Annotated in this window: 53 protein-coding genes (2 of these 53 running past the window's edge); 30 read left to right on the top strand and 23 right to left on the bottom strand. The window is 61.5% G+C overall.

Annotated features, from left to right (window positions below; all coding sequences use genetic code 11):
* A protein-coding gene (locus ACQZ6J_RS03510) for a sugar ABC transporter permease (protein WP_163988078.1) crosses the window boundary here: on the bottom strand, positions 1-1,122 show its 5' portion. 207 nt of this gene lie to the left of the window's left edge; the window shows 1,122 of its 1,329 coding nt (coding positions 1-1,122); it begins with the start codon at positions 1,120-1,122; its stop codon lies beyond the left edge, outside the window.
* Positions 1,123-1,410: 288 nt separating this feature from the next.
* Positions 1,411-2,451 (bottom strand): D-xylose ABC transporter substrate-binding protein, encoded by a 1,041-nt coding sequence (xylF, locus tag ACQZ6J_RS03505; RefSeq protein WP_163988076.1) that lies wholly within the window; start codon positions 2,449-2,451, stop codon positions 1,411-1,413.
* A gap of 223 nt (positions 2,452-2,674) precedes the next feature.
* Here xylF and ACQZ6J_RS03500 point away from each other — a divergent pair, with 223 nt between their 5' ends.
* A complete protein-coding gene (locus ACQZ6J_RS03500) occupies positions 2,675-3,916 on the top strand; it encodes an ROK family protein (RefSeq protein WP_449081978.1) in 1,242 nt (413 codons plus the stop codon).
* 69 nt (positions 3,917-3,985) lie between these two features.
* Here ACQZ6J_RS03500 and ACQZ6J_RS03495 read toward each other — a convergent pair whose 3' ends face one another.
* From ACQZ6J_RS03495 to iolG, 4 genes are all read right to left on the bottom strand, one after another.
* Positions 3,986-4,609, bottom strand: a complete 624-nt coding sequence (locus tag ACQZ6J_RS03495) for an ATP-dependent Clp protease proteolytic subunit (RefSeq protein ID WP_449081976.1) — start codon at positions 4,607-4,609, stop codon at positions 3,986-3,988.
* A 44-nt stretch (positions 4,610-4,653) separates the two neighbouring features.
* Positions 4,654-5,013: an SRPBCC family protein gene (locus ACQZ6J_RS03490; RefSeq protein ID WP_449081974.1), complete on the bottom strand. Its 360-nt coding sequence runs from the start codon at positions 5,011-5,013 to the stop codon at positions 4,654-4,656.
* Complete coding sequence (locus tag ACQZ6J_RS03485) at positions 5,010-5,324, bottom strand: ArsR/SmtB family transcription factor (protein ID WP_163988069.1); 315 nt, start codon at positions 5,322-5,324, stop codon at positions 5,010-5,012. Before ACQZ6J_RS03485 ends, ACQZ6J_RS03490 begins: the two co-directional genes overlap by 4 nt.
* A 215-nt stretch (positions 5,325-5,539) precedes the next feature.
* The gene (gene iolG / locus ACQZ6J_RS03480; RefSeq protein WP_163988067.1) at positions 5,540-6,532 is read right to left on the bottom strand and encodes an inositol 2-dehydrogenase; all 993 of its coding nucleotides are present in this window, start codon (positions 6,530-6,532) and stop codon (positions 5,540-5,542) included.
* A gap of 231 nt (positions 6,533-6,763) precedes the next feature.
* On the opposite strand from iolG, the gene ACQZ6J_RS03475 reads away from it, so the two are divergent.
* Entirely contained in the window at positions 6,764-7,024 is a 261-nt protein-coding gene (locus ACQZ6J_RS03475) for a hypothetical protein (RefSeq protein WP_449081971.1), read from the top strand.
* On the opposite strand, the gene ACQZ6J_RS03470 is transcribed toward ACQZ6J_RS03475, so the two are convergent.
* On the bottom strand, positions 7,025-7,492 hold the full coding sequence (locus ACQZ6J_RS03470) for a hypothetical protein (protein ID WP_449081969.1): 468 nt from the start codon (positions 7,490-7,492) through the stop codon (positions 7,025-7,027).
* A 75-nt stretch (positions 7,493-7,567) separates the two neighbouring features.
* Positions 7,568-8,575: a LysR family transcriptional regulator gene (locus ACQZ6J_RS03465; RefSeq protein ID WP_163988061.1), complete on the bottom strand. Its 1,008-nt coding sequence runs from the start codon at positions 8,573-8,575 to the stop codon at positions 7,568-7,570.
* A 273-nt stretch (positions 8,576-8,848) separates the two neighbouring features.
* Here ACQZ6J_RS03465 and chvE point away from each other — a divergent pair, with 273 nt between their 5' ends.
* The 6 genes from chvE to araD all read left to right on the top strand — a co-directional run bounded on the left by chvE (position 8,849) and on the right by araD (position 17,187).
* Complete coding sequence (chvE, locus tag ACQZ6J_RS03460; protein WP_163988059.1) at positions 8,849-9,913, top strand: multiple monosaccharide ABC transporter substrate-binding protein; 1,065 nt, start codon at positions 8,849-8,851, stop codon at positions 9,911-9,913.
* A gap of 105 nt (positions 9,914-10,018) precedes the next feature.
* On the top strand, positions 10,019-11,557 hold the full coding sequence (gene mmsA, locus ACQZ6J_RS03455) for a multiple monosaccharide ABC transporter ATP-binding protein (protein WP_163988057.1): 1,539 nt from the start codon (positions 10,019-10,021) through the stop codon (positions 11,555-11,557).
* Positions 11,554-12,762 (top strand): multiple monosaccharide ABC transporter permease, encoded by a 1,209-nt coding sequence (gene mmsB, locus ACQZ6J_RS03450; RefSeq protein WP_163988055.1) that lies wholly within the window; start codon positions 11,554-11,556, stop codon positions 12,760-12,762. Before mmsA ends, mmsB begins: the two co-directional genes overlap by 4 nt.
* Before the next feature lie 117 nt (positions 12,763-12,879).
* Positions 12,880-13,878 (top strand): AraD1 family protein, encoded by a 999-nt coding sequence (gene araD1 / locus ACQZ6J_RS03445; protein WP_449082760.1) that lies wholly within the window; start codon positions 12,880-12,882, stop codon positions 13,876-13,878.
* A 66-nt stretch (positions 13,879-13,944) separates the two neighbouring features.
* The gene (locus ACQZ6J_RS03440) at positions 13,945-15,378 is read left to right on the top strand and encodes an aldehyde dehydrogenase family protein (protein ID WP_449081966.1); all 1,434 of its coding nucleotides are present in this window, start codon (positions 13,945-13,947) and stop codon (positions 15,376-15,378) included.
* Between the two features lie 63 nt (positions 15,379-15,441).
* Positions 15,442-17,187, top strand: coding sequence for an L-arabinonate dehydratase (gene araD / locus ACQZ6J_RS03435; RefSeq protein ID WP_449081964.1), 1,746 nt, complete (start codon positions 15,442-15,444; stop codon positions 17,185-17,187).
* A 53-nt stretch (positions 17,188-17,240) separates the two neighbouring features.
* Here araD and ACQZ6J_RS03430 read toward each other — a convergent pair whose 3' ends face one another.
* Genes ACQZ6J_RS03430 through ACQZ6J_RS03420 form a run of 3 tightly spaced genes read right to left on the bottom strand, consistent with a single transcriptional unit; the run spans position 17,241 to position 20,438 of the window.
* Positions 17,241-18,068, bottom strand: a complete 828-nt coding sequence (locus ACQZ6J_RS03430) for a transglutaminase family protein (protein WP_449081962.1) — start codon at positions 18,066-18,068, stop codon at positions 17,241-17,243.
* Between the two features lie 12 nt (positions 18,069-18,080).
* Positions 18,081-19,022, bottom strand: coding sequence for an alpha-E domain-containing protein (locus tag ACQZ6J_RS03425; protein WP_163988046.1), 942 nt, complete (start codon positions 19,020-19,022; stop codon positions 18,081-18,083).
* Between the two features lie 6 nt (positions 19,023-19,028).
* Entirely contained in the window at positions 19,029-20,438 is a 1,410-nt protein-coding gene (locus tag ACQZ6J_RS03420; protein WP_163988044.1) for a circularly permuted type 2 ATP-grasp protein, read from the bottom strand.
* A 400-nt stretch (positions 20,439-20,838) separates the two neighbouring features.
* Here ACQZ6J_RS03420 and ACQZ6J_RS03415 point away from each other — a divergent pair, with 400 nt between their 5' ends.
* Complete coding sequence (locus ACQZ6J_RS03415; protein WP_449081959.1) at positions 20,839-21,732, top strand: DMT family transporter; 894 nt, start codon at positions 20,839-20,841, stop codon at positions 21,730-21,732.
* 52 nt (positions 21,733-21,784) lie between these two features.
* On the opposite strand, the gene ACQZ6J_RS03410 is transcribed toward ACQZ6J_RS03415, so the two are convergent.
* The 3 genes from ACQZ6J_RS03410 to ACQZ6J_RS03400 form a co-directional block, all read right to left on the bottom strand.
* The gene (locus tag ACQZ6J_RS03410; protein ID WP_449081957.1) at positions 21,785-23,476 is read right to left on the bottom strand and encodes a DEAD/DEAH box helicase; all 1,692 of its coding nucleotides are present in this window, start codon (positions 23,474-23,476) and stop codon (positions 21,785-21,787) included.
* Positions 23,477-23,815: 339 nt separating this feature from the next.
* Entirely contained in the window at positions 23,816-24,124 is a 309-nt protein-coding gene (locus ACQZ6J_RS03405; protein ID WP_163988037.1) for a hypothetical protein, read from the bottom strand.
* Between the two features lie 145 nt (positions 24,125-24,269).
* The gene (locus tag ACQZ6J_RS03400) at positions 24,270-25,856 is read right to left on the bottom strand and encodes a trimethylamine methyltransferase family protein (RefSeq protein ID WP_449081955.1); all 1,587 of its coding nucleotides are present in this window, start codon (positions 25,854-25,856) and stop codon (positions 24,270-24,272) included.
* A 295-nt stretch (positions 25,857-26,151) separates the two neighbouring features.
* Here ACQZ6J_RS03400 and ACQZ6J_RS03395 point away from each other — a divergent pair, with 295 nt between their 5' ends.
* A complete protein-coding gene (locus ACQZ6J_RS03395; RefSeq protein WP_449081953.1) occupies positions 26,152-29,400 on the top strand; it encodes a response regulator in 3,249 nt (1,082 codons plus the stop codon).
* On the opposite strand, the gene mnmD is transcribed toward ACQZ6J_RS03395, so the two are convergent.
* Positions 29,397-30,131: a tRNA (5-methylaminomethyl-2-thiouridine)(34)-methyltransferase MnmD gene (mnmD, locus tag ACQZ6J_RS03390; protein WP_449081951.1), complete on the bottom strand. Its 735-nt coding sequence runs from the start codon at positions 30,129-30,131 to the stop codon at positions 29,397-29,399. The genes ACQZ6J_RS03395 and mnmD overlap by 4 nt on opposite strands.
* Here mnmD and ACQZ6J_RS03385 point away from each other — a divergent pair.
* The 8 genes from ACQZ6J_RS03385 to ACQZ6J_RS03350 all read left to right on the top strand — a co-directional run bounded on the left by ACQZ6J_RS03385 (position 30,130) and on the right by ACQZ6J_RS03350 (position 35,870).
* Positions 30,130-31,314 carry an NAD(P)/FAD-dependent oxidoreductase gene (locus ACQZ6J_RS03385; protein WP_449081949.1) on the top strand — a complete coding sequence of 395 codons (1,185 nt, stop codon included), beginning with the start codon at positions 30,130-30,132 and terminating at the stop codon, positions 31,312-31,314. The genes mnmD and ACQZ6J_RS03385 overlap by 2 nt on opposite strands.
* 106 nt (positions 31,315-31,420) lie before the next feature.
* Positions 31,421-32,128, top strand: coding sequence for a DUF1045 domain-containing protein (locus ACQZ6J_RS03380; protein ID WP_449081947.1), 708 nt, complete (start codon positions 31,421-31,423; stop codon positions 32,126-32,128).
* A gap of 117 nt (positions 32,129-32,245) precedes the next feature.
* Positions 32,246-33,169, top strand: coding sequence for an allantoinase PuuE (gene puuE, locus ACQZ6J_RS03375; protein WP_163988024.1), 924 nt, complete (start codon positions 32,246-32,248; stop codon positions 33,167-33,169).
* Between the two features lies 1 nt (position 33,170).
* On the top strand, positions 33,171-33,668 hold the full coding sequence (gene uraD, locus ACQZ6J_RS03370) for a 2-oxo-4-hydroxy-4-carboxy-5-ureidoimidazoline decarboxylase (RefSeq protein ID WP_449081944.1): 498 nt from the start codon (positions 33,171-33,173) through the stop codon (positions 33,666-33,668).
* Between the two features lie 234 nt (positions 33,669-33,902).
* Complete coding sequence (locus ACQZ6J_RS03365; protein ID WP_449081942.1) at positions 33,903-34,265, top strand: HepT-like ribonuclease domain-containing protein; 363 nt, start codon at positions 33,903-33,905, stop codon at positions 34,263-34,265.
* A gap of 7 nt (positions 34,266-34,272) precedes the next feature.
* Entirely contained in the window at positions 34,273-34,773 is a 501-nt protein-coding gene (locus ACQZ6J_RS03360; RefSeq protein ID WP_449081940.1) for an ureidoglycolate lyase, read from the top strand.
* Positions 34,770-35,126, top strand: a complete 357-nt coding sequence (gene uraH / locus ACQZ6J_RS03355; protein WP_449081938.1) for a hydroxyisourate hydrolase — start codon at positions 34,770-34,772, stop codon at positions 35,124-35,126. Before ACQZ6J_RS03360 ends, uraH begins: the two co-directional genes overlap by 4 nt.
* A 3-nt stretch (positions 35,127-35,129) precedes the next feature.
* A complete protein-coding gene (locus ACQZ6J_RS03350; RefSeq protein WP_449081936.1) occupies positions 35,130-35,870 on the top strand; it encodes a metallophosphoesterase family protein in 741 nt (246 codons plus the stop codon).
* Positions 35,871-35,919: 49 nt separating this feature from the next.
* On the opposite strand, the gene ACQZ6J_RS03345 is transcribed toward ACQZ6J_RS03350, so the two are convergent.
* The 3 genes from ACQZ6J_RS03345 to ACQZ6J_RS03335 are packed head-to-tail and all read right to left on the bottom strand — an operon-like array spanning position 35,920 to position 39,649.
* Positions 35,920-37,059 carry an alpha-hydroxy acid oxidase gene (locus tag ACQZ6J_RS03345; protein WP_449081934.1) on the bottom strand — a complete coding sequence of 380 codons (1,140 nt, stop codon included), beginning with the start codon at positions 37,057-37,059 and terminating at the stop codon, positions 35,920-35,922.
* A 47-nt stretch (positions 37,060-37,106) separates the two neighbouring features.
* Positions 37,107-38,414, bottom strand: a complete 1,308-nt coding sequence (guaD, locus tag ACQZ6J_RS03340) for a guanine deaminase (RefSeq protein ID WP_449081932.1) — start codon at positions 38,412-38,414, stop codon at positions 37,107-37,109.
* Positions 38,411-39,649 carry a urate hydroxylase PuuD gene (locus ACQZ6J_RS03335; RefSeq protein WP_449081930.1) on the bottom strand — a complete coding sequence of 413 codons (1,239 nt, stop codon included), beginning with the start codon at positions 39,647-39,649 and terminating at the stop codon, positions 38,411-38,413. The genes guaD and ACQZ6J_RS03335 overlap by 4 nt, the downstream gene beginning before the upstream one ends.
* Positions 39,650-39,862: 213 nt before the next feature.
* Here ACQZ6J_RS03335 and ACQZ6J_RS03330 point away from each other — a divergent pair, with 213 nt between their 5' ends.
* On the top strand, positions 39,863-40,195 hold the full coding sequence (locus ACQZ6J_RS03330) for a hypothetical protein (RefSeq protein ID WP_163988007.1): 333 nt from the start codon (positions 39,863-39,865) through the stop codon (positions 40,193-40,195).
* Positions 40,196-40,290: 95 nt separating this feature from the next.
* On the opposite strand, the gene ACQZ6J_RS03325 is transcribed toward ACQZ6J_RS03330, so the two are convergent.
* On the bottom strand, positions 40,291-41,187 hold the full coding sequence (locus ACQZ6J_RS03325; protein WP_163988005.1) for a LysR substrate-binding domain-containing protein: 897 nt from the start codon (positions 41,185-41,187) through the stop codon (positions 40,291-40,293).
* A 102-nt stretch (positions 41,188-41,289) separates the two neighbouring features.
* Between ACQZ6J_RS03325 and ACQZ6J_RS03320 the strand changes: the two genes are divergently transcribed.
* Positions 41,290-41,493 carry a hypothetical protein gene (locus tag ACQZ6J_RS03320; protein WP_449081927.1) on the top strand — a complete coding sequence of 68 codons (204 nt, stop codon included), beginning with the start codon at positions 41,290-41,292 and terminating at the stop codon, positions 41,491-41,493.
* Positions 41,494-41,840: 347 nt separating this feature from the next.
* On the opposite strand, the gene xdhB is transcribed toward ACQZ6J_RS03320, so the two are convergent.
* From xdhB to ACQZ6J_RS03305, 3 genes are all read right to left on the bottom strand, one after another.
* The gene (gene xdhB / locus ACQZ6J_RS03315; RefSeq protein WP_449081925.1) at positions 41,841-44,180 is read right to left on the bottom strand and encodes a xanthine dehydrogenase molybdopterin binding subunit; all 2,340 of its coding nucleotides are present in this window, start codon (positions 44,178-44,180) and stop codon (positions 41,841-41,843) included.
* A gap of 233 nt (positions 44,181-44,413) precedes the next feature.
* Positions 44,414-45,880 carry a xanthine dehydrogenase small subunit gene (gene xdhA / locus ACQZ6J_RS03310; RefSeq protein ID WP_449081924.1) on the bottom strand — a complete coding sequence of 489 codons (1,467 nt, stop codon included), beginning with the start codon at positions 45,878-45,880 and terminating at the stop codon, positions 44,414-44,416.
* Between the two features lie 62 nt (positions 45,881-45,942).
* The gene (locus ACQZ6J_RS03305; protein ID WP_163987996.1) at positions 45,943-46,719 is read right to left on the bottom strand and encodes a 3-hydroxybutyrate dehydrogenase; all 777 of its coding nucleotides are present in this window, start codon (positions 46,717-46,719) and stop codon (positions 45,943-45,945) included.
* 234 nt (positions 46,720-46,953) lie between these two features.
* On the opposite strand from ACQZ6J_RS03305, the gene glpK reads away from it, so the two are divergent.
* The 9 genes from glpK to map all read left to right on the top strand — a co-directional run bounded on the left by glpK (position 46,954) and on the right by map (position 54,634).
* The gene (gene glpK, locus ACQZ6J_RS03300; protein ID WP_449081923.1) at positions 46,954-48,456 is read left to right on the top strand and encodes a glycerol kinase GlpK; all 1,503 of its coding nucleotides are present in this window, start codon (positions 46,954-46,956) and stop codon (positions 48,454-48,456) included.
* A gap of 177 nt (positions 48,457-48,633) precedes the next feature.
* Positions 48,634-49,443 (top strand): membrane-anchored protein, encoded by an 810-nt coding sequence (locus ACQZ6J_RS03295; RefSeq protein ID WP_449081921.1) that lies wholly within the window; start codon positions 48,634-48,636, stop codon positions 49,441-49,443.
* A gap of 61 nt (positions 49,444-49,504) precedes the next feature.
* Positions 49,505-50,449, top strand: coding sequence for a S66 peptidase family protein (locus ACQZ6J_RS03290; RefSeq protein WP_449081919.1), 945 nt, complete (start codon positions 49,505-49,507; stop codon positions 50,447-50,449).
* Between the two features lie 81 nt (positions 50,450-50,530).
* Entirely contained in the window at positions 50,531-50,905 is a 375-nt protein-coding gene (locus ACQZ6J_RS03285) for a YciI family protein (RefSeq protein ID WP_449081917.1), read from the top strand.
* Complete coding sequence (locus ACQZ6J_RS03280) at positions 50,902-52,158, top strand: RNA polymerase sigma factor (protein WP_449081915.1); 1,257 nt, start codon at positions 50,902-50,904, stop codon at positions 52,156-52,158. The genes ACQZ6J_RS03285 and ACQZ6J_RS03280 overlap by 4 nt, the downstream gene beginning before the upstream one ends.
* A gap of 91 nt (positions 52,159-52,249) precedes the next feature.
* Positions 52,250-52,720 (top strand): SRPBCC family protein, encoded by a 471-nt coding sequence (locus ACQZ6J_RS03275; protein WP_449081913.1) that lies wholly within the window; start codon positions 52,250-52,252, stop codon positions 52,718-52,720.
* A gap of 30 nt (positions 52,721-52,750) precedes the next feature.
* Complete coding sequence (locus tag ACQZ6J_RS03270; protein ID WP_163987977.1) at positions 52,751-53,179, top strand: DoxX family protein; 429 nt, start codon at positions 52,751-52,753, stop codon at positions 53,177-53,179.
* A 50-nt stretch (positions 53,180-53,229) separates the two neighbouring features.
* Entirely contained in the window at positions 53,230-53,742 is a 513-nt protein-coding gene (locus ACQZ6J_RS03265) for a GNAT family N-acetyltransferase (protein WP_449081911.1), read from the top strand.
* Between the two features lie 139 nt (positions 53,743-53,881).
* Entirely contained in the window at positions 53,882-54,634 is a 753-nt protein-coding gene (gene map, locus ACQZ6J_RS03260) for a type I methionyl aminopeptidase (protein ID WP_163987975.1), read from the top strand.
* Positions 54,635-54,643: 9 nt separating this feature from the next.
* On the opposite strand, the gene ACQZ6J_RS03255 is transcribed toward map, so the two are convergent.
* Complete coding sequence (locus ACQZ6J_RS03255) at positions 54,644-55,228, bottom strand: PadR family transcriptional regulator (RefSeq protein ID WP_163987974.1); 585 nt, start codon at positions 55,226-55,228, stop codon at positions 54,644-54,646.
* 423 nt (positions 55,229-55,651) lie between these two features.
* Here ACQZ6J_RS03255 and sbmA point away from each other — a divergent pair, with 423 nt between their 5' ends.
* A protein-coding gene (gene sbmA, locus ACQZ6J_RS03250; RefSeq protein WP_449081908.1) for a peptide antibiotic transporter SbmA crosses the window boundary here: on the top strand, positions 55,652-56,230 show its beginning. It continues 687 nt past the right edge of the window; 579 of the gene's 1,266 nt are visible here — the first part of the coding sequence; the start codon lies at positions 55,652-55,654; its stop codon lies beyond the right edge, outside the window.

Here is a 56,230-nt window from a genome sequence, read left to right as displayed (position 1 = left end):
GGTGAAGAGTTCGTAGGTGGTGCCCTGCGAGTTGACGGCCGAGTTCAGGCGCGCCGTCGAGATCGCGGCGGCGACGGCGGCGAGGAAGCCCATCAGCGCGAAGATCTTCACGATGACCCAGCGGGTCTTGATGCCGGCGAGCTCCGCGGCCTCCGGGTTGCCGCCGATCGCGAAGACATAGCGGCCGAAGCGCAGCCGCGTGGCGATGAAGGTCATCACGATGCCGATAAGAACGGCGATGAGAACCGGAACGGCAATGCCGTAGGGAATGTCGAGGCCGGTTTCCGGCCAGGCAATATTGTGTTCGGTCGCGTATCGCTTGGCGATGCCGACAGGCCAGTAGTAGTTGTTGAAGAGATAGATGGTGCCGAGCACCAGCGCGGAACCGAGGCCGGCCAGGAAATATTCCGCCCAGAGCGGACGGCGCGGAAAGCCGAAGCGCTTTCTCTGGCGGCGCGAGCCGACGATCCCGGCGATGATCAGCAGGCAGGCGAGGATGCCGACGACCCAGCTCCAGGTGGCCCCGATGGAGCCGGTTGCGCCGCTGCCGCCCATGATGACGAAGGTGGAATCCATCGGCGCGACGGTCTGGCCGCTGGTGACGTACCAGGCAAGGCCGCGCCAGACCAGAAGACCGCCGAGCGTGACGATGAAGGAGGGGACGTTCATGAAGGCGGTGATCGCGCCCTGGAAGGCGCCAATGGCCGTGCCGATCGCGAGGCCGCAGATGAGCGTGATGATCCACGTCCAGGAGCTGTCGAAGCCGAGATATTGCGGCAGCCACTTGGCCTGAATGACGCCCATGATCATGGCGACGAAACCGAGCAGCGAGCCGACCGACAGATCGATGTTGCGCGTGACGATGACCAGCACCATGCCGGTGGCCAGGACCGCGATTTCGCAGGTCTGCACCGATAGGTTCCAAAGGTTTCTGGCCGTCAGGAATTCGCGGCCATCGAATATCCGCAGGTAAAGATCGAAGCCGATCCAGATGATCAGCAGCGCTCCGATCATGCCGAGCAAGCGGGTATCGATTTCGGTGGCACGCAGAAAGCGGGTGATCGCACCGGCATCTGCATTGCGGGGACCGCTCGATGTTGTGGACTGTGTCATGTCGGCCATCGCTTTGCCGTTCTCCCTCTATCGGGCGCGACCTGCGATGCATTCTGGGCCATCGCCCGCAATCGCGCCAATCTCAAAACAATGTGTCATCGCCTGTCCGCCGGTCTTCGTCCGGTCCCGGTGGCCGCCATCCGGCAAGCCAAGGGGTATGCGATGGCACAGCACGCTGCGGGAAGCTTCGTCTCCAACTGCAAGGGAGAGTTGTCGGCCCCTAGTCCGCATTCGACGCCGCAACGGAATGCCGCTGCGGCGTCGGGTATTTCGATTGGTCAGCCGTTCAAGGACGGCTTATTTGCAGGCTGCGACTGCGCCGGCCTTGACGCCCTGGCAAGCTTCAGCCTTGGAGATCCAGCCGGCGTCGATGACGACGTTCAGGTTGTCCTTGGTGATGGCGATCGGGGTCAGGAAGACCGACTTCATCGGCACATGCTTCGGGCCGCCGTTGAAGGTCTGCACGCCGCTGACCTGATCCATCGTCTTGCCGTTGGCGAGATCGAGGGCGATTTCCGCAGCGCGCTTGCCGAGTTCACGCGAGTCTTTCCAGATGGAAACGGTTTGCGTGCCAAGTGCGATGCGGTTCAGGGCTGCCTTGTCGGCGTCCTGGCCGGAAACCGGTACGGAACCGGCCAGACCCTGGGCGTCGAGGGCTGCGACTGCGCCGCCTGCGGTGCCGTCGTTGGAGGCTACGACCGCGTCAACCTTGTTGTTGTTGGCGGTCAGGAACTGCTCCATGTTGCGCTGTGCGTTCTGCGGCAGCCAGCCATCGGTATAGGCTTCGCCGACGTTCTTGATCTTGCCGGCGTCGATGGAGGGCTTCAGCACTTCCAGCTGGCCGGAGAAGAGGAAGTCGGCATTCGGGTCCGACGACGAGCCCTTGATGAAGACGTAGTTGCCTTCCGGCTTTGCCTTCAGCACTTCGCGAGCCTGCATGCGGCCCACTTCCTTGTTGTCGAAGGTGATGTAGAAGGCGGCCGGATTTTCGATCAGGCGGTCGTAGCCGACAACCGGAATGCCTTCGTCGGCGGCCTTTTCAACGGCCGGGCCGATGGCATCGGAATCCTGTGCGAGGATGATGAGGGCATTGGCGCCCTGCGAAATCAGCGACTCGACGTCGGTCAGCTGCTTGGAAGCGGACGACTGGGCGTCGGCGGAAATGTACTTGGCGCCGGCGGCTGCGAGCGCCTTCTTGATGGCTGCTTCATCCGTTTTCCAGCGCTCTTCCTGGAAGTTCGACCAGGAAACGCCGACGACGAGATCCTTGGCGAAGGCAGCCGTCTGCATGGTCAAAACGATGGCCGCGCCCGCGGCCAGCTTGATGAAAGCTTTCATGTGATCCTCCCGATTAAATGCGACCGCACGTACCTGAACTCCCGTCGGCCGCGGCGAAAATGCTGACAAGAAAAGGTTTTGATTTTTTTCTCGACAGTCGAGAAATTTAGTGTCAGAGATTTTTTCAACTGTCAACACCCGCACTAACAGCTTTCATTGGTCATCCGAAAAGAGCTATTAGGAGCTGCGGAGGAGGAGGGTTGAATGAGTGGGGAGCTTGCCTATGCTGGCCAAATCGAGCACCGAATTGGTCCGTCAAAGGAACAGCGCTTTGGTCCTGTCGGCGCTGCGTCGGCACGGTCCGCTTGCTCATACGGAACTCTCTGATTTCACGAAGCTTTCGTCCGCGACCGTATCGGTCATAACAGCCGATCTGGAGCGGGCTCAGATCATCGAAAAGGCCGAGCAGCAGGCCGCCAGCGGGCGCGGGCGGCCGCGTGTGCTGTTTTCACAGCGGCGCGACTGCGGCTATCTGATCGTCGTCGTCATCTCGTCGGATGCCGTGCAATATTCGCTCGTGGATTATACCGGTCGCCTGATCGACCGGTTTGTCGAGGACAGGCAGCAGAATGTCGCGGGCGTCGATCGCTTCGTGGCCGGAATGCGCGACGCGCTGAACCGGATCGTCACCCGCTCGCAATTGTCGCGCGACAAGGTGCTGATGATCTCGATCAGCAGCAAGGGGATCGTCGACGCTTCGGAGCCGGTGCTGCGTTGGTCGCCGATCTTCGGGCGTGACGAAATCGATTTCGCCGCCGTGTTTCGCGACGAGTGGCCGGCAAAAATCATTCTCGGCAACGAAACCCTGCTCGTTGCCGCAGCCCTCGGGCGGCAGGAGGAAATGACCAGGGGCCGCGATTTCCGCGCGATGGCGGCCCTCTCGCTTGGCCATAGTATCGGACTTGGCATCGTGCGCCGGGACCATGAGGGCAATCATCAGATATCGGCGCCGAATTTCGGACACATGATGCATGTGCCCGGCGGCGGCCTTTGCCGTTGCGGCGCGCGGGGCTGCATCGAGGCCTATGCCGGTTTCTACGCGATGCTGCGGACGGCTTTCGACGTGCCGCTCGACACGATCCCGGCGAAGTTCGTCCCGATCGCCGAGCTCGACAAGATCGCGGCGAGTGCGCGGAATGGCGGGCGGCGCAATGTGCTCGCCTTTCGCCACGCGGGCCTGGCGCTCGGCAATGGCCTCTCGCGGGTTTTGAGCCTGCACGAACGGATGCCGATCGTTATCACCGGTCCAGGCGTGCGCTACTACGATCTTTTGATCGAGGGCATAACGGAAGGCCTGGCGGAATCGCATGTCGTGCGCATGGAGGGCATGCCGGAGCTGCGTGTCATCGTCGACGAACCGACCCTTGTTTTCGAAGGGCATTTGAACCGGGCGCTTTCGATCATCGACAATGACATCGTCAGGAGAGGAGCCTCGGTCGTGGAATTGCGCGACCAGGCCGTCTGAGCGGCAAAGGCACGTCGCCGCCATGCGCATGGCCGGCAACTTCAGGGCTTGCCGCCGTTGCCGGTGAAATCAATCCGCCGGATCCAAGGGCCGATCTTCTTCGCGAACATGCAGAATACGGTCTATGAGACCCCATTCCAGCGCCTCTTCCGCCGTCATGAAGTGGTCGCGGTCCATGGCGCGTTCGAATTCCTCATAGGACCGGCCGCAATGTTCGGCGTAGAGCCGTGTCATGCGATGCTTGGTGCGTTTGATTTCCTCGGCATGGATGAGCATGTCGGATGCCTGGCCCTGGAAGCCGCCCAGGGGCTGATGGATCAGGATATTGGCGTTGGGCAAAGCGGCCCGTTGGCCGGGTTCCCCCGCCATCAGCAGGAACGACCCCATCGAGCGGGCGGTCCCCATGCAGAGCGTGTGCACCGGCGCGCGGATGTAGCGCATGGTGTCGTACATGGCGAAGCCGCTGGTGACGAGACCGCCCGGTGAATTGACGTAGAGGCTGATCGGCTTCTTGGGGCTTTCCGCCTCGAGAAACAGCAATTGTGCGCAAACGAGCGCCGAGACGGTATCGTTCACCTCGCCGTTCAGGAAGATGATTCTTTCGCGGAGCAGGCGGGAATAGATGTCGAAAGACCGCTCTCCTCTGCTGGATTGTTCCACGACCATGGGGACGAGTTGCATCGCTTCGCGCATCGGCGAACTCCAATGTTCTTGAGGTTATTGATCGGTTCGGCGCGTCAGGCGGCGCGCATGACGACAAAGCCGTTACTGTTCGCCGCGGCCTTTTCAGCCTCGCGAAGCCGCGCATCGTCCAGCTCGTGGATAATCCGCAGGCTCGTGCCGCCGCTTGCGTTGGGGGCTATCCGGAACGTCACGGTGCTTTCGAGAAATGGCGGCGCATCATCGCGCAGCCGATAGCGAACCTCTTTGCCCGGCGTGACCGATACCGCCTCGGGATCGGCCAAAGCGTCCTTCGGCAGCCAGTTTTCCCGAAGCTCGGGGGTGCTGACCGCGCGCCAGACCTTTTGCGGCGGCTCGTCGAGGTCGTATTCGAGTTCGATGCCGTTTGTCCGCGCGGGGATCTTCACGTCGTTCATTGATCCATATCCTTCAGCAAGACCTTGAGAGCTTCGATCCGCGCGGGCCAGTAGGCGCGGTATTTCGCCAGCCATTGGGCGATGAGGGCCAGCCCCTCCGGATCGACCTCGTAATTCACGAAACGCCCCTGCCGTTCTTCCCTGACCAGCCCGGCGCTGCGCAGGACCGCAAGGTGCTGGGACATCGCCGGCTGGCTGATATCAATGCCTTCGCGCAATCCACTGGCATTCATGCTGCCCGCAGCCAGCTTCTCAAAAATGGCGCGGCGGGTCGGATCGGCCAAAGCCCGGAATATCTCATTCTCCATCATGAATAACAGATAAGCACGGACTTATGTGATTCGCAAGAGCTTTCTCCGTCAGCCCCTGGTCGATGGCTATCCTCTTTCCGCGGCAGGCTCTCCAACACCTGCCGCACCCGGGATTGTGCCCCGCGTCGGAGAGGCCAAAGAAAAAGTCCGCCGCGAAGCGATTCGCGGCGGACTTTTTGGGAGGACCCTATCCCTTGGAGGGATCGGTTGGCTGCTTAGTCGATCTTGACCAGCCGGCCTTCCTTGACCGACTGCAGGGCGGCATCCGCCAGCTTCAGCGCGGCAAGGCCATCTGCGCCCGACGGCGTGATGGTGGCGCCCTTTTCGATCGCGGCGATGAAGCTTGCGATCTCGTTGGCATAGGCTTCGGTATAGCGCGTCATGAAGAAATCATGCAGCGGCGGGCGGGTGTAGCCATCGCCATTGGCAACTTCGATGGAGAAGGGGCGCTGGTTTTCGGCCGATACCAGGCCCTTCGAGCCGTGGATCTCGATGCGCTGATCGTAGCCATAGGTGGCGCGGCGCGAGTTGGAGATGATCGCCTGCTTGCCGGATGCCGTCTGGAGAATGACGGAGACGCTGTCGTAATCGCCGGCTTCGCCGATCGCCTTGTCGACCAGCACGGCAGCGGTTGCCGTCACGGCCACCGGCTCTTCGCCGAGCAGGAAACGGGCCATGTCGAAGTCATGGATGGTCATGTCGCGGAAAATGCCGCCGGAGCGCTTGATGTAATCGACGGGCGGAGCGCCCGGATCGCGCGAGGTGATCGTCACCATCTCGACGGTGCCGATGCGGCCTTCGTCGATTGCCTTCTTGACGGCCATGAAATGCGGGTCGAAGCGGCGGTTGAAGCCGACCATCAGCTTGCCCTTGGTTTCCTCGACGACCTTGATGCAGGCCTTGACGCGGGCAGCGTCGAGATCGATGGGCTTCTCGCAGAAGACGGCCTTGCCGGCGCGGGAGAAGCGCTCGATGAGGTCGGCATGGGTATCGGTCGGTGTGCAGATCACGACGGCATCGATATCCTTGGCGGCTTCGATCGCCTCGATGGTGCGGACTTCGCAGCCATAGGCGGCGGAAATGGCTTCCGCTGCGGCCGGAAACGCATCCGCAACGGCAACGAGCTTGGCGTTGGCATCGCCGCTGACGGCCTTCGCGTGCACCTTGCCGATGCGTCCGGCACCGAGCAGACCAAATCTGACAGTCATTTTTACCTCCCTGGATTCGGAACAAATGAACCGAATGGCAAACTATATGGAATTTTCATTCCATTTTCTAATGGTGGCGTCAAGCCGCCTGGACTTCACATTTTTTAAAATCGTGGGTCCGATATCCGCTTATCCGAAATCCGTCCGCGAAACCTTATTTTATCGAGACCGCTTCACTATTTTCCCGAGGATGCGCTAAGACAAGTCTTCTTGAACAGGCAAAAGAGACCCATGCAACTGATCGATCCCAGCCATCCCATCTACAAGCCGCTTTGGGTGCGCATCCTTATCGTGGCCGTCTGCTTTGGCTGGGCAGCCGTCGAAACGCTTGGTTCCCAGCCCTTTTGGGCCATGCTTTCCGGCGCGCTCGGCGCCTATTCTGCCTGGATGCTGCTGTTGAATTTCAAGCCGCAACCGCCTGCCGCACATGTCGAGGCTGCGCCGCAGGATGATGCGGATGAGAGCGATACACCGGCGGACGACAAAAAATAATCATCGCTTGAGGCGGCGAATGGCTTCGTCGATCAACTGATTGGCGAGCGTCATTCGGGTCGTTGCCTGCTCGCGGAAGAGGGCGGCGACGCTGTCCGGATGATTGGCCTTGGCAAAGCTGCGGCGCTTTTCCTGCAGGGCTTCGCGCGTATGATCGGAGGTGATCGCCAGCTCCGCAGCCACTTCTTGCCTTGTGGTTCGGCTGAGATGCTCCGGCATGACCGGCGGCTCCAGTTCCTGCGGCGCTGGTTCAGGTTCCGGTTCGGGCGGAACGATCGGGTCGCCGAGATTGTCGCGATAGGCTTCGTCGGGGCGGTAGACCTCGGGCGTCTCGCCGCCGGGCACCGTTGCGGCAAAGCTGACGTTCAGGCCGCGAATGCGATGCGCAGCCTCTTCCTTTTCCGGAATGTCTTCTTCCGTATCGAGACGATCGAGCACGGATTGGAACAATGATTGCCTGAACAGCATGCTGGCCTCCACGCCAAGCGTCATAGGGGCGGAAGTTGGCGTGGAGCTTATCGCACCGCCGTCGCGGGCATCTTGTTATGCCAGTGAAAGGTTGCGGCTTTCCTCCAGGATCATGTCGTGCAGCAGCCGGGCGCTCGGCGGCATGGCGCGCTCGCGGGCCGTGATGAGGCTGTAAGGCCTGACGTCGATATCGAAATCGATCGGCAGAATGCAGGATTCGCCGGCCCTGGAAGATTGTCCGCAGATGAATTGCGCCATGTCCAGTGCGATGGGGGCGATCGCATCCGTCTTGCACACGACGGCAAGCGTCAGCAGCAGCGAAGAGGTGTTGACGACATTCTCCGGCAGAGGCACGCCCGCGGCGAGGAAGATGTCTTCCACCTTGCGTCTCAGCAAGGTGCCGGGCGGCTGGAAGACCCAGTCGTAGCCGCCGAGGTCGTGCAGTCCGGCCACTCCCTTTGCAAGCAGCGGATGGCCGTTGCGCACGACGAGGCATGCCTTTTCGACGCCGATTTCATGGGCTGTGAACAGACGCGGATCGAGATCGTCGGGGATGCGGCTGATGATGAAATCGTGGCGGGCCGCCAGAAGCTCCCGGGCCAGCACATTGCTGTTTTCGACTTCGATATTGATCTCGATGCCGGGATAGGTGCGCGTCACGCGCTGGATTGCCGGTACAACCAGGCTGATCGCCGGGGCCGTTACCGCTCCCAGGAAGACGGAGCCGCCCTTGCCGGTGCGCAGCGCGCCGAGTTCGCGGCCCGCCTCTCGCAGCTCGAGCAGGATCTTGCGTGCCCGCTTGGCTAGCGCAAGACCGAAAGGAGTGAGCACGACGCCTCTGGCGACGCGTTCGTAAAGCGGGCTTTTGACAATCGACTCCATTTCGGAGAGCATGCGCGAAGCCGCAGGTTGTGACATGTTCATGGACTCGGCGGCGGCGGATATTTGCCCGTGGTCCTCGATCGTGACGATCATGCGCAAATGATTGAGCTTCAAACCGGCCTTCAGCAACGTGTCGTCGCGAAAATTGTCGGAATGAATCTCAATGCCTTCGCTGAAATAATCGTTATATATTTTCTCCATAGCGGCCAAATTTCCCATTCGTCGGCAAAAAAGTACTATTTTTTAATGTTATACCAAACTTGGTATGTGTTTTGCCAGTTATTCTATTTGACAGTTATACGAAATCGTACGAGTTTGCCGATCGTGCGCTGGGTACAGCTCATAAACCGTGAGAGCGTGGAGGAGACCTACTTCGTGTCTCACAATTAGAAGTAAACTATTCCTTCTACGGAACCTGCCGCAGTTTCGGGCGGGCATTTTTCGTCCGTCATATTAACAACAAGGGAGAGAGTAATGAAATCCATTATCTCATTGATGGCCGGCGCCGCGCTCGGCGTCGCTACGCTGGTGGCACCTGCCTTCGCGGCAGATAAGGGGACTGTCGGTATCGCCATGCCGACCAAGGCTTCGGCTCGCTGGATCGATGACGGCAACAACATCGTCAAGCAGCTCCAGGCTGCCGGCTACGGCACCGACCTGCAGTATGGCGACGACGACATTCCGAACCAGCTTTCGCAGATCGAAAACATGGTCACGAAGGGCGACAAGGTTCTCGTTATCGCTTCGATCGACGGCACCACGCTGTCCGACGTTCTGCAGAAGGCTCACGATGCCGGCATCAAGGTCATCGCTTATGACCGTCTGATCCGCAACAGCGGCAACGTCGATTATTACGCAACCTTCGACAACTTCAAGGTCGGCGTTCTTCAGGCCGGCTCGATCGTCGACGCCCTCGGCCTCAAGGATGGCAAGGGCCCGTTCAACATCGAACTGTTTGGCGGTTCTCCGGACGACAACAACGCCTTCTTCTTCTATGACGGCGCAATGTCGGTTCTGAAGCCCTACATCGACAGCGGCAAGCTCGTCGTCAAGTCCGGCCAGATGGGCATGGACAAGGTCGGCACGCTGCGTTGGGATCCGGCAACGGCCCAGGCTCGCATGGATAACCTGCTTTCGGCTTACTACACCGACGCTCACGTCGATGCAGTGCTGTCTCCGTATGACGGCCTGTCGATCGGTATCCTGTCTTCGCTCAAGGGCGTTGGCTACGGCTCCGGCGGCGTGAAGCTCCCGGTCGTTACCGGCCAGGACTCCGAAATTCCGTCGGTCAAGTCCATCATCGCGGGCGAACAGCACTCCACGATCTTCAAGGACACCCGTGACCTCGCAAAGGTCACCGTCGACATGGTCAACGCGCTGATGGAAGGCAAGACGCCTGAAGTCAACGACACCAAGACCTATGACAACGGCGTCAAGGTCATCCCGTCCTACCTGCTGACCCCGGTCGCAGTCGACAAGACCAACTACGAGAAGATCCTCGTCGATGGCGGTTACTACAAGGCTGACCAGCTGAAGTAATCTTCCAATATAGCGGCCAGGGCTTGCTGAAATGCGGGCCCTGGCTTTGATGTTTAAGACGATCGCGCGGTCTGCTATGTTCGGTCGCGGCGTTGGATACGGACAATGGACAATACCATCCTCGAAATGCGGAGCATCACCAAATCGTTCCCCGGTGTGAACGCTTTGGAAAATGTCAATCTGAAGGTCCGTCAGGGCGAAATCCATGCCTTGGTCGGGGAAAATGGGGCCGGCAAGTCCACCCTGATGAAGGTGCTTTCAGGCGTCTACCCGGCCGGCAGCTATGACGGCGACATCTACTATGACGGCGCGGTCCGCCAGTTCAAGACCATCAAGGACTCCGAAGAAATCGGCATCATCATCATCCATCAGGAGCTGGCGCTCGTGCCGCTGCTGTCGATTGCCGAGAATATTTTCCTGGGCAATGAGGTCGTCGCCAATGGCATGATCAATTGGCAGGAAACCTTTACCCGCACCAAGCAGCTGCTTTCCAAGGTAGGCTTGAAGGAATCTCCGAACACGCTCGTCACCGACATCGGCATCGGCAAGCAGCAGCTCGTCGAGATCGCCAAGGCCCTGTCGAAGAGCGTCAAGCTGCTCATTCTCGACGAGCCGACGGCATCGCTGAACGAAAGCGATTCCGATGCGCTCCTCAATCTCCTCATCGAGTTCCGCAACCAGGGCATCACCTCGATCATCATCACGCACAAGCTCAACGAAGTGCGCAAGGTGGCCGACGAGATCACGGTGCTGCGCGACGGCATGACGGTGAAGACGCTGAACTGTCATGAAGAAGAGATCAGCGAAGACATCATCATTCGCAACATGGTGGGCCGCGAACTGGCCGACCGCTATCCGCCGCGCTCGGTTCCGATCGGCGAGACCATCTTCGAAGTGAAGAACTGGAACGCCTTTCACCAGCAGCATCGCGACCGCCAGATCCTGCACGACATCAACGTCCATGTGCGCAAGGGCGAAGTGGTCGGCATCGCCGGCCTGATGGGTGCGGGACGCACGGAATTCGCCATGAGCGTGTTCGGCAAGTCCTATGGCCACAAGGTCAGCGGCGAAGTCTTCCTTGAGGGCAAGCCGGTCGATACCAGCACGGTGCGCAAGGCGATCGATGCCGGTCTCGCCTACGTAACGGAGGACCGCAAGCAGCTCGGCCTGGTTCTGTCGAACAGCATCCTGCACAATACGACGCTCGCCAATCTGCTCGGCGTTTCCAAGGCGACCGTCATCGACGACGTGCGTGAGCTGCAGGTGGCGACGAACTATCGCGCCAAGCTGCGCATTCGTTCGGCCGGCGTCTTCCAGGAGGCGGGCAACCTGTCCGGCGGTAACCAGCAGAAAGTGGTGCTGTCGAAGTGGCTGTTCTCCGATCCCGACGTGCTCATCCTCGATGAGCCGACGCGCGGCATCGATGTGGGCGCAAAATACGAAATCTATTCCATCATCAACCAGCTTGCCGCCGACGGAAAGGGCGTTCTGATGATTTCATCGGAAATGCCCGAGCTTCTCGGCACCTGCGACCGCATCTACGTCATGAACGAGGGTCGCATCGTCGCCGAACTGCCAAAGGCAGAGGCGAGCCAGGAGAGCATCATGCGCGCTATCATGCGCTCAGGGGAGAAGCATCAATGAGTTCGGCCAACCCAGCCACGGAAAGCAGCCACGTCGTTTCCATAGGCGACCATATCCGCAACAATATTCGCGAATACGGCATGTTGATCGCGCTCGTGGTCATCATGCTGCTGTTCCAGTATCTCACGAACGGCGTTCTGTTCAGGCCACAGAACCTGACCAACATCGTGCTGCAGAATTCGTTCATCGTCATCATGGCGCTCGGCATGCTGCTGGTCATCGTGGCCGGACACATCGACCTCTCCGTCGGCTCCGTCGTCGGTTTCGTCGGTGCGGTTGCCGGCGTGCTGGTCGTGCAGATGCACATGAATCTCGCGCTCGCCACGGTCATTTGTCTTCTCATGGGGGCCGCGGTCGGCGCCTGGCATGGATACTTCATCGCCTACCACCGCATTCCGTCGTTCATCGTCACGCTCTCGGGCATGCTGGTTTTCCGCGGCCTGACCTATGCCATCATCAACACGACCGGCAACGGCAGCAGCATCGGTCCATTCCCGCCGGCGTTCCAGATCGTCGCAACGGGCTTCATTCCCGATTTTGCAGACATGGGCGGCATCCATTCGACGTCGATTCTACTGACCGTCGCCATACCGATCGTGATGTTCTTTCTGTCGTGGCGCCGCCGCAGCGTGAACGAGAAGCACGGTATCGATGTCGAGCCGTTCAGCTTCTTTGTCGGCCAGAATCTGGTGGTTGCGGCTGCGACCATTTTCATCGGCTACCAGATTTCCTCCTACAGAGGCCTGCCGAACGTTCTGATCCTCATGCTGCTGCTGATCGCTCTCTATGCGTTTGCCACGCAGCGCACCACGATCGGCCGCCGCATCTACGCCATGGGTGGCAACGAAAAGGCGACGAAGCTTTCGGGCATCGATACCCGCCGCCTGACGTTCTACACCTTCATCAACATGGGCATTCTTGCCAGCATCGCCGGCATCATCATCGCCACGCGCCTGAACTCGGCAACCGCCAAGGGCGGCGACGGTCTTGAGCTCGACGTGATCGCTGCCTGCTTCATCGGCGGCGCGTCTGCCTCTGGCGGCGTCGGCAAGGTGACCGGTGCGGTCATCGGCGCGCTTATCATGGGTGTCCTGAACCAGGGCATGTCGATCCTCGGCTACCAGACGGATTCCCAGAAGATGATCAAGGGTGCGGTCCTTCTCGCCGCCGTCTTCATCGACGTCTACAACAAGAACAAGGGCTGATCGCTCAAGCGATCAGCTGAAGCTTTTAAACCAAATCCATGACAGAGTCCGGCTCTCGCTGAGAGCCGGAACGGCAAACTGCATCCGATCTCTGTCCGTTAGGAAAGGATGAAATATATGCTCATCTCGCAGATCAAGGGTTCGAACGGCGAGATCGTCGTTGCCGTCCGCAACGGGCCCGGCGATATCGCCAAGGCCGTCGTCAACGGTGGCAGCGTCTACAAGCTTGCCCTGGAGGCCGCCGATAGCGGCAAGTCGCTGGTATCCGTCATCGAGGCGCATGGTCTCGGTGAGGTGGTCGATCTTGAAAAGGTCTATGCCGAAGGCCGTTTCCTGCCGCCGATCACCCATCCGGACGCTGCGCACCTGCATCTGACGGGCACGGGCCTGACGCATCTCGGCTCTGCCGCCACGCGCGACTCCATGCACAAGAAGACGACGGAAGCGGCCGAAGAGACGCTGACAGACTCCATGAAGATGTTCAGGATGGGCATCGAGGGCGGCAAGCCCAAGGATGGAGAAAAGGGTGTGCAGCCGGAATGGTTCTACAAGGGCAACGGCTACGGTGCCGCGGCTCCGGGTGCGGCGCTAGTGTCGCCGTCCTTCGCGCTCGACGGCGGTGAGGAACCAGAGATGGCCGGCATCTATGTCATCGCCAAGGACGGCTCGCCGTTCCGCATCGGCTTCGCGCTGTCGAACGAATTCTCCGATCACGTCACCGAGCGGATCAACTATCTCTATCTCGCGCATTCCAAGCTGCGTCCCGCGAGCTTTGGTCCGGAAATCCGCATCGGCGCGGCGCCGGAGGATATTCGCGGCACGTCGCGCATCAGGCGCGGTGACAAGGTGATCTTCGAAAAGCCGTTCCTGTCGGGAGAGGCGAACATGTCGCACACCTTCGCAAACCTCGAATATCACCACTTCAAATACGGCCTGTTCCGCACCCCCGGCGACGTTCATGTCCATATGTTCGGCACGGCGACGCTCTCCTTCGCAGAAGGCATCAAGCCGGAAGCAGGCGATGTGTTCGAGATCGAAGTTGCCGAATTCGGCCTGCCGCTGCGCAATCCGCTGGCGGTTGCCGCCGAAGAGACCGTAGCTGTTCGCCAGCTGTAATTCGTCGAGCCCGGCCGCAAACGACCGGCCGGGCGTTTCCAACACGATCCAGGAAGGCATGACGCCATGACCATTCATCAGAATCTGATCGCCGGCGAGTGGACCGGAACGACCAGTGCCGAAAACATCAACCCATCGGATACGAACGAGGTCGTCGGCCTTTATGCCAGTGCCAGCGTTCAGGACGTCGCCGACGCCATCGCTGCCGCCAAGGCCGCCTTTCCGGCCTGGTCTCGTTCGGGCATTCTCGAGCGTCATTCCATCCTGAGGAAGACCAGCGACGAGATCCTGGCGCGCAAGGACGAACTCGGCGCGTTGCTCGCCCGCGAAGAGGGCAAGACGCTGCCCGAAGCGATCGGCGAGACCATCCGCGCCGCGCAGATCTTCGATTTCTTTGCCGGCGAGGCGCTGCGTCTTGCGGGCGAGGTGCTTCCCTCCGTGCGTCCGAATATCGGCGTCGAGATCACCCGCGAGCCGCTCGGCGTCATCGGCATTATCACGCCCTGGAACTTCCCGATCGCCATTCCCGCCTGGAAGATCGCGCCGGCGCTCTGCTACGGCAACACCATCGTCTTCAAGCCGGCCGACCTGGTGCCCGGCTGCTCCTGGGCGATCGTCGATATTCTCCATCGCGCCGGCCTGCCGAAGGGCGTGCTGAACCTCGTCATGGGCAAGGGCTCCGTCGTCGGCCAGGCGATGCTCGACAGCCCGGTTCTGTCCGGCATCACCTTCACGGGCTCGGTCGGCACGGGCAAGCGCGTGGCGCTCTCCTCCGTCGAGCACGGCCGCAAGTACCAGCTGGAAATGGGCGGCAAGAACCCGATGGTCGTGCTTGACGATGCCGATCTGACGGTTGCCGTCGAGGCCGCCGCCAACTCCGCCTTCTTCTCGACTGGCCAGCGCTGCACGGCATCGTCACGCCTGATCGTCACCGAAGGCATCCACGACAAGTTCGTGGCAGCGCTGACGGAAAAGTTGAAGACGCTGAATGTCGACAACGCCATCAAGGCCGGCACCCATATCGGCCCGGTCGTCGATGCCAAGCAGCTGAAGACCGACACCGACTATATCGAGATCGGCCGCCAAGAAGGCGCCAAGCTTGCCTTCGGCGGCGAGCTTGTCAGCCGCGAGACGCCCGGCTTCTACCTGCAGCCGACGCTCTTCACCGAAGCGACGAACCAGATGCGCATCAGCCGCGAGGAGATCTTCGGGCCGGTTGCCTCGGTCATCCGGGTGAAGGATTACGACGAGGCGCTGGCGACCGCCAACGACACGCCGTTCGGCCTGTCCTCCGGCATCGCCACGACAAGCCTGAAACATGCGACGCATTTCAAGCGCAATGCCGAAGCCGGCATGGTGATGGTCAACCTGCCGACGGCGGGCGTCGATTTCCATGTGCCGTTCGGTGGCCGCAAGGGCTCGTCCTTCGGTCCGCGCGAGCAGGGCAAGTACGCCGCCGAATTCTTCACCACGGTCAAGACCGCATACACGCTGGCCTGACCGCCGACTTCAAGGCTCGGGCGCGAACGAGGCGGCCCGCGCGACGCAAAAGGTACTGAGACTATGAAGAAGAAAGCTGAATGGCCGCGCAAGCTGCGTTCCTACGACTGGTTCGGCGGCACCGGCAAGAACGCGATCATGCATCGCTCCTGGATGAAGAACCAGGGCCTGCCGGCCGACACCTTCGACGGCCGCCCGATCATCGGCATCTGTAATACCTGGTCGGAGCTGACGCCTTGCAACGCGCACCTGCGCGATCTTGCCGAACGCGTGAAGCGCGGCGTTTACGAAGCAGGCGGCTTTCCCGTCGAGTTCCCGGTCTTCTCGGTCGGCGAAAGCACGTTGCGCCCGACGGCGATGATGTTCCGCAACCTCGCGGCCATGGATGTCGAAGAGGCGATCCGCGGCAATCCGGTCGATGGCGTCGTGCTGCTCGGCGGCTGCGACAAGACCACGCCGAGCCTGCTGATGGGTGCTGCCTCGGTTGATATCCCGGTCATTCTCGTCTCCGGCGGCCCGATGCTGAACGGCAAGTGGCGCGGCAAGGATGTCGGCTCCGGCACGGCGATCTGGCAGTTCTCGGAAATGGTCAAGTCCGGCGAGATGTCGCTGGATGAATTCATGGATGCGGAGCAGGGCATGGCCCGTTCGGCCGGCAGCTGTATGACCATGGGCACGGCCTCGACCATGGCGTCGATGGCCGAAGCGCTCGGCATGACCTTGCCCGGCAATGCGGCCATTCCGGCCGTGGATGCACGTCGCCGCGTTATCTCGCAGCTTTCCGGTCGCCGCATCGTCGACATGGTCAAGGAGGATCTGAAGCCTTCCGACATCCTGACCAAGGAAGCCTTCGAGAACGCCATTCGCGTCAACGGCGCGGTCGGCGGTTCGACCAATGCCGTCCTGCACCTCCTCGCGCTCGCCGGCCGCATCGGCGTCGACCTGTCGCTGGATGATTGGGATCGCCTCGGCCGCGAAGTGCCGACGATCGTCAACCTGCAGCCCTCGGGCAAGCACCTGATGGAAGAGTTCTACTATGCCGGCGGCCTGCCCGTCGTCATCAAGGCCGTGGGAGAGATGGGCCTGCTGCATAAGGATGCGATCACCGTGACAGGCGAAAGCATCTGGGCCGGCGTCAAGGATGTCGTCAACTATAATGACGACGTCATCGTCCCGCGCGAGAAGGCGCTGACGCAGTCGGGCGGCATCGCGGTTCTGCGCGGCAATCTCGCCCCGAAGGGTGCGGTGCTCAAGCCATCGGCCGCTTCGCCGCATCTGATGCAGCACAAGGGCCGCGCCGTTGTCTTCGAAAGCATCGAGGACTATCACGCCCGCATCAACCGCGATGATCTCGACATCGACGAGACCTGTATCATGGTGCTGAAATATTGCGGCCCGAAGGGTTATCCGGGCATGGCCGAAGTCGGCAACATGGGCCTGCCGCCGAAGGTGCTGAAGAAGGGGATCACCGACATGATCCGCATTTCGGATGCGCGCATGTCGGGCACCGCCTACGGCACCGTCATCCTGCACACGGCGCCTGAAGCTGCCGATGGCGGACCGCTGGCGCTCGTCCAGAACGGCGACATCATCGCCGTCGACGTTCCAGCCCGCACGATCCAGCTGGAAGTGTCGGATGAGGAACTGGCGAAGCGCCGCGCCGCCTGGGTTTCGCCGGTCAAGCCGCTCAATGGCGGCTACGGCGGTCTCTATGTGAAGTCGGTCATGCAGGCCGATACCGGCGCCGACCTCGACTTCCTCGTCGGCCCGCGCGGCTCGGAAATCCCGAACAATCGCGACAGCCACTGATATCGAGGCTTATGATCGGGCGAAGGGCGGAGCGTTGGTTCCGCCCTTTTGCTTTATTGGCTCTGGCTCTGGCTTTGCGTCTGTTCCTGGCTTGCGACCGTCACCTTGACCATGAGGGTTTCGCCGGGCGTGCCGATCCGCATGCCGGAGACGGGAGCAGCATCGCGATAGCACAGGCCCGTGGCGATGCGGACGTAGCGGGCGTCGGGGCACACGTCATTGGCGGGGTCGAAGCCGACCCAACCAAGGCCGGGAATGTGCGCTTCGGCCCAGGCGTGCGTGGCGGCCTGCTCGTTCTTGCCGTCCATCATGAGATAGCCGGAGACGTAACGTGCCGGGATGCGCAATGCGCGGGCGCCGGCGATGAAGACATGGGCATGATCCTGGCAGACGCCGCTTTTCCTCTCCAATGCCTGCTCGGCGGTGGTTTCCGTGTCGCTGGTGCCGGGCTTGTATTCCACCGTCTCATGGATCGACGCCATCAGCGCATGCATCTTGCCGAGGTCGTTGTCGCCGGAGATGCCGCGCAACAGATCCTTGGTCAGCTTGCCGGCCCTGGTGCGCGGTGAGTCGCGCAGGAAGAGCCAGAGCGGGCTAAAGGCGGTATGCTGCCCGAGGACGCCGTTGAGATCCTGCGTTTCGACTTCGCCCGAGGCAACGATCCTCGTCGCATCCTGCTGGCCGTCGAGCGAGACGAGCGTGATGCGATTGCCGAACTGATCGTCATATTCCACTTCGGGGCTTGCACCCTCGACAGACAGTTTCCAGTCGAGGACCGTCTGCCCGACACCCGTCAGCGGCGTCAGACGCAGACGCTGCAGCGAGAATTGCGCCGGTTGGTCGTAGCGATATTCGGTGATGTGGCTGATCGTCAGTCTCATGATGTTGTCCGCCTACTCATAGAACCGGTAGCCATCGGAAATCTCCGCGCCAAGCTTGTTGTTGCGGGCAACGAAATCCTCCAGGAATTCGTGCAGACCCTGGTCCATGATGCGCTTGACCGTCAGCCGCTGCAGGGACTGCCGGATCGCTTCGGCGGTATCGTGCGCCGGCAGCCGCGTTTCGTATTCGGCGCTGAGGTAGCCTATGTTGCTGACGATCTTGTCGTAGCAATAGGCAAGCGAGCGCGGCATCTGCCCGTTCAGGATCAGGAAATCGGCAATATTGGCCGGCTTGTATTCGGGATCGTAGGCCCATTTATAGGCCCGGTGCGCCGAGACCGATCGCAGGATCGATTCCCATTGCGCATTGTCGAGCGAGGAGCCGACATGCGAGACGGAGGGCAGCAGCACGTAATATTTCACGTCGAGGATGCGGGCGGTGTTGTCGGCGCGCTCGATGAAGGTGCCGATACGGGCGAAATTATAGAGCTCGTTGCGCAGCATCGAGCCGTGGAAGGCACCGCGGATCAAGCCCGCGCGCTGTTTGATGACGTCGATCGTCTCGGGCAGTTCGGCCGTTTTCAGCCGCTTGCCGAGCAGGGACTTCAGTTCGATCCAACATTCGTTGGTGGCTTCCCAGGTGTCGCGGGTCAGCGCCGTGCGCACCATGCGGGCGTTGTTGCGGCCATATTCGATGCAGGACATGACGCTCGACGGATTGGAGCGGTCGCGCATCAGATAATCGATCGCGTCCGTACCCGTCAGCTTGCCATGCACTTCGTCATAGGCTTCGCGCACGCCGGCGCTTTGCAGCACTCCGTCCCAGTCGTCATCGACGGCATCGGCGCGCGTCAGCGACATGCGCTGACCGGCATCGACCAGCCGGGCTATGTTTTCTGCGCGTTCGATGTAGCGGAACATCCAGTAGAGGCCATTGGCGGTTCTTCCCAGCATGTCCGTTCAGTCCTCCAGAACCCAGGTGTCTTTGGTGCCGCCGCCCTGGCTGGAGTTGACCACCAGCGAGCCTTCCTTCAACGCCACGCGGGTGAGCCCGCCAGGGATGATCCGCACCTTGTCCGACACCAGTACGTAAGGGCGCAGGTCGACGTGCCGCGGCGCGATGCCTTTATTGACGAGGATCGGCACCGTCGACAACGACAGCGTCGGCTGGGCGATGTAGTTGTTGGGTCTGCTCTTCAGCTTCTCGGCAAATTCCGTTCGCTCCTTCTTCGTGGCCGTCGGCCCCACCAGCATGCCGTAGCCGCCGGAGCCATGAACTTCCTTGACGACGAGGTCGGCAAGATTATCGAGCACATATTTCAGGCTGTCTGGCTCCGAACAGCGCCAGGTCGGCACGTTTTCGAGGATCGGCTTGCGGCCGGTGTAGAATTCGACGATTTCCGGCATGTAGGAATAGATCGCCTTGTCGTCGGAAATGCCGGTGCCGGGCGCATTGGCGATGGTGATGTGGCCGGCGCGATAGACATCCATGATGCCGGGAATGCCAAGCGCGGAATCCGGCCGGAAGGTGAGGGGATCGAGGAAATCGTCGTCGACGCGGCGATAGAGCACGTCGATGGCCTCGTAGCCGCGCGTCGTGCGCATCTTCACCTTGCCGTCGATGACGCGCAGGTCAGAACCTTCGACAAGCTCCACGCCCATCATGTCGGCAAGGAAGGAATGCTCGTAATAGGCGGAATTGTAGATGCCCGGCGTCAGCACCGCGACGCGCGGCTTGCCGGTGCAGCCGGGAGGGGCGAGCGAGGCGAGGCTCTGGCGCAGCTGCAGCGGATAGTCCTCGACCCGCCGCACCTTGTTCTGGTGGAACAGCTCCGGAAACATCTGCATCATCGTTTCGCGGTTTTCCAGCATGTAGCTGACACCGGACGGCGTGCGGGCATTGTCCTCGAGCACGTAGAACTGGTCTTCGCCGGTGCGCACGATGTCGGTGCCGACGATATGGGTATAGACGCCACCCGGCGGCCGGAAGCCGATCATCTCGGGCAGGAAGGCATCGTTCCGCTCGATCAGCTCACGCGGGAGGCGCCCGGCGCGGATGATTTCCTGCTTGTGATAGATGTCATAGAGGAAAGCGTTGAGAGCGATGACACGTTGTTCGATGCCCTGGGCGAGCTTGCGCCATTCGCTGCCTGATATGATGCGGGGGATGATGTCGAAGGGGATGAGCTTTTCGGAGGAGTCTGCGTGTCCGTAGACCGCGAAGGTAATGCCCGTTTTTCGGAAGATGTTTTCCGCATCGCGGGATTTGGCAATGAGGTGGCCTCTATCCTGGCCCGAGTACCACTCGAAGTATTTCTCGTAAGGCGCGCGCGGATTTTCATCCGCAGTTATCATTTCATCAAATGCCAAAGGTGCGGTCCCCGTATTTTTCACTCATTTGAATACAACAGTTTTCACAATGCAAGAACTATGCGCAGTTGCCCCTACGAATTTCGCCGGGCCGAAAAACGGGGGATTTGCATGCATTTAGCGATAGAGCGGTTTTTACTTGCCGAGCCGCGCCTTTCGGGGCGGATCAAAATTTAAGCATATGCTTCTTTTGCAGACGGAGCTCGGGGGTTGCGGATCGGCGTCCCCGAGCCTTGGCGACGACCCGTTTGGCGTGAAGAAAAATTGATTGCTGTTTTCAGCAGATCGATTTTGACCGCGCTGTTGCCATCGGCTATCAGCCTGCAGCCCCCCGCGCGCCACCCCGAGTTTATCCCCGATTCCGGCTCCCGCGCATCACACGTATATCGGTCCGATTTCCATGTTCCTCGATAAGCTCGCGCCGGCGATTTTCGTCCTTCTCTGGTCCACCGGCTGGATCGTCGCCAAATATGCCTCGATGCATTCGGGTCCGTTCACGTTCCTGATGATGCGCTATGCGCTGTCGGCACTTGCTTTCGTGCTGCTCTGTTCGCTGACCGGAGCCAAATGGCCGCGCGATTGGTCGAGCGTGTTTCGTGCCGTCTATTCCGGTATCTTCCTGCACGGCATCTACCTGGCTTGTCTCTGGTGGGCGATCGCCGAGGGCGTGCCGGCCGGCATCTCCGGCATCATCGCGGCACTCCAGCCGCTGATGACTGCGATGGCGGCGCCGTTTCTCGTCGGCGAACGGCTGCAACCCATCCAGCGTGTCGGCCTGCTACTCGGCTTTCTCGGCATTGCCATTGCGATTTCGCCAAAGCTGCTGACGCCGGAAACAGCCGATCTCTGGCAATCCGCCGTCCCGCTGATCGTCAATCTGCTGGCAATGGTATCGGTGACCTACGGCACGCTCTACCAGAAGCGGCATCTGCAAACCGGCGACCTGCGCACCATCGCGACCCTGCAGTATGTCGGGGCGTTGATCGTCACCGTGCCGCTGGCCTTCATATTCGAGGGCCTTCGTTTCGACGGCACGCAGACGGCGATCCTGTCGCTGCTCTGGTCGGTTTTCGGCCTGTCCATGGGTGCCGTCGGTCTGCTGCTCTATCTCATTCGCCGGGGGCAGGTATCGCGCGCCGCATCGCTGATCTACCTGATGCCGCCGGCCGTCGCCATCGAGGCGGCGATTGCCTTCGGCGAGCCGCTGACGCTGCCGATCATCATCGGCACGGCGGTCGTGGTGATCGGCGTCTATCTGACCAACCGGCGCACGGCGGATGTGGTGCCGGAATAGATTGTTTCATCCGGAACAAAAAAAGGGGGCCAGAGGCCCCCTTTTTATCGTGTTAGGCACGTTCGCGGCGCTGGCCGCCATTGCCGGGGCCGCGACGCTTCGTGCGGCCGTTGCCGCCGTTGCGCTGTTCGCCCTGGCTACGCTCTTCGCCATGACGGCCCGCCGGGCGGCCATGGGCGTGGCGCTGTCCGCGGTGAGCAGCGCCCTCATGAGCTGCGCCATTGCCATTCGCGGAGTTGCCGTGATGCGGCTTGCGTGCCGGACGGAAATCGGACGTCGATGCGAGATCGTTGTCCACTTCCGGGCGCGGCGTCTGCTCGTTGCGGCGCTGGCCACGGAAATCGGCGTTGCGGTTGTTTTCGCGCGGGGCGCGACGTTCCTGACGCTCTCCGGCCTGGCCGCGGGCTTCGCCGTTCTCATTGTCGAAGAAGGGGCGACGGGCCGGGCGGGCAGGACGGCCTTCGGCACGACCCTGACCTGCGCCGCGACCTTGTCCCTGGCCCTGGCCACCACGGCCCTGACCGCCGCCGCGGTTGTTGCCGCGAACGGGACGGCCGCGATCGGCCGGAGCCTCACCGCTGGCAACGGCAATTTCGATGCCCATCAGGCGCTCGATGTCGCGCAGCAGGCGGATTTCGTCCGGGGCGCAGAAGGCGATGGCGATGCCGTCGCGGCCGGCGCGCGCGGTACGGCCGATGCGGTGGACATAGGCATCGGGCACTTCCGGCAGGTCGTAGTTGTAGACATGCGAAACGCCGGGGATATCGATGCCGCGAGCGGCGACGTCGGTGGCGACGAGAACGCGGATTTCGCCGTCACGGAAGGCCTTGAGCGCGCGCTCGCGCTGACCCTGGCTCTTGTTGCCGTGGATGGAGGCGGCGGCAAAGCCGACATGATCGAGATGCTTCATCAGCTTCTCGGCACCATGCTTGGTGCGCAGGAAGACCATGGCGCGGCCATCCGGGTTCGCGGAAATCGTTTCCTTGAGGATCTCGGTCTTGTGGTTCTGGCCGGAAACGAAGTGGACATACTGCTCCACCTTGTCGGCTGCCTTGCCCGGAGGCGATACTTCCACCTTGACCGGGTTGGTCAGATAGTCGGAAGCCAGATCGGCGATCGCCTTCGGCATGGTGGCCGAAAACAGCATGGTCTGGCGCTTGGCCGGGACCATCTTGGATATCTTGCGCAGGTCGTGGATGAAGCCGAGATCGAGCATCTGGTCGGCTTCGTCGAGGACGAGGTGGGTGACATGGCCGAGCGACAGGGCGCGGCGGCTGATGAGATCGAGGAGACGGCCCGGCGTGGCGACGAGGATGTCGGTGCCGCGTTCAAGCTGAAGCTGCTGCTTGTTGATCGACGCACCGCCGACGACGACGTTGATCTTCAGCGGCGTCTTGCGGACGAAGAGCTTGAGGTTATCGGCGATCTGGTTCACCAGTTCGCGGGTCGGAGCGAGGATGAGCGTCCGGACGGTGCGGTTGTCGGGGCGCTTGGCGTCCTTCAGCAGCATTTCGATGATCGGCAGGCCGAAGGCGGCCGTTTTGCCGGTGCCGGTCTGGGCGAGGCCGATCAGATCGCGGCCCTGGAGAACGAGCGGGATCGCCTGCGCCTGGATCGGCGTCGGCGTCGCGAAGTTGTTCTGCGACAGCGTATCTACGATCTGCTTGGAGAGACCAAGCGAGTGAAAATCGGTCAATTCAATACCTTTCGGGGGCGCCAAAGCAAAAAGGCCGGATCGCACCATGCGGTCCGGTCTGTCTCTGGCGTCAAGAACCCCGCGTGAAGTGGGAACTTGTAAGTTGGAAAAAGCTTTCCAGCGCATCTGACCGCCTTGGGTGCGGTCTCATTATCTAAAGCGCTTTTGTCCCTCTCTTGCGTACATATTGTCCCGCAGGGCACGCTCACGCGGCGGCCGGAAGGTGAAAGCTGAGGCGCATTTGGTCTTAATTGCCGCCAAAGTCAAGGGGTGTGAGCAAAAGCTTTTCAACAGGCAGACAAAAAATGCCGCCGGAAAACCGGCGGCATTGCGGATCGAGTACGACTGATAGGGAGTGCCATCAGCACCGTGCGGTGCTGTCAGGCTTCAGCGGCAGACCTCGACACGGTATGCACGACCCCAGCCGTCGTGGCGCCAGGCCCAGTAGCAACTGGGGTAGGCGCGGACGTAGGCCGGAGCATAATAGGTTCGATAGGCCGGATAATAAGCCGGATAGACCGGATAGGCGGGTCGTACCGCCTCCGCGGCGAGCGCACCACCGACGACACCGGCGGCAAGACCGCCGAAGATGGCGCCGCGCTCGGAGGCGCCGGCAGTGGTGGTTGTTACGGCCGCGGCGCTGCCAAGCGTCAGCGCGATCAGACCGGCCGTCGTTAGATTTCGGAGTACAGACATTGAGATCCCTTTCCCAAGAACACAGGCCTCCCAGCCGAAGCCGAGTTTGAAAGTGGAAGGGAAAACGGGCGAAGTCGCGGCTAAAAAAAGGACCGCGACATTAAATTTCGTCCATGATGGGGAGGCGAAAGGCATTGATTTTCAACTAGAAATCGGTGGGAACGCCACCTTCTTCCTTTCGCCTTGCGACAAAGGCATCGAGCTCCTCTTCAACGGCCGGGTCGAGCGGCGGCTGCTCATAGCGGGCGAGCGTTTCCTTGAAAATGCGGTTGGCATGGTCGTAGGTTGTGGGCCGTCCGGCCTCCGTCCATGTCTCGTGATTTCGCCAGTCCGACAAGATCGGCGAATAGAAAGCGGTCTCATAACGGGCGAGCGTGTGTGCCGTGCCGAAATAGTGCCCGCCGGGGCCGACATCGCGCACCGCGTCGAGCGCGAGGGCATCCTGGCTGACATCCAGCGGCGTCAGGAACTCGGCAACCATCTGCAGCATGTCGACGTCGAGGATGAATTTCTCGAAGGAGGCGGTGAGGCCGCCTTCGCTCCAGCCGGCGGCGTGCAGCACGAAATTGCCGCCGCCCTGGGTCAGGGCCCAAAGTGAAAGGGCCGATTCGTAAGCCGCCTGGGCATCAAGCGTGTTCGAAGCATTGGTGTTGGAGGTACGGTAGGGAATGCCGTAGCGGCGGGCGAGTTGGCCGCCACAGATGACCGCCTTCATGTATTCCGGCGTGCCGAAGGCGGGCGCTCCCGTCTTCATGTCGACGTTGGAGGTGAAGCCGCCATACATGACCGGCGCGCCCTTGCGCACCATCTGCGTGAAGGCGATGCCGCACAGCGCCTCGGCATTCTGCTGTACCAGCGCGCCGGCAATCGTCACCGGCGCCATGGCGCCCGCCAGCGTGAACGGCGTGACCACCACCACCTGGCCCCGCGACGACATTTCGATGATGCCCTGCAGCATCGGCCCGTCGAGACGCAGCGGCGAGGAGGAATTGATGATGGTGAAGAGCGAGGGCTCGCGCTCCATCTGCTCCATGCTGATGCCGCGACCGATGCGGGCGATCTCGATCGCATCGATATTGCGCTGCTTGCCGAGCGAATAGCAGTGGAAAGCCTTGTCGGTGAGCTTCACGATGTCGGAAAGGCAATCGAGATGGCGCACCGACGCATGGATATCGATCGGCTCGACCGGGTAGCCGCCGGTCATATGAATGATGTCGAAGGATTGGGCGAGCTTGATGAGCTTGCGGAAATCCTCCTGGTTGCCGGCTCTTCTCCCGCCTTCGCGGTCGGCAACGAAGGGAGCGGAGGCGACCTGGGCAAAGACGAGGTTGCGGCCGCCGATCTGGACATTCCTGAGCGGATTGCGGGCGTGCAGGGTGAAGGTCGAGGGAACGGAGGCGATCAGCTCCATGATCATGTTGCGGTCGAAGCGCACGCGCTCCTTGCCCGGCGTGACATCGGCGCCGGCGGCCTTCATGCGCTCGCGCGCTTCCGGCAGGATGATGTCCATGCCGATTTCTTCGAGGATGGTCAGCGAGGCGTTGTGAATGTCGTCCAGCGCCTCTGGCGACAGGAGTTCGGTATGGGTGAGGCTGTTGACAAGGTTGAGGTATTTCGCGCCGCTCGGCTTGCGGCTGCGTTCAGCGCCGCGACCTCCGGCCCGACGCCGTCGTTCGCCTGTCGCTACCGAGGCCTCCGCTTCGTTCAAGGCCAGGCTTGCTTCGTCGCTCATAGCGCTCACTCCCAATGATCCGTCGAAGCGGCCGGGCCGCTCCATATCCTTGTTTTTATGCATTCCGCACGAAAGACCGCTGTGCTTTTGCGGGAATTGCTTCGGGTGATTCTTGGCAGAGTTTGCGGCAGCGTGCCGCCGTCGTTTGCGACCAAGGCATGACCGTTATAGGATAGTGCATGGTCAGAACGCGACGTGGCGACGGTGGTTAAACATGGTTAACGGCTTGTTAAAACGACATGTGCTAGAGCGTCGTGTCATGAACTGTCATGCGCGGTGAGAAGAGAGGCTCCATTTGACCCTGGACGGTGAACTGCTTGACATAGCGTGCCGCCGGATCGCCAATCTGGACAGGCCCGCCTACATCAAGAACAGCGAGCTGCGCTACGTCGCCGTCAACGAAGCCTATGCGCGTTTTTTCGGACGCGAGATTTCCGATTTCATCGGCAATCGCAGCCATGATCTTCTCGATGCCGATGAAAGTGCCGACCGGGAGGACAGGGAGCGCCGCGCTCTTGTTTTCGGTTCGGAGGAGGTGGCGCTGTGCTTCGATGCGTCGGGCCGCCAGCGCTCGCGCATACAGATCGAAAGCTTTTCCCCTTCGGAAGAGCGCCTCTACATATTTGGGGTATTCCAGGCCGCATCGGCCGCGACACGCGATGTCTCCACCGCCGAAACGGTGCGGAAGGATGTCGACGAGGCCGGCTTTTTCCGCAGCGTCCTGGAAGATCTGCCCGTTGCGACCTTCGTGCGCGATGCGGACCATCGGCTGATTTATACCAATGCCGCCCATGCCGACATCATCGGCCTCGACCGCAAGGAAATGCTGGGAAAGACCGAGCATGAGATGTTCGACGTCGGCGCGGATGACTTCTTTGCGGAAAATGAAGCGGTGCTGCGGGAAGGGCGCGGCCATGAATTCGAAAGCGAAATCGTCAACCGGCAGCAGGTTGCGCGCCCGGTGAGGATTCGCCTCAATCGTGCAACGACGACGGACGGCAAGCACTATGCCATTGGCTCCGTGACCGATACGTCGGCGCTGAAGCAGCGGGAGACGCAGCTGATCGAGGCGCAAGCACGGGCCGAAGCGCTGCATCAGGATCTCGACAATATTCTCCGCTCGATGCCGATCGGCGTACTGATCCACAACAGCGATTACATCGTCGAATACGTCAACCACGCCTTCTACGACATATGGGAGTTCTCGAAGGACGATCGCTTCGAAGGCCGCCCTTATCGCGACCTGATCGCCAAGCACTACGAGCTGGCACGGTTCAGCGCCGATAGCGGCAGCATCGACGACATCTATCAGGCGCGTCTGGCTGCATTGCGCAAGGCGGGGGAGCATCTGCAGACGGAAGTGAATTTTGCCGACGGCAAATCCGTCATCATCGATGCGCGCCGTATTTCCAACGGTCGCACGCTGATGTCCTACACGGACATTTCCTCCGTAAGGCAGCAATCTCAGGAAATTACCGAGACCCGCCTGGCGCTGGAGCGTCTTGGCGAACTCATGGCCGATGCCATGCAGGCGATGTCACAGGGCCTGCTGATCGTCCAGGATGGCACGATCATGCTGGCGAACGACCGGCTGAAGGACATGCTGAAGCTGCCGGCGGCGCTTCTCGAGGTCGGCAAGAACTGGTCGGCGGCGTTCGACTATTGCGCGGAACGCGGTGACTTCGGCGGCGATTCCGAGGTTCTGCGGAAGTCGTGGGCTGACAGCATCGCGTCGTGCAAGCCGATTTCCTGCGTGTTCCAGATCGTCGGCGATCGCTGGATGCAGCTCGACGCGGCGATCGGCGAGCATCGCCGCTGGACGGTGGTGTTGACCGACGTCACGGAGATGAAGGAGCGCGAGGCGGATCTGCAGCTGCTGCTGGCGCGCAGCAACGCCGCGGACCGGGCCAAATCCGAATTCCTCACCCATATGAGCCATGAAATCCGCACGCCGATGAACGGTGTTCTCGGCATGGCGGAATTGCTCGGCAAGACCGATCTCGATACGCGGCAGAAGACTTTCGTCGATATCATCGTCAAGTCCGGCAACGCCTTGATGACGATCATCAACGACATTCTCGATTTTTCCCGCATCGACACCGGTGAAATGCATCTGCGCAAGATGGCATTCGATCCTGCCGAGGCTATCGAGGACATAGCGACGCTCCTGGCCGCCGCCGCATCGGAAAAGAACATAGAGCTGATGGTGCGCATCGCTCCCGGCGTGCCGGCGGCGATGCTTGGCGACGCGGGCCGTTTCCGCCAGATCGTGACCAATCTCGTCGGCAATGCCATCAAGTTCACCGAGCGCGGCCATGTGCTGGTGGAACTGGACAGTCAATTTGCGCCGGACGACAACGTATTGCTCGTGCTCCGTGTCGAGGATACGGGCATCGGCATTCCCGATGAGAAGCTCGACACCATCTTCGACAAATTCTCGTTGGCGGATTCCTCCTTTGCGCGACGTCTCGATGGGTCGGGCCTGGGCCTCGCCATCACCGCCGGCCTCGTCGATCTTTTCGGCGGGTCGCTGTCCGTCGAAAGCGAATGGGGCAGGGGATCGGTCTTCACGGTCCATCTGCCGATGCCGCTGGTCGCCGCGCGCGACGCGGTTCCGGAGCTGCCCGCCAATCTGAAGCGCGCCAGGATCCTGGTCGTGGAAGACGACGAGACCCATCGGCGGATATTGACCGAACAATTGGCGCACTGGGGTTTCGACGGGCACGCGGCCGAGGATGCGGAGACCGCGCTCGCCATTCTGGATGCCGCCTTCGATATGGGCGTATCGGTCGATGCGATTATCATCGATTACGGCATGCCCCACATGAATGGCTATCAACTGGCGAGCACCGTATGCGCCGATCCGCGCTTCGCCACGCTGCCGATCGTGTTTCTCACGTCGATGGGTGCCGCTGGCAGCGACAAGGAATTCGGCGCCGTCAATGGCCAGACGCACCTGATGAAGCCGGTGCGCGCCAATGTGCTGCGCAACACGATCATCGATGTCGTGCGGACGTCCCGGAGAAAGAAGGCGGGTGGGCAATCGGATTCCGCTGCCCGACAGTTGCCGATAGACAGGGAGATCGCGGTCGCGATCGAAACCACCGATCAGTTGATGCCCGCCAAACCCGGCAACGCGATTGATGTTCTCGTGGCCGAGGACAACGAGGTGAACCAGATCGTCTTCACGCAGATTCTACAGGCCACCGGCTTGCGATTCCTTGTCGTGGAGAACGGCCAGGCGGCGGTGGACGCATGGCGCCAGTTGCGGCCGTCGCTGATCCTCATGGATGTCTCCATGCCCGTCATGAACGGCCATCAGGCGACCCGCATGATCCGGCAACTGGAGACGCAGCTGGGGCAGGAATGGCATGTCCCCATCGTCGGGGTGACTGCGCAGGCGCTGGATGTCGATCGCATCACCTGCATGCAATCCGGCATGGACGATTGCCTGTCGAAACCGATCAGCCCCGAACTTCTCGAGGGCAAGATCCGGCGCTATCTCGGCGACGCCGTTTTCCAGGCCGATCGTTCCAACAGCTAGGCCGGCTTGACGCCGCAGAGCATTTCCCGCTTGCCGGCGAAGCCCTTGCGCCGCTCAACGACGAACCCCGTCGCCTGCAGGTTTCGCCGAACGAAACCCGCCGCCGCGTAGGTGGCGAAAGTGCCATTCGGAGAGGTCTTGTCGTAGAGCGTCTGCATCAGCTCCGGTGACCACATGTCGGCATTGCGCGACGGCGCGAAGCCGTCGAGATACCAGGCATCGAAGCCGGATGCTGCATGGCTTACGCCGTCGAGGGCGGGGCCGCAGACGACGCTGAGGCGCGTATGCGCGTCGAGCCGCAAGGATACCAGGCCTTGCGGATCGTTCGGCCACGCGGCGGCAAGCGCCTGGCGCTCATTGTCGATTTCAGGCCAGTGCGACAGCGCGCGGTCGATTTCCTCGGCACGCATGGGATAGAGCTCGAAGGACATGAAGTGCAGGAGCGAACCGGGTGCTGCCTGCTGCCGCCATTGGCGCCATGTCTCGCAGAAATTCAGGCCGGTGCCGAAGCCGAGTTCGCCGATCAGAAAATCTTGGCGCTCCTGCCAGCGGGCGGGCAGGCCGTTGCCGGCCAGGAAGACATGGCCGCATTCCAGCCGGCCATCCGTCTGGCAATAAAAATGGTCGCCAAATGCCGTCGAATAGGGCATATCGCCGTCGCGCCATTCGAGCTCCGGGCTTGCCGCATTGGTTTCGGACGCCTCAGTCCGATCGGAAACTGGATCTGTCATGGAAAGAGCCGATAATCCCCTGAGACCTGCCGGTCAATCGTCCTTCGATCTGTTGATCGTCGGCGGGGGGATCATGGGTCTGTGGGCCGCCGTTCACGCCGAGCGCCTCGGCATTCAGGCATTGCTCGTCGAAGCCGGCCATTTCGGGCAAGGAGCGAGCGGTGGTCTGCTTGGCGCGCTGATGCCGCACATGCCCGACAAGTGGTCCGACAAGAAGCAGTTTCAGTTCGACGCGCTCATTTCACTGGAAGAGGACATCGCGGCGCTGGAGGTGGAGACCGGGCTTTCGGCCGGCTATCGTCGCGCCGGCCGCCTGATCCCGCTGCCGAAGCCGCATCTGAGGCAGATCGCGCTCGGTCATTCTCAGGATGCGGAGGCGCATTGGCGGCATGAAGACCGTCGGTTTCATTGGCATGTCCTCGACGCCGCGCCCGTCGAAGGCTGGATCGAGCCTTCGGCCGCGGAAAGCGGGTTTGTCTTCGATACCTTGGCAGCGCGCGTCGCGCCCCGCGCCTTGCTGGCGGTGCTGCGCGAATTTCTGACCACGGCACGGCACGTCCGGCTCGCCGAGGGCGTTGCCGTGGAGAGCATCGATCCGGGCCAGGGCCTGGCGCGCACGAATGCGGGCGACATCCGGTTCGGACGCTGCATCCTTGCCGCCGGGCATCGGTCGTTTCCAATCCTCGATGGGCTGACGGAAGGTCGCAAATCCTCGCTCGGCCAGCCGGTCAAGGGGCAGGCGGCCATGTTGAAGGCCGATGTCGATGGCGCCCTCCCGGTTATCTTTCGGGACGGCCTCTATATCGTTCCGCACGAGGGAGGACTGGTCGCAGTCGGCAGCACGAGCGAGAACCGTTTCAACGATCCGCGGTCGACGGACGGGCAGCTTGACGCTCTGCTCGTCGCAGCGCGCGCCATGGCGCCGGTGCTGGCCGGCGCGGAGGTGATCGAACGTTGGGCGGGCTTGCGCCCGAAAGCCGTGGATCGTGACCCGATGGTCGGCGCGCACCCGGACCATCCGGCGGTGATTGCCTTGACCGGAGGCTTCAAGGTGAGCTTCGGATTGGCGCATCGGCTGGCCGAGGCGGCGGTGCGGGAGGCGGCGAATATGCCCGGTCGCTTCAAGTTGCCGCAGACTTTCACTTTAGCAAGTCATATTTCAGTCATATCACATAAAACGTGAATTCACGCCTCTTTCGGGTCGTCAATCTGTCACGCAAATCACCTATCTCCTTGGCCGTCGGTGCCGGTTCGGTCAGCCGGCTTGTCGCGCTCTGGAGGAGATTTTTATGCGCTACGCCATTTGCTTCACGCCGTCCGCGAGCGATCCGCTGACGCTTGCGGCAGCGAATTGGCTGGGCCGCAATGTCTATTCCGGCGAGATGGTCGATCCGCCCCCGGTTCGCGGGCTGGGGATCCATGAGATTGCCTTTTACACCGCGGTTCCCCGCCGGTATGGCTTCATGGGCCTGCTGAAGGCGCCGTTCCGGCTGGCAGACGACATGTCCGAGGCGGGATTGCTGCGCGAGTTGATGCGGTTTTCAGGCTCGGTCGCGCCTTTCGAGATCCCGAGGCTCGAGGTTGCGCGGCTCGGCGGCGCGCTGGGCCTGGTTCCCTCGACGCCGAGCCAGCAGATGCATTTCCTGGCGGCATCCCTGGTGCAGGCCTTCGATCACTACAGGGCTCCGTTGAGCGAAGCGGAAATCGAGCGCATCGATCCGGACGGCCTTTCGGCAACGCAATTTGCCAATCTCCATCGCTGGGGCCACCCGCATGTCATGGACGAATTCCGCTTCCAGATGATGCTGACGGGCACGGTCAGCCCCAGCGACATGCCGCGCATCGAGCGCGTGCTGCGCGACTTCTTCGAGCCTGCTCTGGCTGCGCCCGTTCCGGTGTCCAATATCGCCCTGATGATGGAGGACGGGTCCGGCGGCCCCTTCCGGGTGCATTCCCTGCACCCGATGGGCAAGGTGAGCGCGCGGAAGATCGCCTAGATTACGGGACGCCGTCAGCGCCAATACCTCGGTTTGAAGCGAAAGTGATTTTCCTACTTTCCGGCTCGACTTTCCCGGCATGGATGTTACCGTTCCCTGATAAGAGAAGGTGCTTCAATGTCGGAAATCTACGCCCGCAATCTCATCGGCTACGGCCGCAATACGCCGGATCCGAAATGGCCCGGCGATGCCCGCGTCGCGGTGCAGTTCGTCATCAACTATGAAGAGGGCGGGGAAAGCTGCATTCTCGATGGCGATCCGGGGTCTGAAAACCTGCTCTCCGAGATCGTCGGCGCGGCATCCTGGCCGAATCAGCGCAATCTCAACATGGAATCGATCTACGAATACGGCTCGCGCGCCGGTTTCTGGCGGCTGTGGCGCATGTTCACCGAACTCAAGGTTCAGGCGACCGTCTATGGCGTGACGCTCGCCATGGCGCGTAATCCGGAAGCGGTGGCTGCGATGAAGGAAGCCGGCTGGGAGATTGCGAGCCACGGCTACCGCTGGCTGGAATACAAGGATTTTTCCGAGGATCTGGAGCGCAAGCACATCCTCGAGGCCGTGCGGCTGCACACCGAGCTGACCGGCGAGCGGCCCTACGGCATGTATCAGGGCAAGCCATCCGACAACACGCTGCGGCTGGTCATGGAGGAGGGCGGGTTTCTCTATTCCTCCGACTCCTATGCCGACGATCTGCCCTTCTGGGTCGACGGCGTGAACGGCAAGCCGTTCCTGATCATCCCCTATACGCTCGAAACCAACGACATGCGCTTTGCGACGCCGCAAGGCTTCAATTCCGGCGACCAGTTCTTCACCTATCTCAAGGATGCCTTCGACACGCTCTATGAGGAAGGCAAGCAGGGCAGCCCGAAGATGATGTCGGTCGGCCTGCATTGCCGTCTCGTCGGTCGTCCCGGCCGCGCAGCCGCTCTGCGGCGGTTCATCGAATATGTGCAGAAGCACGACAAGGTCTGGATCCCGAAACGCATCGAGATCGCTAACCACTGGTATGAGAATCACCTGCCCGGGGGCGAGCGCTGAGATGATATCGCGGGACGATTTTGTCGGCCGCTTCGGCGGTGTGTTCGAGCACTCGCCTTTCATCGCCGAGCGCGCCTATGATGCGGGCGCCATCGCCGAGCCGCTGACCTTCGGTGGTGTGCATGCCGCGCTGGCGCGGGTTTTCCGTGCCGCCAGCGAGGCGGAGCGGCTCGGGGTTCTGCAGGCGCACCCCGATCTGGCCGGCCGGCTGGCGATTGCCGGCGAGCTGACGGAAGACAGCCGCAAGGAGCAGGCCGGAGCCGGCCTCGATCGACTGAGCCCTGAAGAGCACGCCCGGTTTACCGAACTCAATGCGGCCTATGTGGCGAAGTTCGGCTTTCCCTTCATCATCGCGGTCAAGGGGCTCGGCAAGGCCGATATCCTGGCTGCCTTCGAAACCCGAATCGGCAATGTCCGGGATACCGAGTTTGCGACAGCGGCGGCCCAGGTCGAAAAGATCGCGCTGCTGCGGCTGCAGTCGATGCTTCCCGAAGCCTGATATCGCTGCGCGGCCTGCGGGCCGCCCTGGCTCCAGCGCTTGGATCCGCCCAGTTTTTTCAAGATAATCTGCCTGCTGTTTTTCGGCCGGCTCATGGCTTAGTATCCGCCTGAAGGGATGCTGCGATGAGGCGATGGAAGCAGTGGATAGAGATGGAAGCGGACGGAAGACCGGTAGGGCCGAAAGGTTGCTCGGCACGAAGAGGCCGGGCAATGTTGATGAAGTGAAGCCGGCATGAGTCTGGAGCGGCTGACCACTCATCTTGAGCGCATGCAGCGGGCTGCGTCCGAAGCCGGTCAATTCCTTCGGGGAATCGATCAAGCCATGTTTTCCGGAAATGTCGAGAAGCAGCGCGCCATCGGCATGAATCTCATGCTGATCGGCGAGGCGGCCGCGCGTATTGCGGAGGAATATCCGGAGTTTGTCGTTGACCATCCGGAATTGCCTTGGCATGTGATGCGAGACTTCCGGAATCGGATTACGCAAGGGTACTTCGACATCGAGTTGACGGTCCTGTGGGATATCGCGCACAAATCTCTTCCGGAGTTGCTCCTGCAACTGGACTCCGTTCGCCACTGGCGGGCGGAAGGCGAATGATCAATCAATGACACAGCATTTAGACATTCATCCTCTGACAAAAACGGCATTCTCGCCCTTCGGTGATGTGATCGAGGCCGATCCGGCAACGATGCGGTTCATCAACGGCGGCACGACGGAGCGCTTCCATGCGCTATCCAATGCCGAAACCATTGGTGACGGCGCGCGGGTTATCCTGAACCTCTTTCGCGGCCAACCGCGGGCCTTTCCTTTCTCGATCGAGATGATGGAGCGCCATCCCTTCGGCAGCCAATGTTTCGTGCCGCTCAACGGCCGTCCGTTTCTCGTCGTCGTCGCCGAGGACGAAGGCGGCAAGCCCGGCAGGCCGCAGGTCTTCCTGGCGCAAGGTGACCAGGGCGTGAACTATCGGGTCAATGTCTGGCACTATCCCCTGATGGCGCTCGACGAGCAGAGCGATTTCCTCATCGTGGATCGCGACGGGCCGGGAAGCAATCTCGAGGAATATTTCTTCGATACGCCCTTCATCATCGGAGCGCCGACGTTATGACCGGATTGACCACGCATGTGCTCGATACTGCCCTCGGCAGGCCGGCCGAGGGGCTGACGATCGATCTCTTCAGGATCGAGGGCGATGCCCGCACGCACCTGAAGACGGTCAGGACCAATGCCGACGGGCGCGTGGACGGCGGCCCCATGCTGGTCGGCGATAGCTTCGTCGCCGGCACCTACGAACTGCTGTTTCGCGCCGGAGACTATCTGCGTGCAAGCGGCGCCGAGCTGCCGGAACCGGCTTTCCTCGATCTCGTGCCAATCCGCTTCGGCATTGCCGATACGACGGCGCATTACCATGTGCCCCTGCTGATCTCGCCCTACGCCTATTCGACCTATCGCGGGAGCTGAGCCTTGCGTTTTGCCGCCATCGCGGACGTTCACGGCAATCATCTGGCGCTTGAGGCGGTGCTTGCGGATATCCGGAGGCATGGCATCACCGATATCGTCAATCTCGGCGATTGTTTTAGCGGGCCGCTTACGGCAGGCAAAACAGCCGATATGCTGCTGGAACTGGATGCGCTGACGGTGCGCGGCAATCACGACCGGTATCTGATCGAGCAGGCGCCGGAGGCGATGCACCTGTCTGACAAGGCCGCACATGCGGAATTGGCCGAGCGTCATCTCGATTGGCTGCGCGGCCTGCCTTTCAGCGCCGTCTATCAAAATGCAGCTTATCTTTGCCATGCGACACCGACGGCCGACACCGTCTATTGGCTGGAATCCGTCTCGGCGGACGGTCATGTGTATCGGAAGCCGATCGAGGACATCGAAGCGCTGGCCGCCGGCATCGACTTTCCGCTGATCCTGTGCGGACATACGCATATTCCGCGTCTTGTCAGGCTTTCCGATGGCCGCGTGATCGTCAATCCCGGCAGCGTCGGCTGTCCGGCCTATGATGACGATCTGCCCTATCATCACAAGGTGGAGGCCGGCCACCCCTTTGCCTCCTATGCCATTCTGGAAAAGACCGGCGAGACCTGGTTGCCGGTCTTTCGGCAGGTTGCCTACGATCATATGGAAATGGCGAGGCTCGCGGCACAGAACGGCCGCGACGAGTGGGCGAGCGGCCTGGCGACGGGCTGGTTACGTTAGAGCATGACGCGCATAAGCGTGTAACTGCCTTGCGGCAACGACATGCGCCTTAAAGATCTGCCAGGATCGATCTGTCCACGGCCTTGATATCGCGCTTGCCGCAGAGCGCCATGGAAATATCCAGCTCCTTGCGGATGATCTCCAGCGCCAGCGTGACGCCTTCCTTGCCCATGGCGCCCAGACCATAAAGGAAGGGGCGGCCGATGAAGGTGCCCTTGGCGCCGAACGCCACGGCCTTGAGCACATCCTGGCCGGAGCGAATGCCGCCGTCCATATGCACCTCGATCTTGTCGCCGACGGCATCGACGATTCGCGGCAGCATGCTGATGGAGGAGTGGGCGCCATCGAGCTGCCGGCCGCCATGATTGGAAACGATGATGGCATCGGCGCCTGTATCGACGGCCGCCTTCGCATCCTCGACGTCAAGAATGCCCTTGATGATCAGCGGGCCGCCCCATTGCTCCTTGATCCAGCTGACATCGTTCCATGAAAGCTTGGTGTCGAATTGAGAATGCGTCCAGTGCGACAGCGTCGTCATGTCGGAGATATCCTTGGCATGGCCGATGATATTGCCGAAGGAATGGCGTCTGGTCTTCAGCATCTCCATGCACCAGCCCGGCCGGGTCGCCATCTGCCAGAGATTTTTCACCGTCATTTTCGGCGGGGCGGAGAGACCGTTGCGGATGTCGTTGTGCCGCTGGCCGAGGATCTGCAGGTCGGCCGTCAGCACCAGCGCCGAGCATTTCGCCGCCTTGGCGCGATGGATGAGGTTCAGGACGAAATCGCGGTCCTTCATGACGTAAAGCTGGAACCAGAAGGGCTGCTTCGTCACCGAGGCGATGTCCTCGATCGAGCAGATGCTCATCGTCGAGAGCGTGAAGGGAATACCGAATTCCTCGGCCGCACGGGCCGCCAGCATCTCGCCATCGGCGTGCTGCATGCCGGTAAGGCCGGTCGGCGCCAGCGCCACCGGCATCGAAGCCTTCTGGCCGACCATCGTGGTCGCCAGCGACCGGTCGGACATGTCGACGAGGACGCGCTGGCGCAGCTTGATCCTGGCAAAATCCGCTTCGTTCGCCTTATAGGTCGATTCGGTCCACGAACCGGAATCGGCATATTGGAAGAACATTTTCGGCACGCGCCGCTGAGCAAGCGTCTTCAGTTCGGCGATGGTAAGCGGCGCGGTCATGGCGGTCTGCCTTCTGGAGGGTTGTCGTATGGCGGGGTTGGCGTGCCTTATAGCAAGGTCGATTTCATCGGCTTCCCGGCGACATAGGTTTCGACGACGGCGCGATCGTCGCCCATGGTCTGCAGCAGGAACAGCTCTTCGGTGAGGCTCTTCGTCACCTCCATCTTCAGTGCCATGGCCGGCGTTGCCGCGGCGTTGAGGACGATGAGGTCAGCCTCGGTGCCGGCGTCGAGCGTACCGATCCTGTCGACGAGGGAGAGAGATTCGGCGTTGCCGCGAGTCATGTAGTAGTAGCTTTCCAGCGGGTTCAGACGTTCGCCGAGGAGCTGCTGGATCTTGTAGGCCTCGTCCATGGTGCGCAGCATGGAATAGCTGGAGCCGCCGCCGATATCGGTGGCCACGCCGATGCGGACGGGCTTCTCGCGGCGTGCCAGCGCCTTCAGCGGAAAGAGGCCGGAGCCAAGGAACAGGTTGGAGGTCGGGCAATGCACCGCGACTGCGCCTGCCTCGCTCATCACGTCGGCCTCGCGCTCGGAGAGGTGTATCGCATGGCCGAACAGGCTTTTCGGGCCGAGCAGGCCGTAATGGGCATAGATATCGGTATAGTCGATCGCGTCAGGATAGAGCTCGCAGGTGAACTTGATCTCGTCGTGGTTCTCGGAAAGATGCGTCTGGATGTGCAGGTCCGGAAACTCGCGGGCGAGGGCTGCGGTCGCCTCCATCTGCGCCGGCGTCGAGGTGATGGCGAAGCGCGGCGTGATGGCGACGTGATTGCGGCCCTTGCCGTGCCAGTCGGCTATGACCTGGCGGGTCTCGTCATAGCCCATCTCGGGCGTGTCGAGCAGCCCTTGCGGCGCATTGCGGTCCATCATCACCTTGCCGCCGACCATGCGCATGTTGCGCCGCATGGCCTCGGCGAAATAGGCGTCGGCGGAGGTCTTGTGCACCGAACAGTAGGCGACGGCCGTCGTCGTGCCGTGGCGGATCAGTTCGTCATAGAAATGGGTGGCGATGCGTTCCGCATGCGCGCTTTCGACGAAACGGCATTCCTCGGGGAACGTATAGGTGTTCAGCCATTCCAGCAGGTTGGCGGCGTAGGAGGCGATCACCTGCATCTGCGGGAAATGCAGGTGCATGTCGATGAAGCCCGGAAGGATCAGATGCGGGCGATGGTCGATTTCGCTCACGTTGTCGGGTGCCCGCGCCTTGATCTCGGCATAGGGGCCGGTCGCGACGATCGTGCCGTCCGCAATCAGCAGGCCGCCATCGCTTTCGTAGGCGTAGCTCTCCGTATCATGAAGGCTTTGCGGCAGGCGCTTGAAGGAAAGCAGGCGGCCGCGCAGAAGGGTGGTCATTGGCTCTTTTCTCCGATGGAGCTTTCGAACCAGGCGACCAGCAACTTGCGTTCCTCGGGCGTCACCTCGGTGACGTTGCCGGGGGGCATGGCATGGCTGCGGCCGGCCTGGATATAGATCTCCCGGGCATGCATAGCGATTTCCGCGTCGTTTTCCAGCATCACGTCCTTCGGTGGCCGGACAATCCCCTCATAGACGGGCTCGGCGGCATGGCACATGGAACAGCGCGTCGACACCATCTGCTTGACGGCCGGGAAATGCGCGTCCGAGGCGAATTGCTGGAAGGCGGGCGCGACCGCATTGGCATCCTTCTCGCCGGTCAGCACCTTCGGCACGGTGGAAAGCCATATGATGACGATGAAGATGACGAGCGTGACGATCCAGGTCCAGGTCGGGCGGCCCTTGCGGGCATGCGTCGTGTTGAACCAATGGCGGATGGTGACACCCATCAGGAAGACCAGCGAGGCGATGATCCAATTGTAGGCGGTGCCGAAGGCCAGCGGGTAATGGTTCGACAGCATGAAGAAGATGACGGGCAGCGTCAGGTAGTTGTTGTGCAGCGAGCGCTGCTTGGCGATGCGGCCATATTTCGGGTCTGGCGTGCGGCCGGCGATGAGGTCGGCGACGACGACCTTCTGGTTGGGAATGATAATCATGAAGACGTTGGCCGACATGATCGTCGCGGTGAAGGCGCCGAGATGCAGGAAGGCGGCGCGGCCGGTGAAGAGATGCGTGTAGCCCCAGGCCATGAAGACCAGCACGGCGTAAAGCACCACCATCAGGCCCCAGGTGTTGTTGCCGAGCGGCGATTTGCATAGCAGGTCGTAGACGATCCAGCCGCCGGCGAGCGAGGCCAGCGAAATCAGGATGGCGACGGGGACGCTGACATCGAGCACATGCCGGTCGATGAGAAAGAGGTTGGCGCCGCCGTAATAGACGATGCAGAGCATCAGGAAGCCGGAAAGCCAGGTGAAATAGCTCTCGTATTTGAACCAGGTCAGATGCTCCGGCATCTGCGCGGGGGCGACGAGATATTTCTGGATATGATAGAAGCCGCCGCCGTGGACCTGCCATTCCTCGCCATAGGCGCCGGGCGGAAGATGGGGTCGCTTCACCAGTCCGAGATCGAGTGCGATGAAGTAGAAGGACGAACCGATCCAGGCAATGGCGGTTATGACGTGGAACCAGCGTGCCGCAAAGGCAAGCCACTCCCACGCTATGGCGTATTCATACATTCAGTTCCCCTTTTCTTCTTCCGACTCCGTACCTTGCAGAATGTTGGGAGCGGATGGAAGAGGGGTGTTTGATGTGTCGGTAAAAAGCCGCGGTCTTGCCGAGCGTCCGGATCGCATTAGATCAGATTATGGCGGTTTTTAATAAAACGCTCTCGGCTGCTTGGAGCGGGCCATGTCCGCGGCGGCCGTCCATTTTTCGACGGAGAATTGCCCATGCGTGGTGTTCTGGCGTTCGTCTTTCTTCTTTTTGCAAGTTCTGCTCTGGCGCATGATGCGCCCTCCGGCTGGTCCTACGATCCCTATTGCTGCAACGGCGACAGCGAGACCGGCGATTGCGAGATGATCCCCTCGCGCACGGTCACCATCGTACCGGGCGGCTATCGGGTGACGCTCAATCCCGGCGATCACCGCTATATAACGCACGCGCATATCTTCACCCTGCCGCAGGGCAAGACGATGCGTTCGCCCGACGGAGCCTATCACCTCTGCCTGTTTCCGGACGAGAATACGCCGCGCTGTTTCTATGCGCCCGACATGTCCGAGTGAGCGCTGCCGTGGCTCAGCGCTCTGCGGATCGCCTATCGCCTTGTTTCCACGCAAGTTTGGGACGGAAACCGCCGTATGCGTTCCCTTGAGCTGCGTTAGTCGCGCGGCATGCCGAATTCGCCGAGGATCCAGTCCTTGAACGCGCGGATCCGCGGGGTATGGCGCCTGTTTTCCGGATAGGCGATCCAGTAGTCGGCGCCATCGGTCGAGAGAAGATCGAAAGGTTGAATCAGCCGGCCGGATGCCAGGTCGTCGGCATAGAATTCGGGAGTGAGAACGGCGACACCCTGGCCCGCTATGGCGGCGCTTGCTTCGAAGGACTGTGCCCCGAGCCGGCTGCGCGGTCTGCCCTGAAGACCGGGGTCGGGAACGCCGGCCTCCTGGAACCATTGAACCCACCATGGATCGCCCGCATCGATGATGCGCAGCTTGAGGAGGTCGGCCGGCTCGTGCACGCCGCCGATGGTCGCGGCCAGGGCCGGGCTCAGCATGGGCGTGAAATGCATCTTCATCAGCAGGTGGGCGCGCAGTCCCGGCCATGCTCCGCGCCCGGCGCGGATGGCGATGTCGGATGGTTCCCGGGCAAAGTCGATGATCGAGCCGGATGTGGCGAGGCGAACGGCGATCTTCGGATGTTTGAGTTGAAACGTGCCGATATGCCGTGCCAGCCATTGGGATGCGAAGGTCGGGGTGGAATGGATATGGAGCGTGGTCTCGGCGTCGCCGCTGAGCGAGGCCATGGCCTCCTGCAGCATGGCAAAGGCTTCGGCGACTTTCGGAGCCAGCTGTTCTCCCGCCTCGGTCAGCAGGATCTGCCTCGGGCGGCGCAGGAAGAGCGGCTCGCCGGTCATCTCCTCCAGCAGCTTGATCTGATAGCTGACCGCCGTCTGCGTCATGCCCAGCTCTTCGCCGGCGCGCGTGAAACTGCCGAGCCGGGCCGCTGCTTCGAAGACACGGAGCGCATTCAGCGGGAAGCGTTTCGACAGCTTCATGGATAAGTTCTCTTTATGCGTTCAGACGATAGTTCGATTGGAATTCCAGCATTATTCGCGACAAACTGCAATCCATATCACGGATTTGATTGAGGTGTCGTCATGGATTGCTATGTCATGGAACCGGTGGATGCGGCCAAGCCCGGGCTTTTGGCGCGTTTTTTGGAATCGCTGGCGCAGGTCTTCCTGGCGCATGGCGAACCGTCCCCGCATCTGGATCTCGACGAGATGCCGGACCGCTTGAAGCGCGACCTTGGATTTCTCGATGGGCGTGAGCCGCATTATGACGACAAGCGGCTGCCATAGGCGGCGAGGATCGTCGAAGGCTCGATGAAAGGTATCTGGTTGAGACTATTATGATGAATGGAGAGTGTGCACCCCCCTCTGTCACTTCGTGACATCTCCCCCACAAAGGGGGAGATCGTTAGGAGTTTGCCGCGCCCGCCTTGCGGAGTATCGCGACATTGTTTCCACAGATGCCTGGTGCGCTTGATACGCGTCGAGAAGGCTACAGGCTACCAATCTCCCCCACGTGGGGGGAGATGTCAGCGAAGCTGACAGAGGGGGGTATGCTGCCGCATACCCAAACCTCCAGTTCGGCCTCAAACTTCTTACTTGCCGCTATCACGGTAAACTTCGCGTCCCACAGGACATCACATCCCCTTCAACCGCTCGACTGCCATCAGCACCCGCTCCGGTGTTGCCGGAGCATCGAGGCGTGGGCAGACGCGATAGTCCGCGATGCTGGCGACGGCCATCGACAATGCTTCAAGCACCGAGATGGGCAGCATGAAAGGCGGCTCGCCGACGGCCTTCGAGCGGCCGACGGTGGCCTCGGTATTTTCCGACCATTCGGCTAGACGGACGTTGAAGATCTTCGGCCGGTCCGAGGCGAGCGGGATCTTGTAGGTGGACGGCGCATGGGTGCGCAGCCGACCCTTGGCATCCCACCAGAGTTCCTCGGTCGTCAGCCAGCCCATGCCCTGCACGAAGGCGCCCTCGACCTGGCCGATATCGATCGCCGGATTAAGGGAGCGGCCGACATCGTGGAGGATATCGGCCCGGTCGATCAGATATTCGCCGGTCAGCGTGTCGATCGACACTTCCGAGCAGGCGGCTCCATAGGAGAAGTAATAGAAGGGCGTACCGCGACCGGCCTTGCGATCCCAATGGATCTTCGGCGTCTTGTAGAAGCCGGCGGCGGAAAGCTGGACGCGGGCGAAGTAGGCCTGTTTGATGAAATCCGGGAATGGGATTTCGGTGTCGCCCACACGCACGCGGTTGGGCAGGAACTGCACTTCCTCGGCGCCGACGCCCCATTTTTCGACCGCGAAGGCGACAAGCCGCTCCTTGATCTGCCGGCCGGCATCGAAGGCCGCCATGCCGTTCAGATCGGAGCCGGAGGAAGCCGCCGTCGCCGACGTATTCGGCACCTTGCCGGTCGTCGTCGCGGTGATCTTCACGCGGTCGATATCGACCTGGAAACTGTCGGCCAGGACCTGCGCCACTTTCGTATAGAGGCCTTGGCCCATTTCGGTGCCGCCATGATTGAGGTGGATTGAGCCGTCCTGATAGACATGCACCAGCGCGCCCGCCTGGTTGAAGGCGGTCATGGTGAAGGAGATGCCGAATTTCACCGGCGTCAGCGCGATCCCCTTGCGGATGAAGCGGCTGGAGCGGTTGAACTCGATGATGGCCTTGCGTCGCGCCTGATAGTCGGATGTCTGTTCGAGCTCATCGACGATGCGGTTGATGATGTTGTCGGTGACTTCCTGGTGATAGGGCGTCAGGGTCCGGCCGGAGCCCGGCTGGCCGTAGAAATTGGCGCGGCGGATTTCCAGCGGGTCCTTGCCGAGCGCATAGGCGATTTCCTCGATCATGCGTTCGCCGCCGACCATCCCTTGCGGGCCGCCGAAGCCGCGGAAGGCGGTGTTGGAAACGGTATGCGTCTTCAGAGGTTTCGAAACCAGATGCACATGCGGGTAGAAATAGCTCGAATCGGCGTGGAACAGCGCGCGGTCGGTGACTGGCCCGGAAAGATCGGAGGAGAAACCGCAGCGGGCGGCATAGGTGGCATCGACGGCGTGGATGCGGCCGTCATCGTCGAAGCCGACCTCGTAATCCACCAGGAAATCGTGGCGCTTGCCCGTGGCGCTCATGTCCTCGTCGCGGTCGGGCCGGAATTTGACGGCGCGGCCGAGCTTCTTGGCGGCGACGGCGGCGAGTGCGGCAAACTGGTTGCCCTGCGTTTCCTTGCCGCCGAAGCCGCCGCCCATGCGGCGCACGTTGACGGTCACGGCGTTGGACGGAATACCCAGCACATGGCCGACGATGTGCTGGATTTCGCTCGGATGCTGGGTGGAGGACCAGACGGCGACTTCGTCGTCTTCGCCGGGGATCGCCATGGCGATATGGCTCTCGAGGTAGAAATGCTCCTGGCCGCCGATGCGCATCTGCGCCTTGATGCGATGCTTGGCATTTGCCATCTCGGTTTCAGGTTCGCCGCGCTTCAGCGTCATCGGCTCGTAGACGAGCGGCGCACCATTGGCGAGCGCGCCGTCGATATCGCTCCAATGCGGCAGGTCGCGATAGTCGATCTTGGCGAGGCGAGCGGCACGACGGGCCGCATCGCGTGTTTCGGCGATGACGGCGAAAATCGGCTGGCCGTGAAACTCGACCTTGGTTTCGGCCAGCAGCGGTTCGTCGTGCATGCCGTTGGAACTGGTATCGTTGACGCCGGGAACGTCGGCGCCGGTGAACACCCAGACGACGCCCGGATAGGCCCGGACGGCCGAAAGATCGATGCCGGCGATCTCGGCATGGGCACGGTCGGAAAGGCCGAGCGCGCCGTGCAAGAGGCCGGCGGGTTCGGGAATATCGTCGATATAATCGGCCGTGCCGGTGACATGCTTGTGGGCGGAATCATGGCGCAGCGAGCCGTGCATGGAGCCGTTGATGACGACCTTGCGCTCTTCGAAGGTGGATTTATCCATTTATCGTCCTCCTTCTGCGAGAATGTTCCCGATGGCAAGACCGATCGTGAGTAGCCCCTCATCCGCCCTGTCGGGCACCTTCTCCCCGTTTTGACGGGGAGAAGGAGATAGGCGACCTCGCAGCCTTCCTTCCAGCCCATCAGCCGGCGAGGGTACAGAGGTCGTTCCCTCTCCCCGTTCCAACGGGGAGAGGGCTAGGGTGAGGGGCAATGCGGCATATACCGTCGCCGTCATCATGCCAGCACCTCGAAGCGCTTCAATTCCTGCGGCGCGCCGACCGTTTCCAGATAGAAGCGGATCAGCAGGTTCTTTGCCGTCAGCTGGCGATATTCGGCCGTGGCACGCCAGTCGGTCAGCGGCTTGTAGTCGGCGTCGAAGGCATAGCGTGCGGCGGTGGCCGTCGTCTCCGTCCAGGGCTTGCCGATCAACTCGGCCTCGACCGTGCGGGCGCGCTTCGGCGTTGCGGCCATGCCGCCGAAGGCGATGCGGATATCGGCGACATTGCCGGCATCGTCCAGCGCCAGCAGGAAAGCGCCACAGGCGGCCGAAATATCCTCGTCGCGGCGCTTGGAAATCTTGTAGACGGCGAAATGCGTATCGTTGGCCGGGTAGGGGACAAAGATTCCTTCCACGAACTCGCCGGGATGGCGATCCTGCTTGCCGTAATCGATGAAGAAATCTTCCAGCAGCAGGCTGCGCGTGCCTGCCGTCGAGCGAAGCCTGACCGTTGCGCCGAGCGCGATCAGTGGCGGCGGGCTATCGCCGATCGGCGAACCGTTGGCGATGTTGCCGCCGATGGTGCCCATGTTGCGCACCTGCTCGCCGCCGATGCGGTTGATAAGGCCGGCAAACGCAGGAATCTTTTCGCTGATGGCCGCAAAGGCGCGGCTGTAGGTGACACCGGCGCCGATGCTCAGCCCATCGTCTTCCACGGAGATTTTCTGCAGATCGGCCAGATGGTTGATGAAGACGACCGGATTGAGCCGGCGCATCTGCTTCGTCACCCACAGGCCAACATCGGTCGAGCCGGCGACGACGGTCGCCTTCGGCTCGTCGGCGAGCACCTGGGCCAAGGCGGAGACGGAACCCGGCACGATCAGGCGATCCTCGCCTTCGGTAATGGTGATCGTGTCGCCGCCCTGCATCGCCCAGAGGCGGGCGATGATATCCGCTCTTGTCCTTTCGAGCGGGTCGAAGAGCGCGCTCGGCCGCTTCTGGCTGACCTGCTCGGCCGCCTTGACGATCGGCTCGTAGCCCGTGCATCGACAGAGATTGCCCTGAAGCGACTTTTCGATCTGCGCCCGGCTCGGGTTTTCCGTCGAAAGCCAGAGGCCGTAGAGCGACATGATGAAGCCCGGCGTACAGAAGCCGCATTGCGAACCGTGGCAATCGACCATGGCCTGCTGCACCGGATGCAGGGTGCCGTTCTGCGCCGCCAGATGTTCGACGGTAACGACGTGGGTTGCATGCAGAGAGCCGACGAAGCGGATGCAGGCATTGACCGACTCATAGTGCAGCCCGCCGTCGATCAGCCGTCCCACAAGCACCGTGCAGGCACCGCAGTCGCCTTCCGCGCATCCTTCCTTCGTTCCCGTCAGCCGCCGCTTGAGACGCAGGAAGTCGAGCAGCGTCTCGGTGGGGCGCAGACTTGATAGCGTGATATCCTCGCCGTTGAGGATAAAGCGGATGCTGTCGCTCATGTCGTTCCCGTTTATTATCTGTTGGCCGGGCCGGATATGAATCCGGCCCTAACCGTATATGGTTATTCCGCGGTCCAGCCACCGTCAATCGAGACGTGTGTGCCGGTGACCTGACGCGCCTCGTCGCTGGCGAGATAGAGCGACAGGGCGCCGATCTCCTCGGCCTTGACGAATTCGTGCGTGGGCTGGGCCTTGAGAATGACTTCGTTCTTCACCTGCTCCTCGGTCATGCCGCGGGCCTTGGCCGTGTCCGGGATCTGCTTTTCGACGAGCGGGGTCAGGACGTAGCCGGGGCAAATGGCATTCACCGTGACGCCGAATTCGGCAAGCTCGAGCGCTGCCGTCTTGGTCAGGCCCAATATACCATGCTTTGCGGCGACATAGGCGGATTTGAAGGGAGAGGCGACCAGGCCGTGCGCCGAGGCGATATTGATGATGCGGCCGTATTTCCTGGCCTTCATCAGCGGGATGGCGGCGCGGATGGTGTGGAAGGAACTGGAGAGGTTGATCGCGATGATCTGGTCCCACTTCTCGATCGGGAAATCCTCGATCTTCTCGACATGCTGGATGCCGGCATTGTTGACCAGGACATCGACGCTGCCGAAGGTGGAATTGGCGGTCGCGATCAGGTCGGCGATCTCGGCGGGCTTCGTCATGTCGGCCGGATGATAGATCACCTTGCCGCCGCCGGAGGCTTCGAGCTTGGCCTTGATGGCGTCGATCTCTTCGGGCTTTCCGAAACCGTTGATGACGACGTTATCGCCCTTGGCGGCGAAGGCGGTCGCGATGGCGAGGCCGATACCGCTCGTGGAACCGGTGACGACAACTGTTCTTGCCATGATCTTCTCCTTGGACAGCGCAGCTTTCTGCTGCAGTGCAAAACGCTCCGAGCCTAGTCCCAAACGCCCGGATATGGCAATCGCGTTGCAGGCGGTTCCTTCAGCAGCACCTTGCTCCGCGATGCCGTGAACAAGAAAGCGCATCTTTCAGCGAAAAATTTCGTTTTGCTTTCTTTTCACATTCGTTTTGCTCGCGTATCTGTTGCTTCGGGATGCAATACGCGGGAGGAATGCATGAGCGGATATGTCTTGGCGATCGATCAGGGAACCACGTCGACGCGGGCTATCGTTTTCGACGGCAAGATGAAGGTTGCCGGCGTCGGGCAGAAGGAGTTCACCCAGCACTATCCCAAGCCGGGCTGGGTCGAGCACGATCCGGAGGAAATCTGGTCGTCCGTTGTCTTGACCGTCCGCAAGGCCATCGAGGCCGCCGGCATCACTGCCAAGGAGATAGCCGCGCTCGGCATCACCAACCAGCGCGAGACCGTCGTCGCCTGGGATCGCGACACGGGAAAGCCGATTCACAACGCCATCGTCTGGCAGGATCGCCGCACGGCAAGCTATTGCGAGAAGCTGAAACGTCAGGGCCTGGAGAAGCTGTTCACCGGCCGCACCGGTCTGCTGCTCGATCCCTATTTCTCCGGCACCAAGCTTTCCTGGCTGCTGACCAATGTGAAGGGCGCGCGTGCGCGCGCCGCCAAGGGCGAGCTCTGCTTCGGCACCATCGATACCTTCCTGATCTGGCGGCTGACGGGGGGCAAGAGCTTCGTCACCGACGCCACCAACGCTTCGCGGACGCTGATGTACAATATCGGCACCAACGAATGGGACGAGGAGCTGCTGGATATCCTGCGCGTTCCCTCGGCGATGCTGCCCGAGGTGAAGGATTGCGCCGCCGATTTCGGCGTGACGGACGCTTCGCTCTTCGGTGCCGAAATCCCGATTCTCGGCGTTGCCGGCGATCAGCAGGCAGCGACGATCGGCCAGGCCTGCTTCGAGCGCGGCATGATGAAATCCACCTATGGCACTGGCTGCTTCGCGCTGCTGAACACCGGCACGGACATGGTGCGCTCCAGGAACCGCCTGCTGACCACCATCGCCTACCGGCTGAACGGCGAGACGACCTATGCGCTTGAGGGATCGATCTTCATCGCGGGAGCTGCCGTGCAATGGCTGCGCGACGGCTTGAAGACGATCCAGCGCGCGTCCGATTCCGGCGACCTGGCGGCCAAGGCCGATCCATTGCAGGAGGTTTATCTCGTGCCGGCCTTCACCGGTCTCGGCGCTCCCCACTGGGACCCGGATGCCCGAGGCGCAATCTTCGGCCTCACACGCAACACCGGCCCCGCGGAAATTGTCCGGGCAGCGCTCGAGGCCGTGTGCTACCAGTCGCGCGATCTGCTCGATGCCATGCACAAGGATTGGCGCAACGGCAGCGGGCGGGATACGGTCCTGCGCGTCGACGGCGGCATGGTCGCCTCGGACTGGACGATGCAGCGGCTTGCCGACTTGTTGGACGCACCCGTCGACCGGCCGACGATTCTCGAAACGACCGCCCTCGGCGCCGCCTGGCTGGCGGGCAGCCGTGCCGGCGTCTGGCCGGATCGCGCCGGTTTTGCCAAGGCCTGGGCGCGAGATCGCCGCTTCGAGCCCGCTATGGACGACAGGACACGAAAAGCCAAACTCAAGGGGTGGAGGAACGCGGTTTCGCGCACTTTGAGTACACGGCAGGGGTGACAGCGCGGCGTCGATGCTCACCATAGGTTATATCGTGTAAGATTTCTTTATTTTGCTTATATAAGAAAACGCAGCGATACTCATGTCGTCCGTGGTTCGGGAGTCGATTCCGAATCACACTTCGCGGGATCGATTCCCCAGGGAACGGGAACCTTCTGAGAGACGACAAAGCGTAGAATGGCTGCTCGACTGAAAGAACTGAAGAAACATATCTATAGGCGGATCAAGTATCGTCTAACCCGACCGGAGCCGCCGGTGCTGGCCGAGCGGTTCAATGGACCGGTTGTCGTAGTCGGATCGGCGCCGATATCGAACAAGCCGGTGGGTTATGACGGCACCTTTCGGGTTATCACCATCAACGGATCGCAGGTGGTGACGAAGGGATGGGGGATAGAGGCGCCTGACGTCACCCTCCTTCAATTCAACCAGATCGAAGGAACGAACACCAACGCCGTCGAGGTGCGCCGCGTCCTGAACGGCGAGCGCGCGAGGATGCTTTATGTGCTCCTGTGGCGGAAAGAGTTTCAACGGCTCCAAGACGGGCTGGAGGCATTCAACTACCGTTACGACAAGCTCGAGATCGTCGATCGTTACCGGCGCATGGCGCTTCTGGACCGGGTCGGCGGCGTGAAGTGCAGCGAGATCGGAGCCGACGACAAATGCTCCAACGGCATCAACGCCGTGCTCTTTGCGCTCTATAACGGCGCGACCGAAGTGATCATCACCGGCATCAACCCCGATTCCGGCGGCCATGTCTACAACAGGGAAAATCTTGCCCGATCGCATGTCCGCAAGGACCGCGAAATTCTCGAGCGGCTGATCGAGCGCGGCTATCCGGTGTTCACTGCGGATCCGGGAGTATCGCAATCCATCGGCCTGCCGTTATGGACAGGAAAGGCGAAGGCCGGCCGGACGCCTGCGTCCGATGCCAAAGCCAGGCGGCCCGCCTCGACAAAGACCGCGGTCGTCAATCCATCCTTGAGTTAAAGGCTCGCAAGCCGTGGGTTGGCGGCTGACGAATGTCATGGTTTCATGCCAAGATCATGGCATGGAATCACGCGCTCATCCGAAATCCGATCTGCTGATCCCGCCGCCGTTGCGGCCGGGCGACAAGGTGCGCTTTGTGTCGCCCGCAAGCCCGCCCGAAAAGGACAGGGTCCTTCGGAATGCCGAAATACTGCAGGGCTGGGGGCTGCGGGTCGATTTTGGCGAGCACGCCTTTTGCAAGCGCGACTATCTTGCCGGCACCGACGAGCAGCGACTGGCGGATCTCAATGCCGCGCTTCGCGACCCCGATGTTCGGGCGATCTTCACCACACGCGGAGGCAAGGGGTCGTACCGGATCGCCGATCGACTGGATTTTTCGGCGGCCCGTGGGGACCCGAAGTTCGTCATCGGTTTCAGCGACATCACGGCATTGCATCTCAGCCTCCTGAAGAACTGCCGTCAGGCCGGCATTCACGGCGCGTTTTCTCTCGGGCCGAACGAAGAGGAGGTCAGCCCCTATGCGCGCGATTCGCTGCGGCGGGCGCTGATGACCACGGAAGACGTCGTCATCCATTCACGCCTGGAAGAGCCGACCTCCCGCCTGACGACCGCCGGAACGGCCAGAGGTCCGCTCATCGGCGGCAATCTCGATATGGTCGCGACATCTGCCGGCTGGGCATTGCCGGATCTGCACGGCGCCATTCTTCTGCTCGAAGCCATCGGCTTGTATCGCGGCCAGGTGGATCGGCAGATGACGATGCTGCGCAAGGCGGGCCATCTGGATGGTTTGGCGGGTGTTGCCATCGGCCAGTTCACCGATTTCGAGTTCGATCGCCGTTATTCGGTGATCGATATCCTGCGCGAACATCTGGCCGAGCTAGGCGTGCCGATTCTTGGCGGCCTGCCGCTCGGGCACGGCAACAGCCCGGCAAGCATCTTGCTCGGTGCCGTCGCAGAACTTGACGCAGAAGCGGGAACATTGGCGATCCGGCGCGGCCGCAGCTGATGCCTTTCCATAACAAAATTTTTGACGCTGCCTGTCGGAGCAGATGATATTCCTTCGTCTTTACTGGAGAAGGAGGTCCTCATGCTCTACGCAATCCTATGCTACAACGACGAAGATACCGTGTTCGCCTGGTCCAAGGAGCAGGAGGAGGCAACCATGGCGCGGCTGATCGCCGTGCAGGAGCCGCTTCGAGAGGCCGGCAAGCTTGGCCCTGTAGCGCGGCTCATGCCGACGACGGCAGCAACGACCTTGCGCAAGGGCAAGGACGAGCCGCTTGTCATCGACGGTCCCTTTGCCGAAACGAAGGAGCAGTTGCTGGGCTTCTATGTCATCGATTTCGAAACCCTGGACGAAGCCATCGGCTTTTCGAAAGAGCTTGCCGAGGCCAATCCCGGCGTCGGTTCCTACGAGATCCGGCCGCTTTATGCCTTCAGGCCGGGGACGGTTGCGACATGACGGATCTTGCCTGGATCGACATCGCGCTCACCAATTCCCGGCCGCAGGTGCTGGGGGCGCTGCTGCGCTATTTCCGCAATCTCGATATTGCCGAGGAGGCCTTTCAGGAGGCTTGCCTCAGGGCGCTGAAGACCTGGCCCGACAAGGGGCCGCCGCGCGACCCGGCTGCCTGGCTGATCTTCGTCGGCCGCAACAGCGGCATCGACACCACGCGCAAGCAGGCGAGATTGCAGAGCCTGCCGGACGAAGAGACGATCTCCGATACGGGCGATGCCGAGAGCGATCTGGCCGAGCGGCTCGACGGTTCCGGATACCGTGACGATATTCTGAGGCTGCTGTTCATCTGCTGCCATCCGGACTTGCCGGCGACGCAGCAGATAGCTCTGGCGCTGCGCATCGTCTCAGGCCTTTCGGTGCCGCAGATCGCTCGCGCATTTCTGGTCGGCGACAGCGCGATGGAGCAGCGCATTACGCGGGCGAAAGCGCGCGTGGCCGCCGCCGGCGTGCCTTTCGAGACGCCGGGCGCCGTCGAACGCAGCGAGCGGCTGACGCTTGTCAGCGCCATGATCTACCTCATCTACAATGAAGGCTATTCGGCCGGCGGAACGCATCGAGAGGCCGCCGCTTTCGCCGACGAGGCGATCCGGCTCGGCCGGCTGCTCCTGCGGATCTTTCCGTCCGAGCCGGAGACCATGGCGTTGCTGGCACTGATGCTGCTGCAGCAATCGCGCAAGGCGGCACGCTTCGATGCCGACGGGCAGATCATCCTTCTGGAAGAGCAAGACCGCTCGCTGTGGGACCGGGCACTGATCGACGAGGCGCTTGCTCTTCTCGACAAGGCGATCCGCCACCGCCGGCCTGGTCCCTATCAGGTGCAGGCGGCGATCGCGGCGCTGCATTCCAGGGCGAAACGTGCCGTGGATACGGACTGGGAAGAGATCGACCTGCTTTATCAGACGCTGGAAAGGCTGGCGCCGTCTCCGGTCGTCACGCTCAATCGCGCCGTCGCTCTTTCCAAATTGAAGGGGCCGGAGGCGGCTCTTGCACTGATAGCGCCGCTGCAGGAACAGCTCGACAGCTATTTTTATTTTCACGGCGTAAGGGGTGGCCTGCTGGTGCAATTGAACCGGCCGCAGGAGGCTCATGTCGCCTTTGACAGGGCAATCGCACTGGCCCGCTCGCCTGCTGAAGCCGCCCATATCCGCCATCAGCTCGATTGCCTGGGCGCGGATGCTGTTGTCGCTACGAAATAATCGAAAAACTCGTTCCCGGGCTGTCGGGAAGCGGCGACCACGAGCGTCCTTGGAGCACAGGCCCCGTCGCACCAGAAAGAGGAACAGGAACATGACTGAGCAGACCCAGCGCCACGAACTCTCGTTGACTCGTGTCATCGACGCGCCGCGCGAAAAAATCTTCCGCTGCTGGACGGAGCAAGAACTTCTCAAGCAATGGTTTGCGCCGCTGCCGTGGACGGTATCCGCCGCAACGATCGACGTTCGCGCAGGCGGTTCGAGTTCCGTCACCATGCGCAGCCCCGAGGGCGAGGATTATCCTGGCAACGGCGTGTATCTGGAGGTCGTTCCCAACGAACGGATCGTTTTCACCGATGCCTTCACCAGCGCCTGGGTGCCGTCGGCAAAGCCTTTCATGGTGGCGACGATCCAGCTTGACGATCTCGGCGGCGGCAAGACCCGCTACACGGCCACGGTCCTGCATTGGTCGGCCGAGGATCGCGAGACGCATGAGAAGATGGGCTTCCATGAGGGGTGGGGCCAGTGTGCCGATCAGCTCGCCGCGCTGGCGGCCAAGATCTGAATTTGCGATTCAATTCCGGGGGATACGAACATGTCTTATGCAGTCGATTCATCTTCATCTTCGGCCACGCGGGCCCAGCGCGTGGCCGGCACGATCCTCAGCGGGCTCATCGTTGCCTTCCTTGTGCTCGATGGCGTGATCAAGCTCGTTCCGCTTCCCGTCGTCACGGAGACGATGGCGGGGCTCGGCTACTCCGCCGATCCAGCACTTGCGCGGCTGCTCGGCGTCATCACACTCGGCTGTGCCATTCTCTACGCGATCCCGAGGACTTCCGTCCTCGGTGCGATCCTGCTGACCGGCCTTCTCGGCGGTGCGATCGCGACCCATCTGCGCGTCGGCAGCCCGATCTTTTCGCACCTGTTGTTCGGCGTCTATGTCGGCGTGATCGCCTGGGGCGGACTTTATCTTCGCTATGAAGCGGTTCGTAAAATGATTCCGTTCTTTCAGCGAAGCTTTTGATTTCGGATTCGATTTGCTAAGGCTCGCTCGTCGGGGAAGGAGAGCGAGCCATGCCGCAAGTGATCATCGCGCCGGTCAGGCAATCGGATGCCGACGACCTGATCGCAGCCAATATCGCCAGCCGCATCCATCATGCACCATGGGCCTATCCCTTCCTTGATCGCGACGGTTTCGATGCATGGTTCGGCCAGACGATCACCGGCCCGAACATAGGGCTGGTGGCGCGCGATCCAGGCTCCGGCGATATCGTCGGCGTGGTCAATATCAGCCAGATGGTTTGGGGTGGCTTCCGCAGCGCCTTTCTCGGTTATCACGGCATGGTGGGCTTTGCCGGTCGCGGCTTGATGACGGAGGCTGTCCGTCTGGCTGTGGATCATGCGTTCGATGCCGTCGGCCTGCATCGACTGGAGGCGAATATCCAGCCGGCAAACGGCCCGTCCATCGCGCTTGTGAAGAGGCTGGGCTTCCGCAAGGAAGGGTTCTCGCCCAAATACCTGAAGATCGGCGGCGTCTGGTGCGATCACGAACGCTGGGCGTTGCTGTCGGACGACCCGCGTTCCTGATGTCTTTGGGAGCGTGAAAGTCGCGCTATCTGGCGGAAAGCTCCAGAAAGCCATTGACTGCGCGGAGCGAAGAGGCGAAAGCGAGCTTACGCCTCCTGCGGAACCGTTGTGCAGGGTGCGACAGTGCCGGAAGCCGTAAATGATCGTCTCGACCGAAGAAGAACTGACAAAGCTGAAAGAGATCGGCCGCATCTGCGCCAATGCGCTGCAGGCCATGGCCGCTGCGCTCGAACCGGGCATCACCACGCTGGAGTTGGATGCGATCGGCCGCAAGGTGCTGGAAGATGCCGGCGCGCAATCGGCGCCGGAGCTGGTCTACAAGTTCCCCGGCGCGACCTGCATCAGCGTCAACGAGGAAGTGGCCCACGGCATTCCCGGCCCGCGCATCATCCGGGCGGGAGATCTGGTCAATCTCGACGTTTCGGCCGAGAAGGACGGCTTCTTTTCCGATACGGGCGCATCCTTCGCCGTGCCGCCCGTCAAGCCGAAGATCGAACGCCTCTGCCGGGACGGCAAGCGGGCGCTCTGGGTCGGTCTCAATCAGGTGCGCAGCGGTACGCCGCTTGCGAAGATCGGGCAGGCCGTCGGCGCCTTTGCGCAAAAGAACCGCTATACGCTGATCGCCAATCTGGCGAGCCACGGCATCGGCCGTTCGCTGCACGAAGAGCCCGCCGAGGTTTCCACCTGGGCGGACCCTTCCGAGGACAGGATCATGGAGGACGGCCTGGTTTTCACCGTCGAGCCGTTTCTTTCGCTCGGCGCGAGCTGGGCAGAGGGTGGCGACGACGCATGGACGCTCTATGCCGATCCGCAGGCACCCACGGTCCAGTACGAACATACGATCATCGCCACCCGCAACGGGCCGGTCATCCTGACCTTGCCGGACGCCTGACGTCTCCGCTTAGTCGTCCGTCTTCGGCTCTCCGCCGGCCTTCGTCTCACCGCGAATGATATCGGCGGCTGCGCGCTCGAGGATTGCCGCGATGCGCGCACCCTCGGCCTTGCTCCAAGGGAACTTCGAGCGAAGTGCGGAGCGGAGAAGATGGCGAGCGCGATGCACGTCGCCCGCGCCATGCCGATCGAACGGGCTATCCCGGCCGTCGTCGTCACCGCCATCGAAAACCTCGCGGACGCGGGCCATCTTTTCGCCGATGGAGGCGAGCTTGGCGAGTGTCACCTCAACCAGGTCACGGTTATCGTCGACGCGCTTCTGACCGCTTTCGGTGATGCGGTAGAGTTTCTTCGTTCCGCTCACCTCGACTTCCGTCTGACCGGTCTCTTCCAGATAGGTGAGGGCGGGGTAAATCACGCCCGGGCTCGGCACGTAGAAGCCGCCGGAGCGCTCCTCGAAAGTCTTGATCAGTTCATAGCCATGGCGCGGCTGCTCGGAAAGCAGGGCGAGGATGATGAGCTGCAGGTCGGCCGCATCGAACTTGCGGCCGGTGCGAAACCCGCCGCCGAACATGCCGCCCTTGAAGCCTCTCATGAAGTCTCTCCTGTGCTCGCCGCGCGATTCACGGTCTCGGCCATGTCGTAGGATATATGCCTCGACCATGTCAAAGCCATCTCCGAACATGCGATCTCTGAAACCTCTCATATCGTTTCTCCTTGTGAAGTGTGAGGGTTTATATCGTTCGTCATGTCGTAAGATATATATCGTAAGATAGTATTCTGCAAGGGGGCGACTTAACGACACCGATAATTGCCGAAAGGGTCGCTCAAATGGGGAGGGAACTCATCCAATGGGTGAAAATTCGTTGCTGAACAACTGCATCACGATCATGGGATAAGCGATTACATCTACGTAAGAATAGGTCACCGCCGGTTGCCGCTCCCGGCGAACTGTCCTAGGCTCGCCGCAAATTGACGTCATTTGTGGTCGTTCGAACCAACAGGAAGCCTAACCGTCGTGTTCCATTCTTTCTTCCCGAATCCGAGATTCTTCTTTTCCTCAGCGGTCGTCTGGGCGCTCGTCTGCGTCTTCCTGTGGTATCTCGTCGGCGCAAATATCGTTGCGTCCATGGGCTATCCGCCGCTGCCGGAAGAGCAGCAGCCGGTCGGGGCGGCATTTTTTGCTGCTCCCAGCAATTTCCTGTTTTATATTTACTTTATCCTCGCCGCTGCCGTCTTCTGCGGCTTCTGGCATGTGGTTTCGAAGAGCAACCCCTGGGTCGCCTGGTCGGTGTGGGGGTCTGCTTTCATCGTCTTCATCACCTACTTCGGTGTTCAGATCGACGTGGCGGTAAACGTATGGCGCCGGCCTTTCTTTGACCTTCTGCAGAATGCTCTCGGCGGAAAGCCTGGCGTCACCGATGGCGATTTCTATGGATTGCTCTGGGCGTTCACGCAGCTCGGTATGGTGGGCGTAGCGGTGAGCGTTGTTTCATCGTTCTTCCTGAGCCACTATCTCTTCCGCTGGCGTTGGGCGATGAACAATTTCTACATGTCGAAATGGGAAAAGCTTCGCCACATCGAAGGTGCATCGCAG

The sequence above is a fragment of the Rhizobium sp. A37_96 genome (assembly GCF_053521765.1).
The sequence above is the reverse complement of the archived record's forward strand: the minus strand, read 5'-3'. Positions and strand labels throughout refer to the sequence as shown.

Excerpts from the sequence above, each read along its gene's own strand:
- ACQZ6J_RS03410 (WP_449081957.1), bottom strand. The coding sequence starts at position 23,476 with ATGGTGCGATCCGGCCTTTTTGCTTTGGCGCCCCCGAAAGGTATTGAA.
- xdhA (WP_449081924.1), bottom strand. The coding sequence starts at position 45,880 with ATGAGCGACAGCATCCGCTTTATCCTCAACGGCGAGGATATCACGCTA.
- iolG (WP_163988067.1), bottom strand. The coding sequence starts at position 6,532 with ATGACTGTCAGATTTGGTCTGCTCGGTGCCGGACGCATCGGCAAGGTG.
- ACQZ6J_RS03475 (WP_449081971.1), top strand. The coding sequence starts at position 6,764 with ATGCAACTGATCGATCCCAGCCATCCCATCTACAAGCCGCTTTGGGTG.
- ACQZ6J_RS03270 (WP_163987977.1), top strand. The coding sequence starts at position 52,751 with ATGTCTTATGCAGTCGATTCATCTTCATCTTCGGCCACGCGGGCCCAG.
- mmsA (WP_163988057.1), top strand. The coding sequence starts at position 10,019 with ATGGACAATACCATCCTCGAAATGCGGAGCATCACCAAATCGTTCCCC.
- ACQZ6J_RS03465 (WP_163988061.1), bottom strand. The coding sequence starts at position 8,575 with ATGGAGAAAATATATAACGATTATTTCAGCGAAGGCATTGAGATTCAT.
- ACQZ6J_RS03485 (WP_163988069.1), bottom strand. The coding sequence starts at position 5,324 with ATGATGGAGAATGAGATATTCCGGGCTTTGGCCGATCCGACCCGCCGC.
- ACQZ6J_RS03285 (WP_449081917.1), top strand. The coding sequence starts at position 50,531 with ATGCTCTACGCAATCCTATGCTACAACGACGAAGATACCGTGTTCGCC.
- uraH (WP_449081938.1), top strand. The coding sequence starts at position 34,770 with ATGACCGGATTGACCACGCATGTGCTCGATACTGCCCTCGGCAGGCCG.
- ACQZ6J_RS03380 (WP_449081947.1), top strand. The coding sequence starts at position 31,421 with ATGCGCTACGCCATTTGCTTCACGCCGTCCGCGAGCGATCCGCTGACG.
- ACQZ6J_RS03255 (WP_163987974.1), bottom strand. The coding sequence starts at position 55,228 with ATGAGAGGCTTCAAGGGCGGCATGTTCGGCGGCGGGTTTCGCACCGGC.
- ACQZ6J_RS03405 (WP_163988037.1), bottom strand. The coding sequence starts at position 24,124 with ATGTCTGTACTCCGAAATCTAACGACGGCCGGTCTGATCGCGCTGACG.
- ACQZ6J_RS03415 (WP_449081959.1), top strand. The coding sequence starts at position 20,839 with ATGTTCCTCGATAAGCTCGCGCCGGCGATTTTCGTCCTTCTCTGGTCC.
- mnmD (WP_449081951.1), bottom strand. The coding sequence starts at position 30,131 with ATGACAGATCCAGTTTCCGATCGGACTGAGGCGTCCGAAACCAATGCG.
- puuE (WP_163988024.1), top strand. The coding sequence starts at position 32,246 with ATGTCGGAAATCTACGCCCGCAATCTCATCGGCTACGGCCGCAATACG.
- ACQZ6J_RS03360 (WP_449081940.1), top strand. The coding sequence starts at position 34,273 with ATGACACAGCATTTAGACATTCATCCTCTGACAAAAACGGCATTCTCG.
- xdhB (WP_449081925.1), bottom strand. The coding sequence starts at position 44,180 with ATGGATAAATCCACCTTCGAAGAGCGCAAGGTCGTCATCAACGGCTCC.
- ACQZ6J_RS03275 (WP_449081913.1), top strand. The coding sequence starts at position 52,250 with ATGACTGAGCAGACCCAGCGCCACGAACTCTCGTTGACTCGTGTCATC.
- mmsB (WP_163988055.1), top strand. The coding sequence starts at position 11,554 with ATGAGTTCGGCCAACCCAGCCACGGAAAGCAGCCACGTCGTTTCCATA.
- ACQZ6J_RS03365 (WP_449081942.1), top strand. The coding sequence starts at position 33,903 with ATGAGTCTGGAGCGGCTGACCACTCATCTTGAGCGCATGCAGCGGGCT.
- ACQZ6J_RS03495 (WP_449081976.1), bottom strand. The coding sequence starts at position 4,609 with ATGCGCGAAGCGATGCAACTCGTCCCCATGGTCGTGGAACAATCCAGC.
- glpK (WP_449081923.1), top strand. The coding sequence starts at position 46,954 with ATGAGCGGATATGTCTTGGCGATCGATCAGGGAACCACGTCGACGCGG.
- ACQZ6J_RS03500 (WP_449081978.1), top strand. The coding sequence starts at position 2,675 with ATGCTGGCCAAATCGAGCACCGAATTGGTCCGTCAAAGGAACAGCGCT.
- ACQZ6J_RS03425 (WP_163988046.1), bottom strand. The coding sequence starts at position 19,022 with ATGCTGGGAAGAACCGCCAATGGCCTCTACTGGATGTTCCGCTACATC.
- ACQZ6J_RS03320 (WP_449081927.1), top strand. The coding sequence starts at position 41,290 with ATGGATTGCTATGTCATGGAACCGGTGGATGCGGCCAAGCCCGGGCTT.
- ACQZ6J_RS03280 (WP_449081915.1), top strand. The coding sequence starts at position 50,902 with ATGACGGATCTTGCCTGGATCGACATCGCGCTCACCAATTCCCGGCCG.
- ACQZ6J_RS03440 (WP_449081966.1), top strand. The coding sequence starts at position 13,945 with ATGACCATTCATCAGAATCTGATCGCCGGCGAGTGGACCGGAACGACC.
- chvE (WP_163988059.1), top strand. The coding sequence starts at position 8,849 with ATGAAATCCATTATCTCATTGATGGCCGGCGCCGCGCTCGGCGTCGCT.
- ACQZ6J_RS03430 (WP_449081962.1), bottom strand. The coding sequence starts at position 18,068 with ATGAGACTGACGATCAGCCACATCACCGAATATCGCTACGACCAACCG.
- ACQZ6J_RS03335 (WP_449081930.1), bottom strand. The coding sequence starts at position 39,649 with ATGTATGAATACGCCATAGCGTGGGAGTGGCTTGCCTTTGCGGCACGC.
- ACQZ6J_RS03305 (WP_163987996.1), bottom strand. The coding sequence starts at position 46,719 with ATGGCAAGAACAGTTGTCGTCACCGGTTCCACGAGCGGTATCGGCCTC.
- ACQZ6J_RS03265 (WP_449081911.1), top strand. The coding sequence starts at position 53,230 with ATGCCGCAAGTGATCATCGCGCCGGTCAGGCAATCGGATGCCGACGAC.
- araD (WP_449081964.1), top strand. The coding sequence starts at position 15,442 with ATGAAGAAGAAAGCTGAATGGCCGCGCAAGCTGCGTTCCTACGACTGG.
- ACQZ6J_RS03295 (WP_449081921.1), top strand. The coding sequence starts at position 48,634 with ATGGCTGCTCGACTGAAAGAACTGAAGAAACATATCTATAGGCGGATC.
- ACQZ6J_RS03490 (WP_449081974.1), bottom strand. The coding sequence starts at position 5,013 with ATGAACGACGTGAAGATCCCCGCGCGGACAAACGGCATCGAACTCGAA.
- ACQZ6J_RS03470 (WP_449081969.1), bottom strand. The coding sequence starts at position 7,492 with ATGCTGTTCAGGCAATCATTGTTCCAATCCGTGCTCGATCGTCTCGAT.
- ACQZ6J_RS03400 (WP_449081955.1), bottom strand. The coding sequence starts at position 25,856 with ATGAGCGACGAAGCAAGCCTGGCCTTGAACGAAGCGGAGGCCTCGGTA.
- ACQZ6J_RS03345 (WP_449081934.1), bottom strand. The coding sequence starts at position 37,059 with ATGACCGCGCCGCTTACCATCGCCGAACTGAAGACGCTTGCTCAGCGG.
- uraD (WP_449081944.1), top strand. The coding sequence starts at position 33,171 with ATGATATCGCGGGACGATTTTGTCGGCCGCTTCGGCGGTGTGTTCGAG.
- ACQZ6J_RS03290 (WP_449081919.1), top strand. The coding sequence starts at position 49,505 with ATGGAATCACGCGCTCATCCGAAATCCGATCTGCTGATCCCGCCGCCG.
- araD1 (WP_449082760.1), top strand. The coding sequence starts at position 12,880 with ATGCTCATCTCGCAGATCAAGGGTTCGAACGGCGAGATCGTCGTTGCC.
- map (WP_163987975.1), top strand. The coding sequence starts at position 53,882 with ATGATCGTCTCGACCGAAGAAGAACTGACAAAGCTGAAAGAGATCGGC.
- ACQZ6J_RS03330 (WP_163988007.1), top strand. The coding sequence starts at position 39,863 with ATGCGTGGTGTTCTGGCGTTCGTCTTTCTTCTTTTTGCAAGTTCTGCT.
- xylF (WP_163988076.1), bottom strand. The coding sequence starts at position 2,451 with ATGAAAGCTTTCATCAAGCTGGCCGCGGGCGCGGCCATCGTTTTGACC.
- ACQZ6J_RS03325 (WP_163988005.1), bottom strand. The coding sequence starts at position 41,187 with ATGAAGCTGTCGAAACGCTTCCCGCTGAATGCGCTCCGTGTCTTCGAA.
- guaD (WP_449081932.1), bottom strand. The coding sequence starts at position 38,414 with ATGACCACCCTTCTGCGCGGCCGCCTGCTTTCCTTCAAGCGCCTGCCG.
- ACQZ6J_RS03385 (WP_449081949.1), top strand. The coding sequence starts at position 30,130 with ATGGAAAGAGCCGATAATCCCCTGAGACCTGCCGGTCAATCGTCCTTC.